A 47752-nucleotide genomic window follows, 5' to 3' on the forward strand; every position below is an offset into this window, starting at 1 on the left:
TAAGAACCTATTTCTTTATACTTCTCTGCCAGCGGATCCACCCCATACCACAGACTTGTGACAGGATTCATGTATCTTGCGCCATAGTAGTACAGTCCAGTCTCTGCATCCATCTCCTTACCATTGAACTTATATGGCAGTTCTTCACTGCTACTATGCTCGTCAACTAACAGCTCACCGTATGGAAGGTAAGCATCATACTGTGTGATATTGGCGTGTTCGTCTGTGATGTAGGACGTACTGCCGAGGTGGTCACTGTGATAGAAGAAGGTCTCTTCTTTAGTAGTGTCGTTTGGAATATATCCATAACCAGCCTGCGGGTCATCAGGGTTTATTGGGTCGTTCCAAGAGATCGGTGCGCCTGGATTACTGCCCTGCTCATCGTTGTGCTTCGGTGTCTGTATCCAGCCATCAGGCACGCTATGATCACCCAACTCCTTGATGATAGTATTATAGCCCACGCCAGTGTTCTCTGGATCACCATAAGCACCCTTCATTGTCGGTACCCCCAGAGCAACACCGAGTTGCTTATAGTAATCCTCCTTCTGCCTCTCTATCTCGTTCATGCACTCGGCATAGTCCTTTTCACCAGCTGTTACATAGCTGCCGTTTCTGCCATAGACATTGTTGAACGATCCATTACCGATACAGATATATGAGCAAAGATAGTCCTGCATATACTTATAACGTACTGTTAATGATTATATTGCACATAGCTCAAAAAATGATAGTGGAGGTAAACCGCCACTATCAAGTTCGGTTTATGATTTTAGTTCTATTTTATTTTAAAGAGTAGCATTTCCCCTTTACCATCCTTATCTTAAATTTTCCTTTACAAGATTCTATAGTAGATATTTTGTCTGATTCGATTTTTACACTAAGACTTAAAGGTTTGTATAGAGTCTTATCCAAGGATGAAATTATCTTTATTGGCTGATTATTGTAAAAGAACAAATAGTACTCTACGGAGCTATTTCTATTTGAACATAATTCCATTTCGTACACACCTTTTCTAATTTTACAACCATTCAACTCATAAACCGTTAGACGCCGATAATTAACTGATTCTCCATTAATAAATATTAAGCTCTTTTTATATCGGCCAAAGTATTTTGGTAAATACTTTGAAAATGGAACACCTTCCACAAATAAGAATGAGTCTTTATACGCATGACCGTTAATTGACACGGTCATTACTAAAGTAGAATCATTCCGCTTATTATATTTTACATTACATGTTTTATCCAATAATATATTATTGGGTATATTATCTTGTGCAAACGTTTCTGCAAAGAACAAGCTAAGAAGAAACACTATTACAAAAAACTTACTATTCATATTGATAAACTTAGTATGTATGTTTGTATGTCTCTATTTTTCCAGCGACTTTTCTTGTCGCATTTAAATTGGCCTTCCAAAACATAGTCCTACCATAAGCAGCCGAAGATGAATATAGTACATATCCTTTATTCGAACCATATGTTGCAGGATGACTTCCTGAATGGAAATTAGAAGAGAAACTCGTATACTTTCCAGCACTATAGGCCTTAATGAGCTTTGCTGGCCACGCAGCCTTAAAATGCATAAAATCTGCAGGGCTAATTTCTACGCCAGCAGTTTTAGGCTTAGGATGATTAAAACCTCTCGCAGCAAGATCAAAGCCATCCCACCTAATTGCGCCATTAGAGTAATCCTTACCATTAGTTAAGGCATTTATTACAGCCTCCATACTGTATTCGGCATTACCTTCATAATCCGTTTTGTATCCACCATCTCTAAACCCGTAAATACCTTCCGCATAAAGTATCCTTTTTGCTTGTTTCTGTTTTATTCTGAAATAGGCAAAATGCGTAATTACATAAAAAGTGGGTTATAAGACCTATTGTTATAATCCACTCTTTGTTAGATAAAGGAAAAAGGAGAAATCGTTTCCTCTTTTCTTCAGTTTATCCCAGCAGTTGGCGTACGAGGGCTGAGATGGCGCCGCCGTCGGCTTTTCCAGCAAGGCGTTTAGTGGCAGTGCCCATCACTTTACCCATTTCTTTCATGCTGGTAGCACCCACTTCGGCGATGATAGCACGCACTTCTTTTTCCAGTTCTTCGGGCGAGAGTTGCTGCGGCAGGTATTCATCGTAAATCTTAGCTTGTGCTTCTTCAGCTTCAGCCAAATCGGGGCGGTTATTATCCATGAAGAATTTGGCTTGGTCGTGACCAGATTTTGCCATTTTGGCGATAATCTTGATTGCCTGCTCATCGGTGAGTTCTCCATTGGAGCCCGGAGCCGTTTTAGCTTCGATGAAGTTCTTTTTGATCATGCGCAGCGCCTCGGTGCGTACTTTGTCGCGCGACTTCATGGCTGTCATGATGTCTTTGCTTATTTGGTCGAATAACATAATATATAAGTATTGTAGTGTTTATAGATCTGTGAAGTCAATGGTATGTTCAGGGCGGTAGGGCTCACTGAGATCGATGGTGGTGGCCGTTTCGGGGATGACATGACTCTCAATCTGCTTGAGCTGTTCGCGTGTGCGCTTATAGGCGGGTATGGCATCGAGTTCCATCACCAGGTCTTCGTTGTCGAGGTCGTCGGTTGAGAATATATAGTTGTGTGGTATGATTTGTTTCTTCTGCCCTTTGGTCGTGCCGTAGATGCGTTCACGGCGTTCCTTTTTGCGTTCATCCATTTCGGTGAGAACACCGTTTTCAATGATTTCTGGTTGGTTGTTGTCGAAGCCAAAGCCGGAAGCAACGATGGTGACTTTTACTTTGTCGTCGAGTTCGGGATTGGTTTCAAGTCCCCATTTTGTTTCCACATCCGAACGGAATTTGTTCATAAATTCCGTTACTTCGTTGAGTTCTTCCATCTGTAGCCCCTTTGTTTCGTCGGGGTTGAAGCTGATGCACATTAAGAAGCGCGTAGCTTTGAAGATGTCGTTGTTGTTGAGAAGAGGCGAATGGAGTGCTTCATCAATAGCTTTGGTTAGTCGGTTTTGGCCGCGGCCGTATCCATTAGACATGATAGCCACTCCGCCATCGCGCAGCACCATTTCGACATCTCTAAAGTCGATGTTCTCAATGCCGTGCATGGATATCATTTCAACAATGGAGCGAACGGCCGTGGAGAGAGTTTCATCGGCCTTCTTAAAACCATTGATGACAGAGAGATCGGAATAGATATCTTTGAGCCGCTCATTATTGACAACCAACAAGGCATCAACTTCATTGGCCAGTGCATCAACACCATCTAAAGCTTTGTCGATTTGGCGCTGCATCTCGAAGAGGAAAGGAATGGTGACGATGCCGACAGTGAGGATGCCGCGTGCTCGAGCCTCACGCGCAATGATGGGCGAAGCTCCTGTGCCTGTTCCTCCGCCCATGCCTGCTGTGATAAACACCATGCGTGTGTTATCATCTAAGGTTTTCTTGATGTTTTCAAGGCTTGCTTCTGCCAGTTCACGCCCTTTTTCGGGTTTTCCGCCCGCACCAAGTCCGGGACCTAATTGTAGGCGTTCGGGAACAGGTGAGGATTCCAACGCTTTGCGATCTGTGTTACAAACAAGGAAGTTGACATCATGGATTCCTTCACGGTACATATTGGCAACGGCATTGCCTCCACCTCCACCTACGCCAATGACCTTGATGATAGAAGGGTCGTTGGCGTTTTTCAGGTTTACGATAAGTCCGTCTTTCGGCTGTTCGAGCGTTAATTCGCCGAGGAAGGACTCATTGTTTTGCAATTTTTCTATGTTATTGTTTGCTGTATCAGCCATGTATCGGATATTTATGAATGAGCGGGGCCCTAGGAAAGGGCCGGGCATGAAGCCCGGCGCTAAATGTCAGATAGAGAGAAGACGAGGCTTCTCCCTATGAGGATTGTTCTTGTTTTGTCGATATGCTCTATACGAAGCTAATAGATGCGCCTGGGTCCAAATTAGCCGATTCAGGCTCAATGGCCGTCACGCCCAAAGCCTTGGTGTTGATCTCCTTGAGAGTTTCTTTGGAGCGTTTGAAAGTAGGCGTGAGTTCTACCATTGAGATGATTTCTTCGTTGTCGAGGTCTTCGAGATTGAAGAGGTAGATGCGTGGTTTGCGACGTTGCCCAGACTTCTTTTCGTCCGTACCGTAGTACTTGTTGCGACGGTCTTCATATTCCTCCGCCTTTTCAGCTTCGTTGATACGGCGTTGCTCTTCTTCGGCGTCTATCTTCTCCTGCATACCTGGAATATCGCGCATACCGAAGCCTGTGGCCAGAATGGTGATCTTGACTTGCTTGCCGAGGGTGTCGTTGGTGGAAAGTCCCCACTTCGTTTCTACATCGTCGTGGAATTTGGACATAAACTCGTGTACCTCGTTCATTTCTTCCATCATGAGCGTGTCGCCTTCCTTTTCGGCACAGAAAGAGATGGACAAGAGTACTTTCTTTGAGTGGAAAATATCGGTGTTGTTGAGCAGTGGAGAGTTAAGTGCATTCTCAATGGCTTTCGTCACGCGGTTTTCTCCTTCGCCGAACCCAGTAGACATAATGGCGACGCCCCCATCTTTGAGCACGGTACAAACATCTCTAAAGTCGAGATTGATGATGCCGTGCATGGTGATGATTTCGGCTATCGAGCGGGCTGCTACCGAGAGGGTGTTATCGGCACGCTCAAAGGCACTCAGCACGTTGAGGTCGGGATAGATTTCGCGGAGACGTTCGTTGTTGATTACGAGTAAGGCGTCTACGTGTTTACTGATCTCATCAACGCCGTCGAGGGCTTGGTCGATTTTCTTGTTACCTTCAAAGCGGAATGGAATAGTGACGATACCCACGGTGAGTATTCCCATGTCTTTCGCCTCACGAGCAATGACAGGTGCAGCACCCGTACCTGTGCCGCCCCCCATACCAGCGGTGATGAATACCATCTTGGTGCCATCGTCGAGCATGCGGCGTATGTCTTCCACGCTCTCTTCAGCAGCTGCACGAGCACGTTCTGGACGGTTGCCTGCTCCGAGTCCTTCCTTGCCCAACTGCAAGCGCATGGGGACGGGAGAGTCGCAGAGCGCCTTACTGTCAGTGTTGCAGAGCACAAAGTTGACGTCGTGAATGCCTTCACGGTACATGTGGTTCACTGCATTGCCGCCACCGCCTCCGACACCGATAACTTTTATTATCGCAGGAGAGGTGCTGGGCAGTCCCATATCAATCAGATTATTTTCCTTGTTTTGAATATCTTCAGTCATTGTAGTCTGGTTTTAGGGAGTAACATTAGTTTTCTTTATCACTAACAAGATTGTCCATCCAATGCTTGAAGCGATTGAAGATTGCTTTGCGTTTCTCACGCTTTGCAGCTCGTTCGGCTTCAGCCTGGCGTGCTGCTTCTAGGCGTGCCTCTTCCTCTTCTTTGAGTCTGATTTGTTCTTGAAGCGCTTCTTCTTCGGCTTTTTTCTTTGCCTCGTCGAGTTTGCGCGCTTCTTCCTGTGCTTTCAGACGTTCCATCTTTTCTTTGGTGGGGAAGAGTTCGTTCTGACCTTCTCCAAGTTCTCCGCCACAGCAGTTTTCATCGCCTTTCTCAATCAAAGCAATAGCACTGTTTGCTGCTCCGTCTTTGTTGAAGTTCTTTTGTGCGTCCGATAATCGGAGCGGGATGTTGATACTCTTCACAAATGTGATATTGTCGAAGCCTGTGTATTTTGCAAAAGCCTTGTCGATATTCTTCATGTTGGAAGCTCCACCAGTCACGATGATGCCACCAATGAGCTGCGTCTTATCAAGTTTAGAGAGTTTGATTTGTTCAGCTACGTTTTCTATAATTTCTTCTTGGCGCGCCTCTACCAAGCCTGCAAACTCTTCATAGCTAACGGCGTCACCGCGCTGGAGCTTGATGGGCGTGTGTGTCTCTCCATTTTCGAGCGTAAGTGCAGATCCGAAATTGAATTTCAGTTGTTCAGCCTCGGAAAGTTCGATTTGAAGAGAAGCAATATCGCGGGTGATATTTTCTCCACCCAGCGGAATGACCGCCAAATGGCGCAGAATACCGTTCTTATAAACAGCAACGGACGTGGTTTCTGAACCCATATCAACGAAGGCACATCCCGAGAGTCGTTGTTGTTCTGTCAGCATATTTTCAGCCAATGCCAAGAAAGTGATGGGGATGTCGACAACATCGAGTCCTGCTTCGTGGAAGCACGTCTTAATATTATCACACACTTCTTTCTTCGTAACAACATTGAGGAAGTGTCCTTCGATGCTTTCAGTCTGGATGCCAACAGGTTCTAGGGTTGTTTGTGCGCCCAGCTTATATTCTTGCGTAACGGCTTCCAAGATGTCGCGTTCTGATGACTGCATCTGGAGATTTTCGTCGTGGATAGAGTCGATGATATCCTCTGTGATCATCGTCTTGTCAGAGAAATTCTTTGTAATCTTGTTGGGAACGGTGTGCATACCCATACCGCCGACGCCGACATACGTCTGATTGATCGATTTCTTCAGCGTTTCTTCAAGTTTCTTTTTGATATTGGCAATGCAGGTCTTCATTTTCATGACGTTGTTGATGCGACCTTTGCGGATGAATGCTGCCGACGGTTCCTGCGTTACGGCAAGGATTTGAATACCTCCGTCGGGTTGCTTCTTGCCTGCGATACCGGTCACTTTTGAAGAACCCAGCTCTATCGCTACGATGAAGTTGTTGTCTGTTGGCATATTTTATTGTTTTATTGTTTTCTGTTGAGGCTAAAGCGGGGCGGCTTTATTTATTGTTTTCGCGCTTTGTTCCGATGACTTGATTGGTGTGTTCGAGATTTAATCGGGAGTATTTGTTCCAACCTACTTGCGGCATCACATTCTCATAGAAAGCTTTGAGGTTGCGAAATTTGACTTCCAAACTATCACAACTCCCTAAATCAATCATCTGATTGCCCACACGTGGCACCAGTTCAACGCTGTGATCTTCCATAACGTTGATTTGTTCCACTTGGTTGTTCCAAAAAATATTGTCGCGCAGAAATTTTCCCAGCTTTACGAGGTTCTTCTTTGCGAAGTTTTTGTCGATATTTCCTGTTGCTACAGCTAAATCGGCCACGTATCCCATCGGAGCCATAGAGTAGCCGTATTCATCAATATAATAGTCCTCTCCATCATCCGCCATGATGCGGAGCAACGGCAGACGCTGGTTGATAATAAGGTTCACATGGCGATCGGGAGTTTTGTAGCAGACAGCATCCTTGATAAAAGGATTCTTTTTCAGCACATCCTCAATTTTCTTAGTGCTGATTTTATCCATCTGCTCTCCAACGGGATGTATGCGCGCCTTTTGCAGTATCCCTTCTGCCTCGCTAGCTGTAATGAAACCAGCATGAGCACTGTCGGTGATTACTACAGTGATGCCCTCACACTTTGCGCGGTTTCCGCTACTGGTGAACTTGGCGAAAGCGAAGATTAGATAGGCGGCAAGTGCCAATATGAAGAGTATTTTGAATACCGTTTTCATTGTGCTTCAGAAAGGGGTTGTCTGAGTTGTTGTGGGGCGAGGTAGCCGAGCGAGTAAAGGGCGTAGTCTTGCCGCTTCTCTTATTCTGCTGAAGTTTTTAACAGTTGTATTTCTTTTTCAGAATCTCTGTGAGTTCGGGAACATAATTGTCCACATTGCCAGCACCTAACACCACGAGGACATCGAAGTCGTGTTCGCGAACATAGTTGGGCAATTCTTCTTTGCAAACCATGTGCTTCTCCATATCTGGGCGAAGATTGTCGAAGATGAGCTGGCTTGTTACGCCAGGAATAGGTTGTTCGCGAGCAGGATAAATTTCAGTGAGCACAACCTCATCGAGCAATGACAGACTTGCTGCAAAATCTTTGTAGAAGTCACGTGTGCGAGTGAACAAATGTGGTTGGAATATCGCACTCAACTTGTGTCCGCTGAATACTTCGCGCAAACTCAGTATGCTTTGTTTGATTTCTGCGGGGTGGTGTGCATAATCGCTCAAGAATACGATGCGGTCGTTCTTCAACTTGAAGTCGAAGCGGCGATCCACTCCGCTGAATGTCAGCATTCCGCGGTGTATTTCTTCCGCCGTAGCTCCTGCAATCTGTGCCAAAGCCATGGCGGCAATGCCGTTGTCAATGTTGATGCTGACGGGAACGCCCAGTTCCACATCCTTGATGTTTTCAAATGGCGATACAAAGTCGAAGATGATACGGCCGTTACCGATGCGTAAATTCTCGGCATGGAAGTCGCCCTCTGTACGGCTATAGCTGTAAACGCGCACGCCCTTTTGAGGGTTGGCTTTCATCTTTAAATCCGTGTGCACGATGAGTGCGCCTTCGGGCTGGATAAGCTCCGTGTAGTGGCGGAAGCTTTCGAGGTAGGCTTCTTCTGTACCGTAAATGTCGAGGTGGTCAGCATCTGTTGATGTGATTACACTCGCAAAGGGACGCAAATGGTGGAAAGAACGATCGAACTCATCTGCTTCGATCACCACAAAGGGACTCTTAGGGTTGATGAGGTAGTTAGTGCCGTAGTTCTTTGTGATACCACCGAGAAAAGCGTTACATCCCACATGGCTCTCATAGAGCAGGTGAGCTGTCATGGCTGTTGTGGTGGTTTTTCCATGTGTTCCAGCCACACAGAGCCCTTTCATCTGCTTCGTCAGAGTGCCGAGCACTTGGGCGCGCTTATGTATCTCAAATCCATTCTCGCGAAACCACACAAGCTCTTTGTGTTCGGCAGGAATGGCAGGTGTGTAAACCACCAGTGTTGTTTGCGGGTCGCGACATTCGGCAGGAATGAGGTCGACATTCTCCTCGTAGTGGATTTGTGCACCCTCTTCGCGGAGCCGTTCTGTAAGTTCGGCGGGCGTTTTGTCGTAACCGCCAACGAAAATTCCATTGTGAAGGAAATAGCGCTCCAAGGCGCTCATGCCGATGCCGCCTGCACCGACGAAATATACTGATTTGATTTCTTGCATGATGATATGTGATGATTCTCGAGCGGGAGTTCCGCGAGAAACTTATTGTTGTGCTAATTTCAGAACCTCGTCGGCAATGTCGGAGGCTGCATTGGGGCGCGCCAGGAGCAGAATGTTTTTACTCAGCGTTTTCAAGCGTTCATTGTCGCTCACAGTGTTAATTGCCAGTGGCAGCAAGGTGCGCTGCGCCTCATCGTCCTTGACATAGATTGCCGCATCTTTTTGCACAAGAGCGAGCGCATTTTTTGTCTGATGGTCTTCAGAAACATTGGGCGAAGGTACGAGTATCACGGGCTTACCCAAAAGGCAGAATTCTGAGATACTTCCTGCGCCGGCACGACTGATGACCAAATCGGCAGCGGCATAAGCTGATTTCATGTCGGAAATAAAGTCCATCACTTTCAAGTTGTCTGGACACCCCGCTTTCTCTAATTCTGCGTGAATACTTTCGCTGTAGTATTTTCCAGTTTGCCAAATAAACTGGATACCAGTTTGGCGGCGGATGAGGTTTAAGTTTGTCAGAATGCTCTCGTTCACGGTGCGAGCACCGAGCGAACCGCCTACGATCAGAATCGTCTTCTTCCCAGCTTCCAATCCAAACTGCTGCAATGCGTCTTCCTTAGACATGCTCTTGTCGAGCAAGTTCTGGCGCACAGGATTCCCTGTAAACATGATTTTGTCAGCAGGGAAGAATCGCTCCATACCATCGTAAGCCACACAAATCTTTTTGGCTTTTTTCGCCAAGAGCTTATTGGTCACTCCCGCATAAGAGTTTTGCTCCTGCAAGAGGGTGGGGATGCCTGCTTTTGCAGCCATGTTGAGTGTAGGACCGCTAGCATATCCGCCTACGCCTACAGCCACTTGCGGCTGAAAGTCCTTGATGATTTGCTTCGCCATGCGCTGGCTCTTCATGATTTTCAGTAGTACACTGATGTTTTTCAACAGGTGTTTGCGGTCGAAACCTGCGATGGGCAATCCTTTTATCTCGTAACCAGCAGCTGGAACACGTTGCATCTCCATTCGTCCTTCTGCACCTACAAAAAGGATTTTGGCATCGGGGCGCTTCTCTCGGATGGCGTTGGCAATAGAGACTGCGGGAAAGATGTGTCCTCCCGTGCCGCCACCGCTGATAATAACTCTTAATTCATCCATTTTAAGCATTCTATATATTATCTTGCAAATGTAACGTATGAGAGGCGAAAAACAAAACAAATGCTGCTTTTTTATTAATGTGTATGTGGCAGTTGTAAAATGGTATTTGCAAGTGGGGTAGAGACTTGTTTTTGCTGCCCAAAGACAAAAGAGGTGTTTTATTGTCTAAAAAGGAACTAAAAATGAAGCTATATATGTAAAAAAATAAGTCTGTTAGTTCTTGTGCTAAATCTGACTTTTATATACTCGAAAAGCCTTTTTCTGTTGATCGTTTTTTTAGAGGTATAGTGTGTTTTGCTTATGGAGGAAAGATGTAAGTGTGTACCTTTGACTCTTTATCTTTTAGCTGTTTTAAGGCGGAATAAAGGTGCTGGGAAATACAATAAGGCTATCGGCTGACATCCTTATTGCGTCAGTTGATAGCCTTATTGTGCCAGCTGACATCCTTATGCGAGCAACGGTGGTGCTAAGGCTGTCGGCTTATGGTTTTGGAAAGTAAATGTTTGTTTGCAGCGTATTGAAAGTTAACTCAGAGAGGTGGGTTGGAGCTGTTATATCATTCGGTGTTTCTTCAGTTCTGTGACTGTTTGGAGCAATTCTTCGTACCACTCCTTGCCGAAGCGAAGAATGAGCGGTTCTTTCAAGAATTCGTAAACACGAAGTCTTAACTCTCGCCCCTTACGGCGAGCAGGTTCGCAAACGCTCCAGCGGTGGTAGTTCAGTCCGATGGTGTTCGCGCCTAAATATTTTTCGCGAATGGGATATAGATAGCAAGAAATGGGTTTGCTCCATTGTGTGCGCCCTTGGCGGAAAGCACGATCCGTCGTGCAGAAACAACAGCCATTTTCGTGGCAGGTGAAAACACAATCCTTGCCATTGACGATGGAAGTGACCAAATCTCCATCTTGATCAACATACGCTACGCCTTGTTCGCGAATCACTTCGCGCGCCTTCTCCGTTAGTTCGTTTTCCACCTCTGGTAATACATTTTCCAGTTCGCCCACTTCCTCTTCTGTGAGTGGCGCACCAGAATCGCCCTCTACGCAGCAGATACCCTTACAAGCATCGAGATCGCAACAAAAATATTCGGTGATAATATCGGGAGAAAGAACAACGTTTCCTACTTGGATAATGTGAAGCATTTTTACCAATTTATGGGAGTTATATTGTGTTGGATGAGATAGTCGTTACAGAGCGAAAAATGGTGGTTGCCGAAGAAGCCACGATACGCCGAGAGAGGCGAAGGATGCGCACTCGTTAGAACCAGATGGCGCTGGCGATCGACAATTGCTCCTTTGTGTTGAGCGTAACTACCCCACAAGAGGAACACCAAGTTCTCGCGTTCATCGGAAAGCAGACGCACAACTGCATCTGTAAAAGTTTCCCAGCCTTGCCCAGCATGACTGGCTGCTTGGTGAGCACGCACCGTTAGCGTGGAGTTGAGGAGCAAAACGCCTTGTTCGGCCCAACGGCGCAGACTTCCCGTGGCGGGAGCTGGACGATGCAGGTCGCCTTCGATTTCTTTGAAGATATTTTGCAGCGAAGGCGGCCACTGTACGCCATCGGCCACACTGAAACACAGTCCTTCAGCCTGTCCTTCTTCATGATAGGGGTCTTGGCCGAGAATCACTACCTTCACCTTGTCGAAAGGGCAAAGGTTGAAGGCGTTGAATATCTGATTACCAGGAGGGTAGCACGGCCCTGTGGCGTACTCTTTGCGAACAAACTGGGTGAGCCGACTAAAATAGGGCGCATCAAATTCACTTTGGAGTTTTTCTCCCCAAGAGGGGGCTATCTTTACTTGCATACACTCTTTTATTGGCGAAGGTACAATTTTGTTTCTATATTTGCTGTAACAGCTGGTATGTTTTGTTTTGTTGGTTGAGAGGCCTTTTTGCTCACTTAAGGTGATAATCTATTGTCTTCTTTACGGAAAATACTACCTTTGCAGCTGTACTCTTGAAAATCAATAGAAATAAAAAATATCTATACAAAACATTTATGAAGAAGTTATTACTCTTATCGTTGGCTATGATGCTGGCGCTTTCTTCTCAAGCTATCCGCCCGCGCCACATGGCGTTTCCTTACGCGCAAAGTGATGGCACTAGCTTGATGGCTTACAAGCATGGTGATGGTTTTTATGCCTTCTCCACTTCTTTGGACGATTTGGTGCTTGTGCCCAATGCTTCTGGTGATCTCTGTTATGCTGTTCTCTTGGATGGCAAACTCGTGGCGTCTTCTATGATTGCTCACGAAGAAGGAGCTCGCACGGAAGCCGAGAAGCAGTTTATCGCTGCTCACCCTCTTACTCTGGCTGAAGCTGCTGAGGCAACAACTCCCGTGAGGCATCATGAGAATGAACCACGCAGGATAATTGGTGTTTCTACCAGTGATGGTCTGGGCAAATTTGGGCAGAGCGGCACTGGCGGTGTGAATAGTATTGGTAAATACACCATTCCTGTTATCATGGCGCAGTATCCCGACTTGAAATTCCAGCCTACAACGACCATCGAGAAGATGACTCGCTACTTCAATGAAAAGGGATATAAGGAAGAAGCACAGTGTAAGGGCTCTGCTCGTGACTACTTTCTGAGTCAGAGCAACGGTATGTTCGACCCAACATTTGAGGTTGTAGCCATTGTGACCGTTCCCCAAAGCTATAAATTCTATGGGAGCAACTCCGCACGAGGTGGCGATCAGAACGTCCCTCAGTTTGTAGCAGATGCTGTGGCAGCTGCTAAAGCAGCAGGCGTTGACTTCTCTAAATATATGGTAAATGGGTCTGTACCCCTTGTGAGCGTTCTTTATGCAGGTCCAGGTGAGGCTACAGAAGGCGGTAATGGTGCCGACTATATTTGGCCGCAAGAGTTCGATATCAATAAGAACATGAGCGGTTTCCATTTCAATTCTTATTTCGTGGGTAATGAGCTTGACCACAACCGCACCTTGATGGGTATGGGTGTGTTCTGCCACGAATTTGGTCATGCACTGGGTTTGCCCGACTTCTATGCAACCAACGGAAGCTATAGTCACGACGATGCTTTCGGTGCGTGGTCTATCATGGACGGTGGCGCTTTCGTTAATGGCGGACGTGCTCCTGAAGGCTACACGGCTTACGAACGTAGCGTTATGGGTTGGCTCAAAATCAAAGAACTGACCGATCCGCAGGATGTTACCCTTGACTCCTATGACACTGAGGACGGACAGCAGGCCGTGCTGATTCGCAATAGTAGCAAAGAATATTTCATCTTGGAGAACCGTCAGCCTGGAACGTGGTATCCTGCTAATCAGGGAAGCGGTTTGTTGCTAACGCGCATTGCTTATAATGCACAAGAGTGGAACTGGAATATTCCCAACAATGTGCAGACCAAAAAGCGCGCAATGGTGGTGACGGCTAACGGTGAGAAACTTTACTATAATGCTAATCAAGCTAACCTCTACGGAAATGGTGTGAACGAGATTAAGTCGTTCCCGCTTTTCGATGGTTCAAAACTGGGAACAAAACCTGTTACCAGTATTACGAAAGTGGGAAAACAGATCAAGTTTAGCTTTATGGCTGATTTGGATACTATCTACTCTGAACCTTTCGCTAAAGACCTGGGCAAATTCACGGTTCAAGATGTAAGTTTGTCGGAAGGTGTCACTAAGGTGTGGCGATTCCAATCCTACTATGGTGCAAAGGGTTCGGCGCATGTGGGTAGTAAGAACTATGCGGCTGAGAGCTGGCTCCTTTCTCCTGTGATCGACTTGAAGTATTGCCAGAATGCAAAACTCTTCTTCAAACACTCTACAAAGCTCTTCGGCGGAAGCAATGACCAAATCACGCTTTGGGTGCGTGAAAACGAAAGCGACACTTGGAAGCAAGTGACCGATATTACTTATCCCACCTCAGATTGGAGTTTTATCGATGCCGCTCCGCTGGGTGTTTCTCTGGCTGAGTACGACGGCAAAACCGTACAACTCGGTTTCAAATACAGCAGTACCGATCAGGCTGCTCCCACATGGAATATCAAGAACCTCTTGCTTACAGGAAAGAACACTACGCCTACAAGCGTCCAGACAGTGCCAAATATGGTTCCTTCCACGCGTGTGGTGTACGATCTCCAAGGTCGCCGCGTTGAGAATCCCACTAAGGGCCTCTATATCGTGAACGGCAAGAAAGTTCTCTTCTAAGTTTTAACGGGTTATTCCGTAACAGAACATTTGTTTATAAAGGCTGCCGCCTACTCTTCAACAGAGTGCGGTAGCCTTTTCTTTTGCTCCGGTCTTATCTGTTGTCTTAGCGCGCAACTCCTGGCAAGAGTCTTTGAAACTTTTCTCTATCGGGAAAAACGCATAAAGTGTGCTTCTTCATAAATATCCTTATTGTGTTTTCAGCTACAATAAGCCTGTCAGCTGACAGAATAAGGTTATCAGCCAGCAGCCTTATTGTAGCTGAATGCGCAATAAGAAAACTAAAATAGTGAGAGTACACTCCTTTCCCTATGTTTTGTTTTTTTGTTGTCACGTCGTAACGTTGCCACAATTGTAAGGTAACTAATTGAACGAGTATGTGTTGTGCGTGTGACGACGGTGTGATAACAAAAGATGAGACAGATTTTGTTGTTACGCCCATAAATATTTGTTTATCAATATGTTTTATATTCTGTGACAACGTGACAACAAAAAACTAAGTTTTATCAGATAGGAGAGGAGAAGAGAACTCCCTCCACGGCTTGTAGAGCAACACCGTTTTCGGCATGTTCTGTAGAGTTATTTCTCTCTCTCGTGTTCCAAAGTGGGTGGAGTTGTCGTTTTTTACTTAAAAAACTGAGCAGATAATTTTCTATTTTACTTCCTTATTTTGTAATAATTTGTTACCGAAACGTAGGTTTTTGTTCGTTCATACCTCAAGTCGCTAAACCTGTTGAGCATCGGGGTGTTCTTCTACTTTTTGCTATATTTAAGGTGTGGTTCAGAAAAATAGCACTAATTTTGCGCCCGAAAAAAATAAATAGCGCAACATGTCAGACCCCAAAAACTTAGTTATCGTTGAGTCTCCCGCAAAAGCAAAGACCATAGAACGCTTTCTCGGCAAGGACTTTAAGGTGATGTCCAGCTTTGGACACATTCGCGATTTGAAGAAGAAAAATTTCGGAGTTGACTTAAAAAGTTTCGAGCCACAATACGAAATCCCTGCTGATAAGAAAAACGTTGTTAAAGAGCTTCGCGCCCAAGCCAAAAAAGCTGAAACCATCTGGCTTGCATCCGATGAGGACCGCGAAGGAGAGGCCATCAGTTGGCACTTGGCAGAGATTCTGAAACTTGACCCTAAGAGTGCAAATCGAATTGTATTCCACGAAATCACCAAGTCTGCCATACTCAACGCTCTCGAACATCCGCGCCACGTTGATCTCAACCTTGTTGATGCTCAGCAAGCGCGCCGCGTGCTCGACCGCTTGGTAGGTTTCAAACTTTCTCCCGTCCTTTGGCGAAAAGTGCGTCCGAATCTTTCTGCAGGTCGTGTGCAGAGTGTGGCCGTTCGCCTAATTGTGGAGCGCGAGCGTGAGATACAAAATTTTGAGAGTCACGCCAGTTATGCTGTTAGTGCTTTGTTTGAGCTACCCAATGGAGCAGCACTGAAAGCAATGCTTCGCAGTCATTTCACGACGAAAGAAGAGGCGCGTGCTTTCTTGGAGAGCTGCAAAACAGCCGAATTCCATATTGACAGCGTCACCACCCGTCCCACAAAGCGCACACCGGCTCCTCCTTTCACCACTTCAACGTTGCAACAGGAGGCAGCGCGCAAACTTGGATTCCCCGTTGCGCAAACGATGCGCGTGGCACAAGGTCTCTACGAACGCGGTCTTATCACCTATATGCGTACCGACTCTATGAATCTGAGCGACTTATGTTTGAACACTTGCGGCCCAGTGATTGAGAAGATGGCGGGGAAAGAGTACCACAAACGCCGCACTTATCATACCAGTGCTAAGGGAGCGCAGGAAGCCCATGAGGCAATTCGCCCTACACACATGGACAGCGAGGAAATCACGGGTACTGCTCAAGAGAAGCGTCTCTATAGCCTTATTTGGAAACGTACTATTGCGTGCCAAATGGCCGATGCAGAGCTGGAGAAGACAACCGTCGAAATCAGTATTAGCACCAATGCTGACGAACGTTTTGTTTCGACAGGAGAGGTTGTGAAGTTTGATGGTTTCCTCCGCGTTTATCGTGAGAGCCACGACGAAGAAAATAATGAAGAAGAGGAAAAGCTGCTCCCGAAAATGAGTGAAGGCGACGTGCTGAAACGCCAAGAAATTGTTGCGCAAGAGCGTTTCACTTCTGCTCCGCTTCGCTATAATGAAGCATCCCTCGTACACAAACTCGAAGAACTTGGTATTGGGCGTCCCTCTACCTATGCTCCGACAATTTCCACCATACAGCAACGCGAATATGTTGCCAGAGGCGATAAGGCAGGCGAAAAGCGAAAAGTGAATGTGCTCAAACTGAAAGATAATCGCATCAGCGAATCGAATCCGCAAGAAACGTTCGGCTCTGAAAAGAAGAAGCTCATTCCAACAGATATGGGTCTTGTTGTGAACGATTTTCTTACAGAGTTCTTCCCTGAAATTATGGACTATAACTTTACAGCCAAAGTGGAAAAAGATTTCGACCATGTGGCTGAAGGAAAGGAGAACTGGCATGAACTGATGCGCAACTTCTACGCCAGCTTTGAACCGCAAGTGGAGAAGATTCTCAATGAGAAAACAGAGCATAAAGTGGGCGAACGAGAACTCGGCATTGATCCCACAACGGGAAAAACAATCAGCGTGAAAATTGGTCGTTTCGGCCCAATGGTTCAGTTGGGCACGGCGGACGAAAGCGAGAAACCTCTCTTTGCATCTCTCCATGCCGACCAAAGCATAGAGACAATTACGCTCGAAGAGGCATTGGACCTCTTCAAGCTTCCGCGCACTTTGGGCGAGTTTGAGGATAGTCCCGTCGTTGTGAATACGGGTCGCTTCGGACCTTATGTGCTTCATAACAAAAAATTCTCTTCCATTCCCGCGGGAGAAGATCCTCTCAATGTCACCCTGGAGCGCGCCATCGAAATCATACAAGAGAAGCGCGCAGAGGAAGCAAAACGCCACATCCTGACGTTTGAAGCAGAAGGCATCGAGGTCTTGAACGGGCGGTTCGGTCCTTTTATCAAGTATGAGGGTAAGAACTATAAAATCCCCAAGGCGCAACACGAAACAGCTGCTAAACTAACGCTGGAAGATTGTAAGAAAATCATCGAAGCCGAAAGCAGCAAGCCTGCAAAAACCACCTCTCGCCGTACGCGTCGATGAAAGCCATCATTCTCATTGGCTATATGTGTGTCGGGAAGACCACAATAGGCAAAGAATTAGCCAAACGCCGTGGGCAGATGTTCTACGACCTTGATTGGTATATCGAAGAACGCTTCCGCAAACGTGTTCCCCAGATTTTCGCTGAAGAGGGTGAGGAAGCGTTCCGCAAGAAAGAGCGCAATATGCTCCACGAAGTGGCCGAATTTGAGAACGTCGTAGTGAGTTGTGGAGGCGGAACACCTTGTTTCTTCGATAACATCGACTACATGAACCAAGCAGCAGAGGTGATCTATCTCAAAGCCTCTCCCGAAACCATCCTTTCCCATCTAAAAATCAGCAAAGGGAAGCGACCCTTACTGGAAGGAATGAGTCCCGAGGAGCTGCAAACGTTTGTGACAGATCAAATACAGGCACGTGAGGATTTCTACCTCCGTGCTCGCCACGTGGTTGATGTAGATGTGCTCGACTCGGCCGAAAAGATCAACCGCTTGGTGGAACTCATAGAAACAGAAATCAAATAAGAACAAAACATACTATACTCTACCGAAAGAATGAAGAAATGGAGAATTGAAGACTCGGAAGAGCTCTACGGCATCAAAGGCTGGGGAGTGAGTTACTTCGGAATCAACGATAAAGGTCACGCCTATGTTTCACCACGTAAGAACGATGTGAAAATCGACTTAAAGGAAGTGGTCGACGATTTGAATGAGCGCGATATTACAGCTCCTGTTCTCTTGCGTTTTCCTGACATTTTGGATAATCGTATTGAGAAAACGTCCGAATGCTTTAATATCGCTGCAAAGGAGTACAACTTCCAAGCTGAACACTTTATCATTTTCCCCATTAAGGTGAATCAGATGCGCCCTGTTGTGGAGGAGATTATCAGCCACGGCAAGAAGTACAACCTCGGATTGGAGGCAGGTTCAAAGCCGGAACTTCACGCTGTAGTAGCCACTAATATGGACTCCGATAGTCTCATTATTTGCAACGGCCATAAGGACCAAAACTACATTGAGTTGGCTCTGTTGGCTCAAAAGATGGGAAAGCGTATCTTTCTTGTTATTGAGAAATTGCCCGAATTGGAAATTATCGCTAAAACAGCCCAGAAGTTGGGCGTTCGCCCCAATATCGGTATCCGCATCAAGTTGGCTTCCAGCGGTGCGGGTAAGTGGGAAGAAAGCGGAGGCGATGCTTCTAAGTTTGGCCTCTCTTCTGCTGAATTGCTCGAAGCACTCGAATTGCTCGATAAGATGGAGATGCGCGACTGCTTGAAACTTATCCATTTCCACATCGGTAGTCAGATTACGAAGATACGCCGCATCTCTACAGCTTTGCGTGAGGCTTCTCAATTCTACGTACAGTTGCGCAATTTGGGCTTCGACATACAGTTTGTGGATTGCGGTGGCGGTCTCGGAGTAGACTATGACGGGACGCGTTCGTCCAATTCTGAGAGTTCGGTGAACTATTCTATTCAAGAATATGTTAATGACTGCGTCTACACCTTTGTGGATGCTGCCAATAAGAATAATATCCCTCATCCCAATCTTATTACAGAAGGCGGACGCAGCTTGACAGCGCATCACAGTGTGCTCATTCTCGACGTGCTTGAAAGCGTACACCCAACGATGATGTCTGATGATTTTGAAATTTCTGAATCGGATCATCAGCTCGTTAAGGACTTAAATGAGATTTGGGAAAAGCTGTCGCCTCGCTCCATGCTGGAAGATTGGCACGATGCGGAGGACATTCGCGAAGAAGCTCTTGATCTCTTCCGAATGGGTATGATAGATCTCAAGACGCGCGCGCAGATTGAGAGCATCTATTGGAGTATCACCAATGAGGTGGCCGAACTCGTTCACCATCAGAAGCATGTTCCCGATGAGCTTCGCGATATTGATAAGCGCATTGCAGACAAATATTTCTGCAACTTCTCTCTCTTCCAGTCGATGCCCGACAGTTGGGCGCTGGATCAAATCTTCCCCATTATGCCCATTGATCGCCTCGATGAGCGTCCCTCGCGCAACGCCACCCTTCAGGACATCACCTGCGACTCAGATGGAAAAGTGGGCACTTACGTTAACAACGGCCACCAAAAAACCTATCTGCCGCTCCACGCTATCCGCAATGGTGAGCACTACTATATAGGCGTGTTCCTCGTGGGAGCTTATCAGGAAATATTGGGTAATATGCACAATCTCTTCGGCGATACCAATGCCGTTCATATCAGTGTTAATGATGACAGTTATACCATTGATAAAACCATTGACGGAGAAACAGTGGCCGATGTGTTGGAGTATGTGCAATACGACCCCAAGCGCCTCGTTCGCCGCTTAGAGAGTTGGGTGAGCAAGGCTGTTGCTGAAGAAAAAATCACTACGGAAGAAGGCAAAGAGTTTATCTCCAACTATCGTGCAGGCCTCTATGGCTACACCTATTTGGAATAATTTCTTTCATCTTTATACTCATATCGGCGAACAGAGTCAGCAAAGAATTCTGTTCGCCGCTTTTGTTTATTCTAACAAAGGAATCACACTTTAATTTCATTATCTATAAATATATTATCTTTGCGCCCATTCTATTTTGCAAACATATAATAAGCAACAAATATGGAAAATAATGAAAAAACATTGTGGAAGATAGTGAAAGGATACTTCAATGCATTGCCCGATAAGGCGGAAGAAGCCAAAACGATAGAGCAAATCAGTAGTGGAGTTACCTTTCATGGCGCCAATCTTTGGGTATTGGTCTTTGCCGTCTTCATAGCTTCTTTAGGACTGAATGTGAACTCCACCGCAGTAATCATTGGTGCGATGCTTATCTCTCCCCTGATGGGTCCCATTGTTGGAATGGGATTAGGAATCGGTATTAGTGATTTGGCTCTGCTGAAGCGGTCAATCAAGAATTATCTTGTGGCGACAGGCATTAGCGTATTGACCGCCACACTCTATTTTCTTATAACACCACTCACTGAGGCGCAGTCGGAACTCTTGGCGCGCACATCGCCAACGCTCTACGACGTGCTGATAGCTCTTTGTGGTGGTGCAGCAGGTATCTTAGCGCTCTCAACGCGCGGCAGCGGGAATGTCATTCCAGGCGTGGCAATTGCAACAGCCCTTATGCCACCTCTCTGCACAGCAGGTTACGGACTTGCTATGGGCGAACCGAGTTTCTTCTTCGGGGCGTTTTATCTCTATTTTATCAACACTGTTTTCATTACCTTGACCACATTTGTTGGCGTGCGTATGTTGCGTTTCAAGCAAAAACAATTCATTGATGCAGCACGTATGGTCACTGTGAAGCGCTACATCATCGGAATCGTGGTACTCACAATGCTTCCCGCAGCTTATATGACTGTACAGATTATCCGACAAAGCGTGTTGGAAAACAATAGTAACCGTTTTGTTCGCAACGAACTCGCTTTCAAAGGTACACAGATTATCTCTCAACAGTTTGATACTAAACACAAGACGCTAAACATTGTTGCGGTAGGTAAAATTATTTCAAAAGAGGAAATAGCTAAAGCAGAAAAGATGCTGGAATCCTATAATCTCGAAGACTATAAGCTGCATATCATTCAAGGTTTGCAATCAGATAGTTTGCTTCTTGCAAATCAGCAATATAGTTATTCTTCAGGTAATACGCAAGCCAGTCAGCAAAAACTCATAGAGCAAGTTGCACAACTTGGAGAGCTAGAGCAACAACTCAACGCCTACCAACAATATGCTACACTCACCAAAGAGGTTCACACCGAACTCAAAGCTGTGTGCCCCTCAGCAAAGAGTATCAGTATCTCTCGTGTAACGGAAGCGAAGACTGATACCGCTGCCAGTCAAGAATATGTTATGGCCGTGGTGAATTGTCCGCGCGCTCTTAGCTCTCCAGATCGTCAGCGATTGCAAGAATGGCTAAAAGTACGAACTAAAGTAGATAGTTTGCGCGTCATAGTAACCTCCTTTTAGTTTTTTGCTTTGCTAAATCCTAAAAGAGCTTCCCTCTGTGAATGAACAAGGGAAGCTCTTTCTTTTGGTATGTTCGTGACTTCTGCTAAGGGGGCAAAAGAGCTTGCTTTATACTGATAATCTACTCAAAAATAATCATATTGCTCAACTGAAGGAAATAATCATTTGACCAGATATTTAGCGCGCTCGGTTGACGAACAAAAGGTAGAACATCGCTTTTGACTTGGTTTATATCGGCTGTAGATAGGCGTTCTTTTAGCTGTTCAAGAAAGGATTCTCTATTGATTGCTTTCTGATTAAACTGAAGTACACGTTCTTGCAAATGTGTGAAATTAAGAGGAACATTGTGGCGAACATACCATTCGAAGTCGTACCAGTCACGCCCTTTAACGCGGTTCTTCCAAACGCGATAAACCAAGGCGTGCATTTTCCCCGCAAACAAGTCTGGAAGAGTAAAGCAACGCGCCAAAAAAGATTCAGGCAGAAGGAGCAGTTTTTGTTCTGTGCGAAACTTCAAAGGCGGTTGAATGTCTACTTCAATTTTTATCTTGACCGACTTTTCTGTCTGAAAAGTGATGTCGTAAACGTCCGTATTATCTTTTAAGAAAGCAGACTCTACCTTTCCAAAGTGCTTTTTATCTTTCTTCTTTATTTCAACATCTCTGCCCACCATTGCAAATTCGTCAATGACAGGTTGGAAGTATTGTGAGAAATTGAAATCGGCATTTGGAGCAAGGAGGGAGAAGTCCATATCTTCCGAAAAACGCTGTAAGCCGTGGAAAATGCGGAGACAGGTGCCGCCATAGAAAGCTGCCACATCAAAGAATCCTCCGTGGTATAAACCTGCGAGAATGATTTGTTGATTCACTTCAAACACGGCATTGCGCTTTTGCTGTTCTGTCGACTGGTCGTAAGCCGTTAGCATCTGATTGTAAATATCGTTCATCGCTTCAAGTAATTTATAAGTGTTTGGACTGACTTCGCCTTTTTCCCGACTTCTACATATCTTTCAAAAATGCTTCTGTCCATATTGCGGAAATCTTCCATGTCCATTCGTATGTCTTCTTCTATGTATGTTTCAACATCCTTGAAGTATCTCAGATTTACCAGTGGCGAATGTGCGATCAGGTCGCAGAGAGCCTTTTCGGGAGTGGCCATTTTGAAAGCATAGTTTTGCTTATTGATAGAGGTTACTCCTATGTGGAAAGCGTCACGACTCATCGCGAAGTAATCAAAACGCCCAATAGGTGTGTCGAATATTCGAGAGTGCTTGATAGTCATTGACTGTGTCGTGTAAACTTCCTCTGGTATCAACCCATAATATCTTAATGCGGAAGACATCGACACATAAGATGGCGAATAGAGATGATTAGCAATCAATTCTGTTGAAAGTGCCACCCGCGATTCGGCTGGGGCAACAACATAGAGCCCTTTCTTGAGTCGGATGATTTTACCTCCTAACTCAAGATTGCGTACTTTCTGATTTCCTGCCTTCACCTCTGAAAACATTGAAGCGATCGTGGCAGTGCTTACAGGGATATTGCCAATTTGTTCTATGTTTGTAATCATAGTGCAAAAGTAGTCAAAATTTGAACAGCAAACTAATTATTTATTGTTTTTCTGTTCTGAATTTGACTGTTTTTCTTTGAAAAGCTATGCACGATGATGGATGTTTCAATCAGTGGGAGAGTATGAAAAAGTAGGGAGAAAGGAGTTTAGAAGAGCAAGATTAGTGGCAGCGTAAATACAATAAGGTTGTCAGCCAGCGTAATAAGGAAGCCAGCTGACAGCCTTATTCTGTCAGTCGACAGCCTTATTGTATTTGCGGGTAGGCGGAAGGAAGGAGGAAATGGTGTGGAGGTGTACTTCTCCTGTAGTTTGATTGTGTGTCGTCACGTCGTCACGTTGTCACGCTCGATGGTTAAAGTGTTGAAATCGTTTGTGTTATGTGTGTGACAACGTGGTGACAACAAAAATGAGAAAGAAAAGTTGTTGTCACGCATTTAAGATGTTGGTTGTCAGAAGGTTTTGTTTATCTGTGACAACGTGACAATGAAATAACGTTTTTTATAGGGAGTGAAATAGAAGTATTGGTTTCGTGTATGCAGAAGTTAGAAGAGCGTGGGTTCGTCTTCGGGTAGTAGTTTGTAGCTTCGGCGGTGGTAGGGAGAGCAGCCATGGCGGCGAATTCCTTCGCGATGTAGGGCTGTGGGGTAGCCGGCATTGTGATCCCAACCATAGAAGGGGAACTCTTCGTGGAGTTTCTGCATGTAGTCGTCGCGGTAAGTTTTGGCCAAGATAGAGGCGGCTGCTATCGACTCGTATTTCGCATCGCCTTTGACGATGGTTTGGTGTGGCGTAGTGCCGTAGGGGAAAAATTTGTTGCCGTCAACAATGATAAATTCAGGACGTACCTGTAGTTGATCCAAGGCGCGGTGCATAGCCAGAATAGAAGCCTGGAGGATGTTGATACGGTCGATTTCCTGCGGTGTGACAATGCCAATGGCCCAAGCTATTGCGTCGCGCTCTATTTCTTCACGCAATCGGTAGCGCTTGTGGGCGGAGAGCTGCTTAGAATCGTTGAGTCCTTCATAGTGATAGTCCTCGGGGAGAATCACTGCCGCGGCATAAACGCTACCCGCCAGACACCCGCGACCAGCTTCGTCGCAACCGGCCTCGAGAGGATATGTGCTGAAATGAGAAGCAAGCATGGATTTTGTTTTTCAAAAGAAACCGCGAACCAAGAGGGTACGAAAGAATTGTACCTATTGGTCGCGGAAGATCTGTGGATAAGAAATGGAAATTATTCTACGCGTACGGCAGTGCCAGAACATACCACCATCAGCATAGAACCCTTAGCACCTACGGTTTCGTAGTCGAGGTCGATGCCTACAACAGCGTTAGCTCCCATGGCGGCAGCGCGTTCGCGGATTTCTTGTAGGGCTGTTTCCTTGCCTTCTTTGAGCACCTCTTCGTAAGAACCTGCGCGGCCACCGAAGAAATCGCGTAAGCCGGCGAAGAAATCGCGCACGACATTTGCGCCGATAATGGTTTCAGAGGTTACGATACCTAAATACTGCTGGATAGTGTGTCCTTCAATTGTTGGAGTTGTAGTGAGTAACATGATTGTATGAGGTATTGTGCAGCAGTGCTGCGGTTAAAACATTTTTCTTACTCTTTCGATGCCCGCTATGAGTGTATCTACTTCGGCCTGTGTGCTATAGAGGGCGAAACTGGCACGGCACATTCCTTCCACGCCATAATGCTCCATGACGGGTTGTGCGCAGTGGTGCCCTGTGCGGATAGCGATGCCGAGGCGGTCGAGTAGGGTACCGATGTCGAGCGGGTGAATATCGCCCACGTTGAATGCCACAACGGCATCTTTCTCCTCGCTGGTGCCGTAGAGGCGAATACCTTCAATCTGGCTCATTTGCTGCATAGCATAGCGCGTGAGAGCTTGTTCGTGAGCATGAATCTTGTCCATGCCGATAGAGTCGACATAGTCGAGCGCAACGGCCAAGGCGTGTGAGCCGACATAGTCGGGCGTGCCTGCTTCAAATTTGTAGGGGAGTTTCTCGTAAGTGGTGTGTTCGAACGTTACGCGGCTAATCATTTCTCCACCGCCTTGATAGGGCGGCATCTGCTCCAATAGCGATTCGCGACCGTAGAGAACACCAATGCCGGTAGGGCCGTAAACTTTGTGACCACTGAAGGCGAGGAAATCGCAATCGAGATCTTGAACATCTACATTGAAATGGGGAACACTCTGTGCGCCGTCTACGAGGATATGTGCCCCGTGTGCATGAGCGATGCGCCCCATCTCTTTAACAGGATTGACCGTTCCGAGCGTGTTGCTAACATGAGCCACGCAAACGAGGCGCGTGTGTTCGGTGAAGAGTTTTTCATACTTCTCCATCTCAATCTCTCCTTTCTTGTTGAAAGGGATCACTTTGATTCGACAGTCTTTGCGTTCACACAGCATTTGCCACGGCACAATATTGGAATGGTGTTCCATTTCGCTGATGAGGATTTCATCGCCTTCTTTCAAAAATGCCTCGCCATAGGAACTGGCCATGAGGTTGAGGCTTTCAGTTGTGCCGCGCGTGAAGAGGATTTCTGATGTGGAGTGGGCGTTGATGAACTGACGAACGCGCTCACGAGCGTTTTCGTGAAGTTCGGTTGCTTTCTGGGAAAGGTAGTGTACGCCGCGGTGAACATTGGCGTTCACGCTCTGATATTCCTCTGAAATAGCATCAATGACACACTGCGGTTTTTGCGTAGTGGCCGCATTGTCTAAATAAATCAACGGACGATTATAGACCATTCGGGAGAGAATTGGAAAGTCGGCCCGAACTTTCGAATCAATATATGTATTCATTTCTTTAATGTGCTAATGTGGGGAATGTGGAAATGTGCTAATGTGCTAATGTGGGGAATGTGCTAATGTGAGAAAAGTGGGAATGTGTTAATGCGAGGAATGTGCTAATATGGGAATGTGCTAATGTGCTAATGCTGTAGCCCGTAGGTTCATTAGCACATTTTCTCATTAGCACATTAGCACATTATATTAGCATTAAAACAAAAAAGTTTAATTACAGATGTCTTGCATCTTGCAGCCGTCGCAATGACGCAATTCTCCGCGAAAACGGAGTTCAACCAAATGGGAGAGGCGTTCCCGCAAAGGTTCGAGCGTGACGTGTTGAAGAACATCGTTAATGAAAGCGTGCTGGAGCAATAGGCGGGCTTCCTGTTCGGGAATACCCCGCTGACGCATATAGAAAAGTGCATTTTCATCGAGCTTTCCAACCGTAGATCCGTGATTACACTTCACATCATCTGCGTAGATTTCGAGCATGGGTTGAGCATAAGCACGGGCGTCCGGACTGACACAAAGGTTGGAGTTTGTTTCCTGAGAGGCCGTTTTTTGTGCGCCTGCTTGAACGAGAACTTTTCCTGCAAAAGCGCCTACGCTTTTGTCATCGAGTACGTATTTGTAGAGTAAGTCGCTGGTGCACTCTTCGGCGTTGTGGTCAATGAGGATATTATTGTCCACGTGTTCTTGTGCATTTGCAATCACTGCGCCATAAGCATTGATGGCGGCGTGGCGCCCAACGAGGTGAACGTCCATCAAGTTGCGCGTTGTGCCGTTATGGAGAGTCATGCCGTTGAAAGTTACTTCGCTCCGCTCCTGCTGCTCTATGTACATATTGCTGAGGTGCGTATGTGTGTCAGCCGTTTCTTCTAACGAATAGAGATGCAGTTTTGAATTTTTCCCTGCAAAGATTTCAACGACTTGCGTTGTGAGGCTGCGTTGCTCTGTGGGGCTTTCATCGCAAAAGAGAATTGTACCTTCTGCTCCCTCTTCTGCCACGATGAGAACGCGGCGGTTCGACATAAAATCAATAGTGGCCGCACTGACATTGACTATTTGCAGCGGGCGTTCCAGTTTCTTACCAGCAGGGATATGAATCAAAATCCCATCTTGTGCCAGCATCGTGTTTAGCTCCGATACAGCGTCGCGTTGCTGGGTGGCCAAGCGATTGTAGTAGGGTTTGATGAATTCTGCATTTTCTCTGAAAGAAAGTTTTGCAGGAACCACAGTGTCGTTGACCACGTAAGCCACATCGGCACTCATCTTAGGAATGCTGCAACGATAAACTTCGTAGGGATCAACACTTAGCGGAATCCGTTTGAGATTCAAACCATAGTCGGGTGCTAAAACCTTTTCTAAGTCGGTGTATTTATAACGCTCCACTTTCTGTGTAGGAAGTCCGTGCTGCTGCAAGTTGTCGAAAGCAGTTTGTCGTTCTGCATTCATTACCGGGCAGGAACCTTCCTCAATCACAGTACGCTGCGAAGCGAACAAGTCCAGATATTGTTGGATGGCACTCATTGTTTTTCTGCTTCTTCAATAATCCATTCGAAACCTTTCTCCTCGATGTCGTAACCCAGTTGGGCACTGCCGCTACGCACAACTCGTCCGTTGACAAGAACGTGAACGAAATCGGGCTTGAGATAGTCGAGCATACGCTGGTAGTGGGTGATGACCATGGCGCTCGTCTTCTCCGTGCGGAGTTGATTAAAGCCCTCTGCCACAATGCGCAATGCATCCACATCGAGTCCAGAGTCAGTCTCGTCGAGAATACTGAAAGTGGGTTCGAGTACTGCCATTTGGAATATCTCGTTGCGCTTGCGCTCACCGCCACTGAAGCCCTCGTTCACACCACGTCCCATGAAATGAGCATCGAGTCCAACGAGTTTGCGTTTCTCACGCAAGAGTTTAAGAAAATCGCTCGCGCTCATAGGCTCTTGACCGAAATAGGTGCGTTTTGCATTGACGGCGGCACGCATGAAGTTGGTCATAGAAACTCCCGGAATCTCTGTAGGAGCTTGAAAAGACATGAAAATGCCCTCATGGGCGCGGTCTTCAGGCTTCATAGCTAAAAGATCCTTACCATTGAAACTGATGCTGCCTTCTGTGACTTCGTATTTAGGGTTGCCCACCAGTACGTTCGACAAGGTAGACTTGCCAGAACCATTTGGGCCCATAAGGACGTGTACTTCACCATCATTGATGGTTAAGTTAACTCCTTTAAGAATAGCTTTTCCCTCCACTTCTGCATGGAGATTTTTTATTTCGAGCATGACTTATTTTATATAGATGTATATTATATGCAAAAATAGAGATAAAAAACTGTACGACAAAATACGCACCAAAAGGCTCTGCTGTAATTAGAAGGTAATATGGCAAAGAAAACAAATAAAAAAATGCGAAGAATGTGAAGAATAGTTGCATAATGAAAAAACTATCTTTATATTTGCCACGGGACTATTTTAAGAATAGAGAGTCTCTAACAAAACACTACTAACAATATCTAACACTTATCCCTATGAAACATTTCTATTCGAGGACTGCAATGCTGCTGGCAATGTTTTTTGCCTGCATTGTAGCTAGTGCTCAGACCGTTTATTCGGCTGTAGGGTTTGGCGAGGGTAATTATCTCAAGACGATAACCCCTGGTCAGAAGGTCTGCTTGCAGGCGGCCCGTGCTTCATCTACTTGCGTGCTGGATACAGCCCTTACGGAGAATTTGAAGACTGCAATTACCGATAATGGTGTGTGGGAATTTCAAGTTGCCAATGAGGCTACAAACCAGTACTATCTCTTCAATCCTGCCAGTGGCAAGTATTTAGGTCTCGGCACGAATGAAGATGGTTACGCATTCTTCACTATGAAAGCTTCACAGCGTAATGCGGAAGCCTTCTATGTGAGAACTTCTGAAAACTATGCTAATGCTGCCGCAGTTCCTGCCGATGCAGATTGGGGAGCAGTTACTTTTGATTCTTATCCAGGTGCTCTTATTTTTACGTTCTCTGATTGGGGCGCTCCAACGAAATCTGTCCACTATCAGATGTTTGCCGCTCCTGGGAAAGCTACTGGCTTCACCAATCAGAGTCAATCCAATTGCTGGTATGCCTATGCTGTTGAAGAGGTGAAGGGACTTGATAAACTTTCAGCTGTCTTTAACCAATACTTTCCTGCTGGTACTAACGATGAGTTTGTGGCAGGTTCTGAACCTGGTAATATCCCGCAAGATAAGTTTGACGCTTTGCAGGAAGTTTTCGAACGTGCACAACAACTCATCAACGAGTCAAGCACCAACGTGGAAGCTTGTAACAAAGCTTGTGTTGACATAGAAAAAGCTTACAAGGCAGCCCGCGCAAGCATTATCCCATTTACTGAAGGCTACTATTTCATTGTGAACAATAGCGGAGATGCTGCTGGTATGTTTGAAACTAATAATGAGATGCACTTTAATAAGGCATCTTGGACACGTCCCGAGCATCCTACAGCAAATGATATGGCCTATATATGGAAGCTTGTTCCAGCTAATAGTACTCCCAATAATTTCTATCTCCAGAATTACCTGACAGGTAATTATACAGGTTTTATCAATGCTTTTTCAACCGTTATTCCGACGGTCACTGAGAAAAACCAAATCTATGAGATCTTTAATTTCCCAGGTCAAAAGGGTTACTTCGCACTTCAGGCACAAGGCTCTGAAATGCTGATTCATGCAAATACGAGCGGTGCTAATACTGTTGTGTTCTGGGATTCTTCTCATAAGAATTCAGCTTGGCAGCTTTTCCGTATCTCTCAAGAAGACGTTGATGCCCTTCAGGCTGCTCTCGAACAAGAACAGGCTAAGAAGCATCTGACAGAACTCTACGAACAAGCTTCTGGATACTATCAGAAAGGTTTGGCCTATAGCTCCGCCGCCACTGTTGGTGATTATCCTGCCACGGTTGATGGTTTAGTGACAAAGGCTGCTCAACTATCTACTAATGCGCAAGAACCGAGCGAAGGTCCTATTGCTGGTCTCGTTGATGGCGACTTAAAGACATTCTTCCATACGGCTTGGAGCGTTGCCCTACCCGATGTTAAATACGCCTGTCTGACAGCTGATCTCGAAAAAGCTGTTGGTGCAATCACACTGAAGTATGCTAAGCGTTACAATGCCAATCCAGGCGGTTTGCCCTTAAAGGTTCGTGTTTTCGCTTCTAACGATTCGATCAATTGGGTAGAACAATCTTTGGTTTCTTTCTCCTTTACAGATTCTGCCACTATTGATAATACAAAAATTGCCAACTATATTGGCCGTACATCTGTAGCCTTTAAAGATGGAGAGAAGTATCGCTATGTTCGTTTGCAGGTGGAGAGTAATCTCGGTAGTGCTCGTGCAAAAGGTAATCTCTATTTCTATCTCGGTGAACTTCGTATCTATGAAGCTGCGTATGATAAAGACCACTCATTGGCTGAAAATGTAGATCAAACCGTTCGTAAGAACTTTGTAGATCAGCTCACAGCTGCTGCCACAGCTATAGCTTCTGGCACTGCAACACAGGCAGGTGTCGATGCTCTCAAGGCTGCTTTTGAAGCCTATAAGGCCGTTTATCCAGATCCCGCAGCATTGAAGGCAGAGATTGCTAAGTTGAAGACTCTTGCTAATGCAGCTGTAGAAGGCGACAACTTTGGTGAATACACTGCTGGAGCTAAGGATACTTTCCAAGCTGCTTTAGATGCTGTTGCAAACCACGTTGACGACTATAAAACAATGGCACTCCTCGAGAATGCTAAGTCTCAACTTGCTGAGGCCGCTAAGGCTTTTGATGCAGCGCTCCACAAACCAGCAACGGGCGACATCGTATTCTTCCGCGCCAACTCTACTACGGCTTCTGTCAACAAGCAGTTTGTTTATGCAGGAAGCAACAGTACGCAGTCGACATTGCGTTGGGGTGGCTACTCTGCCGAAGATGGCGAAGATGCCAACTTGAACAATCGTCTCAACTATATGTGGCTGGTAACGGCTAACGCTGATGGCTCTTATTCTTTCAAGAATATCGGTACAGGTCTCTATATGGCAGGTCGCACCACCAAGGCTTCTTCTAAAGAAAACGACCTTCGTTTGGCTGCCCCTGGTTCAGAAACTCCTATCAACCTCTTGTTGGAAGGTGCGCCAAAGGCTTCCAGTTTCCAGATGAACTTAGGTGTTGGAACATATCTCCGCTTCTACACTCGTGGCGATATAGTTTTCTCAGACAACGGTTCAAGTGCTGACTCTTATTTCACTATCGAAAAAGCCACTGCATGGGGTGAAAGTTCTTTCTTAGGCTTTACGGCACAACGCCCAACGCCTTGCACATTGCCTTATGAGGTTGAAGCTTCTATCGGCGATGAAGGTACGCTCTACAAGGTGGCAGGTCTCTTCAAAGAAGGTGAGACAACAACGCTCGAGCTTACGGCGTATGCTGCTACGGATAGAATCCCAGCGGGCACTCCGTTTATCGTAGTGATCAACGAAAACTTGTATGGTGCCAACTTCTTCCCAACGGCTACTTCTCTCAAGGACTTCAACTATAGCTATGAAGGTCATTCCGTGAATGGTCTTTGTGGTACGCTCGACAGAACGCCGATGAAGGCTGGATATGGTTTGTTTAGCAAAGGCAAGATTATTGTTGCAACGAGCGAAGACGTTCTGGGTGCTAACTCTGCTTATCTTGACTTCACAGTTCCTATGCTGACTGCCAAGGCTGAGTATTCTGTTCCGGTTGAGGGCTTCACCGTTACAGGCATTACGCAGACTGTTGTTCCTCAGCAGAATGCTGTCATCTATGATCTCCAAGGCCGCCGCGTGCTGAAGGCACAGAAGGGCCTCTACATCATCAATGGCAAGAAAGTTGTGGTGAAGTAGTTTAAGATAGAATCATCCTACTTATAAATATATCCCCGAAAGTTGGCAACTGCTCAACTTTCGGGGATATTTCTATACTCGCCCGTGTGTTTATTCCTTCACGAGGCATTTATCCAATAGGCGGTCAATTTCCTCGCGGTCGAGGTGCTGACCGATAAAGACAATTTTTTGCATACGGTCGCCATACTTCTCGTCCCAGTCGCGGCGCAGACCTGGCTCGCGATCCATCATGTCGCGCAATTCGTCCTCGGGCATCGTGGCATACCATTGTCCGATGCTGCTCAACCCTACTTGCTTGCCCGCTTGTTCAAACACATAGCAAATATTGCGTTCGTCGCGGAACCAGCAAATACCCTTGGCGCGGATGATACCCTTGGGCCAATGGCGCGCCACAAAGTCGTCGAAGAGCGACAACTCGAACGGCTGACGACGATAGTAGACGTATGTGCCAATGCCGTATTCTTCCGTTTCACCACCTTCGTGGTCGTGGTGGTGATGATGGTGATGGCAATGGTCATGATGATGCTCGTGCTCCTCATGATGGTGCTCCTCTTCGTGGTGATGGTGTTCGTGCTCCTCTTCTCCCTCGTGGTGCTCCTCTTGTGGTTTCTCCAGTTCGGCCAACCAAGTGGCAGATGAAGCCACTGTTTTGAAGTTGAAGAGCTGAGTATTGAGCAGTTTGTTGAGGTCAACATTGCCGTAGTCGCACTCAATGATTTCTGCTTTCGGTTGTAATGCACGCAGAATCTCCTTGATTTTTGCCAATTCCTCCGGCGTCACTTCCGAGGCTTTGTTGAGAAGAATTATATTGCAGAATTCCACTTGCTGAATCACGAGATTGGTGATATCTTCCTCATCGATGTTTTTGCGCTGCAAGTCCTCTCCGCTGTTGAACTCATCGCGTAGGCGAAGCGCATCCACAACGGTAGCAATGCAATCCAGACGAGCAATACCGTCTTTGACCATGGCTGGATACATGGTGGGAATACTGCAAAGTGTTTGTGCGATAGGAGCCGGCTCACAAACACCGCTGGCCTCAATCACTATGTAGTCGAATTTCTTCAGGCTCGTAATGTCGTGAACTTGTTCCATCAGGTCCGTCTTCAGCGTGCAGCAGATGCAACCATTCTGAAGAGCCACAAGGCTGTCGTCCTTCTTGCCCACGATACCGCCTTTCTCAATGAGGCTGGCATCGATGTTTACTTCGCCGATATCGTTTACTATTACGGCAAATTTGATGCCGTTGCTGTTCGTCAGAATGCGGTTGACGAGTGTGGTTTTTCCGCTGCCCAGGTAGCCTGTCAGCAGCAGAACGGGAGTTTGTTCTATCATGTTTTTAGTCTTATTTGTTCTTTCTGCAAAGTTATGCAGAAAACGGCTAAAAGCATAAAGTGTGCCTAAAATCAATGCAAACTTTATGAATGAAGAGGTGTGGAAACGTAAGCGAAAAAGTGTCCTTTTGTTGACAACACTCTTTGAGCGGAAAAATGGTCGATACAGTCGAAAATTCTCGGAAATCCATAGTTGCCGAAAAATGGGAGGGAAAAACCTGACGATTTTTCAGAAAAAATAGAGTGAAAATGCTTTTTTGGGGAAGAAAACCACTGTTTTTTGCTCCACAAGTTGGGATTTGCCCGTAGGTTTCCTTATTGTGCTGGAGAATATCCTTATTGTGTCAGCTGACAGGATAAGGATGTCAGCCGATAGCCTTATTCTATCCACGAACAGCCTTATAAAAACCATGTTTTCTAAAAGTCTTTGCGGCAATCGTACGTGTTCTTTCTCGATTTCGCGCGATTCTCACTGTCGAAAAATAAGACTTTTGTTGACAAATCTTTTCTTGTGAATAAACCAGTGTTTGGAGAAGTATTCGTGCGAACCAAATGAGTGGGGGGAGTGCTTTTTCTATCTGTCGTAGTTCTAATTCTCTGATTTTACACTATTTTTGCACCATAAAACAACTTAGATTTATGGCAAAACCAAGCATTCCTAAAGGTACGCGCGACTTCTCTCCCATTGAGATGGCCAAGCGCAACTATATCTTTAATACGATTCGCGATGTGTATGCGCTGTATGGCTTCCGTCAGATTGAGACGCCAGCTATGGAGAACCTTTCCACGCTGATGGGCAAATATGGCGAAGAGGGCGACAAACTTCTCTTCAAAATCCTCAATTCGGGCGATTTCATGAGCAAAACGACTCCGGCTGAATTAGAGGAACACAACATTGGACACCTGGCTGCTAAGTTCTGTGAGAAAGGACTTCGCTACGATTTGACAGTACCTTTTGCTCGCTTCGTGGTGCAGCACCGCGAGGAATTGCAGATGCCTTTTAAGCGCTATCAGATTCAACCCGTGTGGCGTGCCGACCGTCCGCAGAAAGGTAGATACAGAGAGTTCTATCAGTGTGATGCCGACGTGGTTGGCTCCGACAGCCTGCTCAACGAAGTGGAGCTGATGCAGATCATAGACGAGGTGTTCCACCGCTTTGGCATACGTGTGGCTATCAAAATCAATAACCGCAAGATTCTTTCCGGTATTGCCGAAGTGATTGGCGAAGCCGAGAAAATTGTGGATATCACCGTGGCCATCGACAAACTCGATAAGATTGGTCTCGACAATGTGAATGCCGAATTGCTCGCCAATGGTCTGACACAAGAGGCCGTTGAGAAACTGCAGCCCATCATCAGTCTCAGCGGAACAAATGCAGAGAAAATAGCAACGATGCGTGAGGTGTTGGCCAATTCCGAGGTCGGACTCAAAGGCGTTGCAGAAGTGGAGTTTGTGCTCAATAATCTGGGCGAACTGGTCAATCAGATTGACCTCGACCTCACTTTGGCGCGCGGTTTGAACTACTACACCGGCTGCATCTTCGAAGTGAAGGCGCTCGATGTGGAAATAGGTTCAATCACAGGCGGAGGCCGCTACGACAACCTTACGGGTATCTTCGGTATGCCTGGCCTTAGTGGCGTGGGCATCAGCTTTGGTGCTGATCGCATCTATGACGTACTCAATCAGCTCGAACTCTATCCCGAGGATACGGCACAAGGAGCGCAACTTTTGTTTATCAATTTTGGCGAAAAGGAAGCGGCATATTGCATGAGTCTTGCCCGTCAAACGCGCGCTGCCGGTATTTCTACGGAAGTTTACCCCGACAGTGTGAAGATGAAGAAGCAGATGAGCTACGCCAACGCCCAGCAAATACCGTTTGTGGCCCTTTGTGGAGAAACGGAAATGCAGGAGAAGAAAGTGGCGCTGAAGAATATGCTCACGGGCGAACAGACTTCGCTCACCGTTGAAGAACTCATCGAGAAAATCCGATAAGTTCCACTCGATGGCGCAAGGCTCTGCTGAGTCCGCCGTCTCATACACATATTTCATTCCCCATACGTTGTGTCACCGCACTCGCGTATGGGGAATGTTTTTTGTGAGGACACATCCGAGAGCAGAATAGAGCTTCTCGAGGATTTCTTCCTGTTTCCTATCAACAGCCCCTATAGCTATTCCTTTATATATAATGAAGTAGTTGTATATCCTACACCTCTGTTTGTCTAAAATATTGAAAGGCATACCCACTTCAAAGTGATTGATTTCTGAAAAGCGCAGAAAATAAGGTCAGTAAGGCTCTGGTGGAGCGCCGTTGTGCGAGAATCTATGGTTTTGAGCCACATTTCTATTTCAATAATTGTTAAACGTAAGTCAAACATTGTTGTGTCGACTTTGCAAATAATAAAGGAAAAGTTTGTTTTTACTAATCTTATTATTTACTTTTGTCGCGAAAAGTGTAAAGCATGACAACTAAAAAGGACATTATTTACTATTCATATCTAATCTAACTTTAATTACAAACTTATGAGAAAAGTCTATACTTTTCTGGCATCTGCAGTGCTGTTTGCTGTTGGTGCCGTGAGTGCACAGGCGCAGAAGTATTACGACGTCCCAGGTTTTGAGAACCGCGAGTTCGTGACCGAAATCACTCCGGGACAGCAAGTAGTGCTTCATACTGCTAGTGCGGGTACACCTAACTACCTCAGTGGTTCGGTGAAGTCTGCAACTGCTGGCGAGAATGCTGTTTACGCATTCGAAGAGGCAGGTGCTGACTCTAAAGGCGTGATGACTTACTACTTGAAGCAGGTTAACACGGGCAAGTATCTGGAAGATCCTCAGTACGCTAGTGGCGTTGAGTATGTTTCTTCTACTGCCAAAGCTTTCCGCTTCTATGCTAAGCATCCCGAGAACTTCTATTACAAAGGCGAGACAGTTCCTTCTGACGCTGATGTAACAACTACAGCTGTTTATGACTCAGCTCACTACAACAAAGTAAAGCCTGAAGGTGCTTACATCTTCACCAACGTTGACTACGCTAACAAGCCTATCAATGCTGATAATAAGGTTTACTTCTCTCCTTGGTGGTCAGATGCTAAGACTGCTGCATTCTGGGGTTACCAGGACACTAATACTTGGTACGTTTACACTGTAACGGCTAAGGCTGGTAGTGCTCTCCTCGAGGCTGTAATCACTGACCTCTTCCCAAGTGGTACTAGCGAGCTCTATCCTACGGGTGAAAATGTAGGTTGTGTTTCTGAAGCACAGCAGAATGCGATGAAGGCTGCTTACGATGCTGCTGTTAACCAGCTCAACAACGGTGCAACCGATGCTACTGCTTGCGAGCAGAAAGCTGCTGAACTCAAGACCGCTTACGAAGCTTATATCGCTGCTCGTATTCCGATGAAGGCTGGTTACTACGTATTCACTAGCACAGGCCGTGGTGCTTCTGCTGGTATCTACGAAAAGGACAAGGCTCTCTATTGGATGAACTGGGAAGTTCCTACAACGTATACCATTGCTGATGCTGCTTACATCTGGAAGGTTTCTGCTGCTGAAGACAAAGACACTTATCGTGTTCAGAACTTCTTGTCAAAGAACTATGCTTCTAATGTACAAACTTCTACATTGGTTCAAACTGTTGCTGAAAACGCACCTGCTTACAAGTTCGTTTCTAGCACGCTCGACGCTTCTAAGTTTGCTATCGGTCCCGTTAAGACTGGTACTTATGGTTTCCTCCACGAAGAGGGCGGTTCTGGTAAGGGTCGTATCGTAGGTTGGGAAGCTGCTTCCGAACCTTCTGCTTGGACAATCATCCCCGTTGCTGATGCTGTCATCACAGCTCTCGAATCTCAAGTTAAGGCTTATAACGATAGCGTTGCTCAGGCTCAGCTGAACGTTAACTTCAAGAAGCTTTACAACAATGCAGCTGCTGCTTACACTGACAACAACTTCTATAAGCTCTCTTCTGGTCAGAACCTCTCTGCTGATGGTTCTACTATTATGTTCGACGACCCAGGTAGTGCAACAGATGCTTCTCAGTTCTCTTCTAATGCTAAGGAAGCAAGCGAAGGTACTTTTGAAGGTCTCATCGACGGTATTGCTACTGCTGCTTCTAGCCAGGGTAATAACAACTGGTACTTCCACACAGCTTGGAAGGGTACGATTGCTGAACCTCACTACTTGCAGGTTGAGTTGCCTTCTGCAATCCAGAATCCGCTCTTCCAGTTCGCTAAGCGTACCAATGCTAGCTACAACCACTTGAGAAGCTTCCGTCTCGAAGTTTCTAACGATACTACTGCTGGTTGGACTGATGCTGGCGTATTCGGTGTTAACTACAACCGTACAGGTGTAGTAGGTAACGATACTGTAAAGAACGCTGTAGCACTCGTAGGTGCAAACCTCTCTGCTGCTTACAAGTTCTTCCGCATCGTTTGTCTTGAGTCCACTGGTTCTCAGTCTTTGAATGGTTATGACTTCTTCCATATCGGTGAGCTCCGTATCTATGACGGCGCAACTGTTGATGCTGCTAAGTCAATCAATAGTGTTCTCGACGCTACTGCTAAGAACAATCTGAACAATCAGATGACTGCTGCTTTGGCTCTCATCAATGCAGGCACTGCTGTTACTCAGGCTCAGTATGATGCCCTCAAGGCTGCTTACGATGCTTATGTTGCTGCTGTTCCTAACAAGTCTAAGTTGACCAGCGCTATTGCTGAAGCAAAGGCTCAGGCTGCTGCTGCTGCTGAAGGCGAAGGTCTCGGTTTCTTCGAAGTAGGTGCTGGTGCACAACTCACTGCTGCTGCAGAAGCTGTTGCTAACCAGGTATCTGACGATGTGATGACTGCTGCTCAGATTCAGTCTCTCACTGAACAACTCAACACTGCTGTTGCTGCTTTCAACGCTAAGTTGCACATGCCTGAAAATGGTAAGTACTACTACATCAAGTGTGCTACTACAGGTGAAGCTGCTAACAACTACGTTTACACTACTGATAATAGCAAGGCTCAGATCCGCTGGGGTGGTTTCGATGCTTCTAAGGGTAAGGATGCTCACCTCTCTGATGGTGCTCGTCTGAACTTCATCTGGAAGGCTGTTAAGAATGGTCCTAGCTCATATAGCTTCATGAATGCTGCAACAGGTACTTATATGGCAACTCAGCCAACTAATAACATGGGTATGTTCATGCGCCTCGATGCAGATTCATCTGCTATGAACCTGCGTTCTGCTAAGGTTGGTGGTTTGTTCAACTTCGTTCAGGCTGACAATGTATTTGCTAATGCTAAACCAGGTACTAAGACTGTTGTTACTTGGAACTCTGCTTCTGGTACAGACAACTCTGCTTTCTTCTTCGAAGAGGCTACTGACTGGAATCGCGCATACTACCTAGATATGACCTCACCTGCTATCGTTACTCTTCCGTTCGACGTTCTCGACGCTCCTGAAGGTGGTAAGATCTACTTGCCTCTCGGTCTGAACAAGACAAAGGGTACAATGGAATTTGCTGAAGTTTCTGCTTCTGTTCCTGCTGGCACTCCGCTCTTAGTTGTTCCTAACGCAGGTGAAGAAGGCGTTGAGATTTCTCTCTCTGCTGCTTCTCTCGAGGCTATCAACTACACGCTGACTCCGGTTACTTATACGAATGCTACGACTGGTGCTGCATTCGCTGGTACTTTGGCTCCTGTTGCTCTTCCTGCAACGGCTGTTGTTCTCAACGCACAGGGTACTACCTTCCTCAAGGCTGAGAAGGACGCAACTAGCCGCGCTAACGATGGTTACTTCACTAACCTCGGTGAGTTCACTGGAAACGGTGACTACTCTGTAAACATTGACCCAGATCTCGTAACTGGTATCAATAGCGCAGTGCTCAACGTTGTGAAGTCTGGTAAGATCTATGATCTCCAGGGTCGTGAAGTTCAGAAGGCTCAGAAGGGTCTCTACATCATCAACGGCAAGAAGGTTCTCGTTAAGTAATTCGAGACATCTCTATAACTTTTCAGAAGGTCGCCCCAATGTGGGCGGCCTTTTTTGTTTCCTTTCTGTGAAGCCTCCTCTCTCGGAAAATGTTTAGCACATTTTCTCCCACTCGAGCGTTTGTTAATGCTCGAGCACAGTCGTCTGTTAAAATCAAAGAATAACCTTACAAAGAATCTTTCCTTGGAGTTTCTGAAAAAAAAGATCTAACAGAGGCGCAGTACTACAATATGCACCATCGTAAATATCCTTATTGCGTTTGAGAATACAATAAGGGCGTCGGCTGACAGAATAAGGCTGTCAGCTGATATCCTTATTGTATTTTTAGTTTGCTTCTACATAACTATAATTATGGCTTGCAGCCGCTTGGGAAGCCGTTGCGAAGCCCTCACTGCTTTTATGAACATTTTTATTTTGTTAAAAGTTAAAGGTAACTCTTTGTATATATTCGAAAAAGCTTATTATTGCTTGTTTTTTCTGCCTATAATCTGTATTTTAGCACCCCGAGAAAGCAATACTACACAAATAATTACCTATGAAACAAATCTCCAAGCACTTATTAGTGCTGGCAGGAGTAAGTCTTTCACTTTCGGCAGTTGCACAAGATGTGGACTATACGAAGTATCCAGACTACACTGCCGTAACGAAAGCTGACCCTACTTTGCGCGCGCGTAGAGGACCTACTCAGCGACCCGATCATGTGAATAACGGGGAATCTCGTTGTTTCCCTCCCGTTGTCAATCAGGACGGCGGTTCATGTGGTTCGGCCTCTCGTATTTATTACATGTTCACCTATGAGATTAACGCTTATAGGAATGCAGACGGCAAAAAGCCCGAGAACCAGTATCCCACCCACTTCACTTGGCTGCTTACCAATTCCAATTCCGGTAAGGAAGGAATGGCACGCGCCAATGGTATCCCCAATTCTGTGACTTATGGTGGTAATACCTATTCTCGCCTTTTTGGTAATCAAGTTTGCGAAAGCAATGATTTCGGTTGGATGCAAGGCTACGACAAATGGTTTGAAGCCATGCACAACCGCATTAGCCGCTCAGCCAATTTCCCTCTCTCTGTTGAGACTGAAGAAGGTCGTGAGGCTGTGAAAAACTGGCTCTGGAACCACAATGGCGACCCCGACTTTGAGGGACGTGGTGGTATCTGCGGTATCGGTGTGGCCAGCGGTGGCGACTGGAAACCTATTCCGTACACAGAAAAAAACAGAAGTATCGGTGTTGCTGGTAAGCAGTTTGTCAAGAGTTGGGGTAAGCAAGTGGACCACGCTCTTACCATTGTGGGCTACGACGATCGCATCGAGTTCGACCTCGACGGCAACGGTATAGCGGGCGAAAAGGACAAGGACGAAGTTGGCGCATGGATTATCGTCAACAGTTGGAGTCCTTGGTGGGCTAACAACGGTTTCATCTACTGCCCTTATAAGCACGCGGTTCCTGTTGGGACAAGCGGAGGCTACTATAAGCCCGAGATTTATTACGTTCGTAAGAACTATCGTCCGCTCAAGACTCTCAAAATCCGTATGGCTTATTCCAAGCGTAGTGAGTTGAGCTTGAAAGCCGGTATCGCAGCCGACACCTCAGCCACTGTGCCTGAACAAGAAATCCAGATGGAGCATTTCAACTATGCTGGTGATGGCGATGGCGATGGAGTAGATGCAGAAACTCCGATGTTGGGCCGTTGGGCAGATGGTGTCCACAAAGAAGCAATGGAGTTTGGCTATGATATAACAGACCTCTCTGCAGTGCTCGACCCCTCTAAACCCGCTAAATACTTCTTTGTTATCGATTCCAAGAGCACAGCTAATGGTGTGGGTAAGGTAGAAGCCGTTTCACTGATGGATTATACCCATGGCGAACCCGGTATCGAAATCCCATTCCCCCTCGGCAACGGCGTGGATATCAAAACACAGGGCGAACGCACTATCATCTCTTTCTCTGTGCCTGGCGAGTTTATAGCTAAACCGCGCAATGTGGTTTACGCTAACAACCAACTCACTTGGGACGATCCCGAAACATGTACTTATGCGCTCACAGGCTATAAGATTTACAAAGATGGCGTGCTGATGTCAACAGTGGGCAAGGATGTTCACACAGCTTCAGCAGCAGCAAGTGGCAACTATGCTGTAGAAGCTATCTATGACAACGAAGGTGTGGCAATGGCTTCCGCTCGCGTGGATGCTACGCCTACTGACTTCCACGGCACTACGGCTACTGCCGACTTCACGCGTAAGTTCTTCGGAGGTGGTATCCGCATCAAGGATCTCTTCAAGAAGACATACAAACAAGCAACTATTGAATACTGGCTCAGACCTATCGATTGTGTAGAAAATGGTCAGCAAGTGGGTCCAGGATGGGGCGACTTCCTCATCTGTGGCAATGCTCAGGGTCAAGTAGTCTTTGGTTGGGACAATAACAACAAGGCAACAACGCGTCGTAGCACGCTTCTGCCCAATGGTTGGAAGCACATCGCCATTGTTATCGACGGCAAGAAGGCTACAGCTTATATCAATGGCGTTAAGCAAGGCGAGGTGGCAGGACCTAAAGAAGGTCTTGGAGGCTTCGGCGACTTTGTTGTAGGTCGTGATGGTAATGAAGGTATCCGCGGTGAGCTCAATGAAGTTCGCATTTGGAGCACCGCTCGTTCACAAACACAGATTCAGCAATATATGTACACGCAGATTGCGAACCCCGCAACCGAACCTGGACTCTTGGCTGAAGTAACAATGGACGAACCAGCTGATCAAGCGCTCACGGATAAGGCGAACAACCACGTGATTGAGCTGATTGGCAAGACACCATTACGTTTGCTTAATACCAATTGCAAAGATAAGCGTACACTCAAAGCCGATTTCTCCTTCCCTCAAGGCACTGTATATAGCAATGCTGCTGTACAGCTCGTCAATGAATCAGCAGGTAACGCTGTGAAATTCAACTGGACAGTGAAAGACGGTAGTAAGACCACTAACTACAATACTCCCGAGCCTTCGGTAATCTTCCAAACTGCTGGTGAGAAGACGGTTTCTCTCCGCGTTGAGGACGCTACAGGTAAAGCCGACTCTCTCACTAAGAACGTAACCGTTGTTTCTCAGGATCTTCCGAAAGCTAACTTCTTCGGTCCTGAGGAGGTTTACATCAATACGCCTGTGACTTTTGTCAACCAGTCTTCTCCTCTCGAAGGCGTTAAGTATGCGTGGACAACAGAGGGATCTGACAAGAATGCGTCAACCTCTCAGCACTTCTCCACTACTTATAAGACTCCTGGCGTTTATGACGTGAAACTGACCGTTACAAATGGTGCAGGTTCTACGGAATGTGTTCATAGAATCAATGTTCTGAACCTCCACCCGATTGTAAACTTTGAAGTAGAGAAGGGTGCTGTTCGTCGTAACACTTATGTGCGTCTGACCGACCGTTCACAGCACGATCCAACGCAATGGCACTGGGAAATCTCTTCTGCCGATACAGTGATCGTTCATGAAGGAACGCTCCGCGGCTATCGCTTCACCGAGCCTGGTCGCTACGACATCCGTCTCGACGCTGGTAACGACTGCGGTTGGGGTACTTACACGCTCCGCAATGCAGTGGAAGTGAGCAACGAAGATCCTAAGACGGGTCTCAACTTCAAGGGGGCTGCTTCTGAATATGTTAGCTTCGATAATCCGCTGCCAACGACTGGCAATAACGACATCACTATCGACTACTGGTTTAATGCACAACCTGTTTCAACTTACAACAACCAGGTGGGCGACCAGAATTTCTACACGCGCACACTCTATAATGGTAGTGTGCTCCTCACCATCGGTGACAAGCACTACACCTCTTGCGCTAACTTCTATCGCGTAGGCGAATGGCACCACTATGCCTTTGTTTTCAGCGGAGAATACTGCAACCTCTATCGCGACTGTCAGCTCATCGAGCAGATCAAGATTGGCAACGTCAATCTCCGTCAGAATCTCCCCGCTAAGTTCCGCCTTGGTAGCGCAGAAGCTCCTATGAAGGGTATTCTCGATGAATTCCGTATTTGGAACTCCGCTCTCACGAAGGAACAGTTGCACGCACTCTCTAATCAGAGTATTAAGAAGGTGGCTGATGCAGAGCGCGACCACAACTTGGTGCTCTACTATCAGTTCAACCAGAGTGGTGGCGATGTGGAAGATGCCGCTAGCGGCGCTCACACAGGTAAGCGCGTAGGCTTCGGTCCTGATGGCGATGCTTGGAGCAACTCTATCGGTGCTTTCTGCCTCTCTAAGAACGGCGTTCAAGAAATCACTGAAAAGTATCTCACTAACTACAAGCGTCCGTTCTTCTATACGAGCGAAACAATCAATAAGGCTTACGGCTCACGCTTTGCAGGTCTTGAAATCGGTACGCAACGTTCTGGCTGGCAACAAGAAAATGTTGCCACTGTGGGCGATGTTAAGATGAGCTTCTTTGTTGACCGTGAGCAGAATGATCTCCTCTCTCTCATGACAGGTGCACTTGCTTTCGCCGATTCAGCAAAGAATCTGAAGCTCTATCAAACCATCACGCTGCCGGCTGGCTACTACACGTTCGGTATGATTCCTCACGACTTCACTGGCGTTAATGGTTCTTACCTCGTTGTTAACAAGGGCGCAAGTCTGCCCGATGCTAAGCAGTTGCAGAAGGCTATCGCTTCAACAGGTTTGCACAATATGGAAGTCAACTTCCGTTTGCCAGAAGAAACAGAAGTTTCTCTCGGTTTGCTCTGCAACACGAGTGGTTACACAATGTTCAACGTGAATCGCTTCTATCTGAATCGTAAGGGTTCTAACGATAACTGGACTTACACGAGCATTGATACTCCGGAAATCACTCCTGCTGAAACTGAAGCTCCCGTTGTTTACGACCTCCAAGGTCGCCGCGTGGAGAAAGTACAGCAAGGTTTGTATATCGTGAACGGTAAGAAAGTCTTTGTAAAGTAAAGACTCAATAACCCTTTAAGGCTATTTGTAGCCACAAACATTACACCTGAGAAAGTGTAGCGTTTGTGGCTACTTTTTTATACCTGCTTTTAGTACAAAAGAAGGCGTGTGTAGTGAGCGGAAAATATCAAAATGTTCTCCTAAAGCTATGAAAGTAAGGACATAAACTGTAAACTCTTAAAAAATGTTGTGCTTGTCTGAAATAATTGCTTACTTTTGCATTCAGATAATGCTATAATATTTTCAGATAACTCGTTTAGTTGGAATAAAAGGAAACTATTCAAACCTAATAAATAAAACCAATTATGAAGAAGTTTTACAACTTGAAGATGATGCTCCTCGTAGCTCTTTTGAGCCTCGTTGGAGTGAGTGTTAATGCGCAGGAGGTAGCGTACAAAACGCTTGATTTTGCGCAGGCAGAGATGGAATCTTGTGATCAGTACGATCAAAAGTGGACGGCTACATTTAGTGATGATACTTGGGTAATGAATGCTTTCAGTAATTATAGTAATGTATGGAAGTATGTTAAATGTGGTTCACACAAGGAAGAAAGTACAGCAACCATTACTACTGGTACTGCCTATGAAAAAGCATTAACTAAAGTTGTTGTAACTATTGATAAGATCACTACGAATTTAGTTAAAAATATTCAGTTGCAGATTTCTAATGATACCGCATTTAGTAGTCCAACTACCATTACTGCTCCTATTTCAGATCTGAAGGCAGGAGATTTGGTATTCGCTATTTCCGCGCCCCGAGCTAATGCTTACTATCGACTTGTTTTTAATTGCAAGAAACCTTCTAATAAGAAGAATAAGAAAAATGGCTATGTTCAAATCTCAAAGATTGTTTACTATGCACCTGCTTCAGCAGAGATTAAGGTAAATATCGGCGCAACAGGTTATGCAACTCTCTATTATAGCGATCGTGCACTCGTTGTTCCTGAAAATGTATATGCATACACTTATAAAGTTACAAACGGCAAGTTGGACGAAAGCTATCTTTACAATGCTGGTGAAACAATTCCTGCTGCTACAGGCGTAGTGCTCAAGGCTGCTCCTGGCGAATATACTTTTGCCGCTTCTCAGGAAGCTGGTGAAGTAGATACAGACAACCTTCTCAAGGGTTCTGACGAAGCTACACTGACAACTGGTGGTGCTGTTTACTATAAGCTCTCTTTGAACAAGGCTGGTGATGCTAATTCTGTAGGTTTCTATTATGGTGCTGCTGATGGTGCTGCTTTCACCAATGGTGCTCATAAGGCTTATCTCGCCCTCCCCGCAGCAAGTGGCGTGCGCGCTTTCCTCTTCAATGGAAATACTACTACAGGCATCCAGAACGTAACATCTAACAATGCTGCTACACAGGTTTACGACCTCCAGGGTCGCTGCGTTCAGAGCGCACAAAAAGGCCTCTATATCATCAATGGCAAGAAAGTACTCGTTAAGTAAGAACTATAAATAGCTAAATCTTATAAAGAATATGAAAGTATATATCAAACCAGCATCTGTTGAATACAGTATTTTCGTAGAAACAAGTCTGATGCTCTCTGCGAATAATGAAGTAGGTGGTCCCCAACTCACTCGTCAGCATGGTTCATGGAATAGTGAAGACTGGAACGAAGAAGACTAAAAATACCTATCTCCCTCTACAGCTTTAGCTTGTAGAGATGGTATTTACAAATACATTCTAAGAAAGGAGGCGCATCAATGATGCGCCTCCTTTTTGCATGATAGTAGCCCCCTGAACGAGCAATCAAGTGGGATGAGCAATACTAGCGAGGAGCGTATCTTCTTATAGTTTTCCTTATAGCGTTTGAATATACAATAAGGATGTCAGCTCACGCCCTTATTGTGCTCTCAAAAGCAATAAGGGTATTTACCGCTTTCTGTATTCTCTCTGTTTTCCTCCAGCGTATGTTTCACCACTGCTCCATTTGGTGAAGTGTTTTATAAAAAATGTCCGCAAAGCCTATATTCAGACTTTGCGGACAGATAAGTTTATGCTTCCGTGCGATTCATGACAGAAGCACGACGGAAAGAGATGCTGCTTTGTGGGCAGCATTCTCTAATAGATTCATTAAGCCGTCATTTTGTTGAGTTTCTTCAAGAGTGCGAACATCACGAGGGCACTGACAAGGCAGAGAGCAATCAGAATGCCCCAGTTGTACATTAGTGGGATGCGGTTCCAAAGCATTGAGGGGATAGAGCTTAGGTAGTTACCAATGGCTGTTGCCACAAACCAGCCGCCCATCATCAACCCCTTGTATTTGGGAGGAGCCACCTTGCTCACAAAGGAGATACCCATGGGCGAAAGTAGCAACTCAGCTAACGTGAGGGTGAAATAGGTGGAGATCAGCCAGCTCGGTGAAAGGATGCTTTGTGTCTTGTCGCCCAAGTCCATCGGAGAAATCAAGTTGGTAGACGCCAATGTGATGACAGCGAAGCCCACTGCTGCCACGAACATACCCAAAGCAATACGTGCGGGAGCGCTCACCTCATGTCCCTTCTTTGCCAAGTAGCCGAAGAAGAGCATGCTAAACGGTGTCAGTGCAACGACGAAGAAGGGGTTGAACTGTTGGAAGTCGGACGGCTGCGACATGGTGGGATCTTCCATGTTCATGAAGAGAGCGATAGCTCCAGCCCATGCCAGAAGTGTGACAACGCCGCATAGCACCTTGTTCTTTCCCGTCTTGGATTGGAAAACACCGATACCAGTGTACACAGAAAGAGCAATCAAGGCCAAGCTGAAGATGTTGAACCAGATACGCATCGAACCAGATACGGAGAGGTTGGTGTATTTCTTAGCAAAGAAAGTCAGTGCAGAACCGTTCTGGTGGAATGCCATCCAGAAGAAGATAACCACACCGAAGACAAGCAGGAGGGCAACAATGCGATCTCTGGTTTGTTTCGGAGTGAGTTCTTCCACTTCCTGCTTAGATTCCTTAGCTTGTTTAGCAGTGATGTCAGCATGTTTGAACCAGCCGCGGAAGGCAAAGTACACAACGGCGGAGAAAATCAGCGAAATACAAGCCACACCGAAGCAAAGACCGTAGGCACCATATAACGCCTTGAGATAAGCCGGATCTTGGTTCGCTGCATCATAAACGAAGCCATACTGACCTAAATAGAGATTCGTAATCCATTTGGCCATTGAGGGGGCAAACATAGAGCCGAGATTGATAGCCATATAGAAGAGGCTAAAAGCTGAATCGCGGCTGGATGCGTACTGCGGGCTATCGTAAAGATTACCTACCAGTACTTGCAGATTGCCTTTGAAAAGACCCGTACCCAGCGATACGCAAGCGAGACCTGCAAACATGGCAATTTTGCCCATTTCATCGGCGCCTGTCGGGATAGCCAGTCCGAGATAACCAAGGAACATAGTGGCGAAACCGAGGGTGACACACTTGCCGTAACCAATCTTGTCGGCCAGCATACCTCCGAGGAGTGGAGCAAAATACACTACAGCGAGGAAGATGGCGTAGACTTGTCCTGCTTCTGACTCTGTCCATCCAAACTTGGCCTGCATGAAAAGCGCGAAGATGGCAAGCATCGTGTAATAGCCGAAGCGCTCGCCTGTGTTGGCCAAAGCCAACGCATACAATCCTTTTGGTTGATTTTCAAACATACTTTGTTTTGTTGTGGTTAGAAATTATTTTGAATTGATTTTAATTGCTGAAATGGTAAGGGAACACGAATTTTACGAATTAGGCGAATGGAGCGAATTTATTTTATTATAAATATTTTCATTCTTTCTAAAGTTGTAAAAAGTGACGTATTTATTTTGAATTGATTTTAGTTGCTGAAATGGTAAGGGAACACGAATTTTACGAATTAGGCGAATGGAGCGAATT

The 47752-nt window shown here is 46.1% G+C and carries 31 protein-coding genes and 1 pseudogene; 11 read left to right on the forward strand and 21 right to left on the reverse strand.

All coding sequences use genetic code 11. From position 1 onward, the window contains the following. The 12 genes and pseudogenes from ABLA33_RS04570 to ung all read right to left on the reverse strand — a co-directional run. A pseudogene (locus tag ABLA33_RS04570) lies at positions 1-647 on the reverse strand (RHS repeat-associated core domain-containing protein); the annotation flags it as partial. A 133-nt stretch (positions 648-780) separates the two neighbouring features. Beyond that, positions 781-1338 (reverse strand): hypothetical protein, encoded by a 558-nt coding sequence (locus tag ABLA33_RS04575; protein WP_347719418.1) that lies wholly within the window; start codon positions 1336-1338, stop codon positions 781-783. Between the two features lie 10 nt (positions 1339-1348). Further along, the gene (locus tag ABLA33_RS04580; RefSeq protein WP_347719419.1) at positions 1349-1729 is read right to left on the reverse strand and encodes a hypothetical protein; all 381 of its coding nucleotides are present in this window, start codon (positions 1727-1729) and stop codon (positions 1349-1351) included. A gap of 217 nt (positions 1730-1946) precedes the next feature. Next, positions 1947-2396, reverse strand: a complete 450-nt coding sequence (locus ABLA33_RS04585; RefSeq protein ID WP_040597791.1) for a GatB/YqeY domain-containing protein — start codon at positions 2394-2396, stop codon at positions 1947-1949. An 18-nt stretch (positions 2397-2414) separates the two neighbouring features. After that, the gene (ftsZ, locus tag ABLA33_RS04590; protein WP_347719420.1) at positions 2415-3770 is read right to left on the reverse strand and encodes a cell division protein FtsZ; all 1356 of its coding nucleotides are present in this window, start codon (positions 3768-3770) and stop codon (positions 2415-2417) included. 127 nt (positions 3771-3897) lie between these two features. Continuing rightward, complete coding sequence (ftsZ, locus tag ABLA33_RS04595) at positions 3898-5220, reverse strand: cell division protein FtsZ (protein ID WP_311490773.1); 1323 nt, start codon at positions 5218-5220, stop codon at positions 3898-3900. A 25-nt stretch (positions 5221-5245) separates the two neighbouring features. Next, a complete protein-coding gene (ftsA, locus tag ABLA33_RS04600) occupies positions 5246-6679 on the reverse strand; it encodes a cell division protein FtsA (RefSeq protein WP_347719421.1) in 1434 nt (477 codons plus the stop codon). Positions 6680-6725: 46 nt separating this feature from the next. After that, positions 6726-7466, reverse strand: coding sequence for a cell division protein (locus tag ABLA33_RS04605; RefSeq protein WP_347719422.1), 741 nt, complete (start codon positions 7464-7466; stop codon positions 6726-6728). 97 nt (positions 7467-7563) lie between these two features. After that, positions 7564-8949 carry a Mur ligase family protein gene (locus tag ABLA33_RS04610; protein ID WP_347719442.1) on the reverse strand — a complete coding sequence of 462 codons (1386 nt, stop codon included), beginning with the start codon at positions 8947-8949 and terminating at the stop codon, positions 7564-7566. A gap of 36 nt (positions 8950-8985) precedes the next feature. Then, positions 8986-10095, reverse strand: a complete 1110-nt coding sequence (murG, locus tag ABLA33_RS04615) for an undecaprenyldiphospho-muramoylpentapeptide beta-N-acetylglucosaminyltransferase (protein WP_311490770.1) — start codon at positions 10093-10095, stop codon at positions 8986-8988. Between the two features lie 551 nt (positions 10096-10646). After that, on the reverse strand, positions 10647-11237 hold the full coding sequence (locus ABLA33_RS04620; protein ID WP_347719423.1) for a DUF3109 family protein: 591 nt from the start codon (positions 11235-11237) through the stop codon (positions 10647-10649). A 2-nt stretch (positions 11238-11239) separates the two neighbouring features. Then, positions 11240-11902 (reverse strand): uracil-DNA glycosylase, encoded by a 663-nt coding sequence (gene ung / locus ABLA33_RS04625; protein WP_347719424.1) that lies wholly within the window; start codon positions 11900-11902, stop codon positions 11240-11242. Positions 11903-12096: 194 nt separating this feature from the next. Here ung and ABLA33_RS04630 point away from each other — a divergent pair, with 194 nt between their 5' ends. The 5 genes from ABLA33_RS04630 to ABLA33_RS04650 all read left to right on the forward strand — a co-directional run bounded on the left by ABLA33_RS04630 (position 12097) and on the right by ABLA33_RS04650 (position 21388). After that, positions 12097-14268: a M6 family metalloprotease domain-containing protein gene (locus tag ABLA33_RS04630; RefSeq protein ID WP_347719425.1), complete on the forward strand. Its 2172-nt coding sequence runs from the start codon at positions 12097-12099 to the stop codon at positions 14266-14268. 830 nt (positions 14269-15098) lie between these two features. Next, positions 15099-17429, forward strand: coding sequence for a type I DNA topoisomerase (gene topA / locus ABLA33_RS04635; protein WP_347719426.1), 2331 nt, complete (start codon positions 15099-15101; stop codon positions 17427-17429). Continuing rightward, positions 17426-17950, forward strand: coding sequence for a shikimate kinase (locus tag ABLA33_RS04640; protein ID WP_347719427.1), 525 nt, complete (start codon positions 17426-17428; stop codon positions 17948-17950). Before topA ends, ABLA33_RS04640 begins: the two co-directional genes overlap by 4 nt. 30 nt (positions 17951-17980) lie before the next feature. After that, a complete protein-coding gene (gene speA, locus ABLA33_RS04645) occupies positions 17981-19873 on the forward strand; it encodes a biosynthetic arginine decarboxylase (RefSeq protein ID WP_311490764.1) in 1893 nt (630 codons plus the stop codon). A 162-nt stretch (positions 19874-20035) separates the two neighbouring features. Next, positions 20036-21388: a TIGR00341 family protein gene (locus ABLA33_RS04650; RefSeq protein ID WP_347719428.1), complete on the forward strand. Its 1353-nt coding sequence runs from the start codon at positions 20036-20038 to the stop codon at positions 21386-21388. Positions 21389-21509: 121 nt separating this feature from the next. Here ABLA33_RS04650 and ABLA33_RS04655 read toward each other — a convergent pair whose 3' ends face one another. The 7 genes from ABLA33_RS04655 to sufC all read right to left on the reverse strand — a co-directional run bounded on the left by ABLA33_RS04655 (position 21510) and on the right by sufC (position 28033). Then, positions 21510-22334, reverse strand: a complete 825-nt coding sequence (locus tag ABLA33_RS04655; RefSeq protein WP_347719429.1) for a nucleotidyl transferase AbiEii/AbiGii toxin family protein — start codon at positions 22332-22334, stop codon at positions 21510-21512. Next, the gene (locus ABLA33_RS04660) at positions 22331-22957 is read right to left on the reverse strand and encodes a hypothetical protein (protein WP_347719430.1); all 627 of its coding nucleotides are present in this window, start codon (positions 22955-22957) and stop codon (positions 22331-22333) included. Before ABLA33_RS04660 ends, ABLA33_RS04655 begins: the two co-directional genes overlap by 4 nt. A gap of 542 nt (positions 22958-23499) precedes the next feature. Further along, positions 23500-24099 (reverse strand): ribonuclease HII, encoded by a 600-nt coding sequence (locus ABLA33_RS04665; protein ID WP_347719431.1) that lies wholly within the window; start codon positions 24097-24099, stop codon positions 23500-23502. Positions 24100-24191: 92 nt separating this feature from the next. Continuing rightward, positions 24192-24512 (reverse strand): YbjQ family protein, encoded by a 321-nt coding sequence (locus ABLA33_RS04670; protein WP_311490760.1) that lies wholly within the window; start codon positions 24510-24512, stop codon positions 24192-24194. A gap of 33 nt (positions 24513-24545) precedes the next feature. Further along, a complete protein-coding gene (locus ABLA33_RS04675) occupies positions 24546-25766 on the reverse strand; it encodes a cysteine desulfurase (protein WP_347719432.1) in 1221 nt (406 codons plus the stop codon). 210 nt (positions 25767-25976) lie between these two features. Further along, positions 25977-27281 (reverse strand): Fe-S cluster assembly protein SufD, encoded by a 1305-nt coding sequence (sufD, locus tag ABLA33_RS04680; RefSeq protein WP_347719433.1) that lies wholly within the window; start codon positions 27279-27281, stop codon positions 25977-25979. Then, on the reverse strand, positions 27278-28033 hold the full coding sequence (sufC, locus tag ABLA33_RS04685; protein WP_311490757.1) for a Fe-S cluster assembly ATPase SufC: 756 nt from the start codon (positions 28031-28033) through the stop codon (positions 27278-27280). The genes sufD and sufC overlap by 4 nt, the downstream gene beginning before the upstream one ends. A 245-nt stretch (positions 28034-28278) precedes the next feature. On the opposite strand from sufC, the gene ABLA33_RS04690 reads away from it, so the two are divergent. After that, positions 28279-31641, forward strand: coding sequence for a discoidin domain-containing protein (locus ABLA33_RS04690; protein ID WP_347719434.1), 3363 nt, complete (start codon positions 28279-28281; stop codon positions 31639-31641). 90 nt (positions 31642-31731) lie between these two features. Here the strand turns inward: ABLA33_RS04690 and ABLA33_RS04695 are convergent, their stop codons facing one another. After that, positions 31732-32973, reverse strand: coding sequence for a GTP-binding protein (locus tag ABLA33_RS04695; RefSeq protein WP_347719435.1), 1242 nt, complete (start codon positions 32971-32973; stop codon positions 31732-31734). A 638-nt stretch (positions 32974-33611) separates the two neighbouring features. Here ABLA33_RS04695 and hisS point away from each other — a divergent pair. The 5 genes from hisS to ABLA33_RS04720 all read left to right on the forward strand — a co-directional run bounded on the left by hisS (position 33612) and on the right by ABLA33_RS04720 (position 45528). Beyond that, positions 33612-34964, forward strand: coding sequence for a histidine--tRNA ligase (hisS, locus tag ABLA33_RS04700; RefSeq protein ID WP_347719436.1), 1353 nt, complete (start codon positions 33612-33614; stop codon positions 34962-34964). A 528-nt stretch (positions 34965-35492) separates the two neighbouring features. Further along, positions 35493-38939: a hypothetical protein gene (locus tag ABLA33_RS04705; protein ID WP_347719437.1), complete on the forward strand. Its 3447-nt coding sequence runs from the start codon at positions 35493-35495 to the stop codon at positions 38937-38939. Positions 38940-39474: 535 nt separating this feature from the next. Then, positions 39475-43896, forward strand: a complete 4422-nt coding sequence (locus tag ABLA33_RS04710) for a LamG-like jellyroll fold domain-containing protein (protein ID WP_347719438.1) — start codon at positions 39475-39477, stop codon at positions 43894-43896. 305 nt (positions 43897-44201) lie between these two features. Next, entirely contained in the window at positions 44202-45347 is a 1146-nt protein-coding gene (locus ABLA33_RS04715; RefSeq protein ID WP_347719439.1) for a hypothetical protein, read from the forward strand. A gap of 31 nt (positions 45348-45378) precedes the next feature. Beyond that, the gene (locus ABLA33_RS04720; protein WP_347719440.1) at positions 45379-45528 is read left to right on the forward strand and encodes a hypothetical protein; all 150 of its coding nucleotides are present in this window, start codon (positions 45379-45381) and stop codon (positions 45526-45528) included. Positions 45529-45975: 447 nt separating this feature from the next. Here ABLA33_RS04720 and ABLA33_RS04725 read toward each other — a convergent pair whose 3' ends face one another. Further along, on the reverse strand, positions 45976-47526 hold the full coding sequence (locus ABLA33_RS04725) for a peptide MFS transporter (RefSeq protein WP_347719441.1): 1551 nt from the start codon (positions 47524-47526) through the stop codon (positions 45976-45978). Positions 47527-47752 lie beyond the last annotated feature (226 nt).

Source organism: uncultured Alloprevotella sp. (genome assembly GCF_963536905.1).
GTDB lineage: Bacteria > Bacteroidota > Bacteroidia > Bacteroidales > Bacteroidaceae > Alloprevotella.

What these genes read in the sequence shown, in the direction of transcription:
- ABLA33_RS04575 (WP_347719418.1), bottom strand. Translation starts at nt 1,338, where the DNA reads ATGAATAGTAAGTTTTTTGTAATAGTGTTTCTTCTTAGCTTGTTCTTT.
- ABLA33_RS04580 (WP_347719419.1), bottom strand. Translation starts at nt 1,729, where the DNA reads ATGGAGGCTGTAATAAATGCCTTAACTAATGGTAAGGATTACTCTAAT.
- ftsZ (WP_347719420.1), bottom strand. Translation starts at nt 3,770, where the DNA reads ATGGCTGATACAGCAAACAATAACATAGAAAAATTGCAAAACAATGAG.
- ftsZ (WP_311490773.1), bottom strand. Translation starts at nt 5,220, where the DNA reads ATGACTGAAGATATTCAAAACAAGGAAAATAATCTGATTGATATGGGA.
- ftsA (WP_347719421.1), bottom strand. Translation starts at nt 6,679, where the DNA reads ATGCCAACAGACAACAACTTCATCGTAGCGATAGAGCTGGGTTCTTCA.
- ABLA33_RS04605 (WP_347719422.1), bottom strand. Translation starts at nt 7,466, where the DNA reads ATGAAAACGGTATTCAAAATACTCTTCATATTGGCACTTGCCGCCTAT.
- murG (WP_311490770.1), bottom strand. Translation starts at nt 10,095, where the DNA reads ATGGATGAATTAAGAGTTATTATCAGCGGTGGCGGCACGGGAGGACAC.
- ABLA33_RS04620 (WP_347719423.1), bottom strand. Translation starts at nt 11,237, where the DNA reads ATGCTTCACATTATCCAAGTAGGAAACGTTGTTCTTTCTCCCGATATT.
- ung (WP_347719424.1), bottom strand. Translation starts at nt 11,902, where the DNA reads ATGCAAGTAAAGATAGCCCCCTCTTGGGGAGAAAAACTCCAAAGTGAA.
- ABLA33_RS04630 (WP_347719425.1), top strand. Translation starts at nt 12,097, where the DNA reads ATGAAGAAGTTATTACTCTTATCGTTGGCTATGATGCTGGCGCTTTCT.
- topA (WP_347719426.1), top strand. Translation starts at nt 15,099, where the DNA reads ATGTCAGACCCCAAAAACTTAGTTATCGTTGAGTCTCCCGCAAAAGCA.
- ABLA33_RS04640 (WP_347719427.1), top strand. Translation starts at nt 17,426, where the DNA reads ATGAAAGCCATCATTCTCATTGGCTATATGTGTGTCGGGAAGACCACA.
- speA (WP_311490764.1), top strand. Translation starts at nt 17,981, where the DNA reads ATGAAGAAATGGAGAATTGAAGACTCGGAAGAGCTCTACGGCATCAAA.
- ABLA33_RS04650 (WP_347719428.1), top strand. Translation starts at nt 20,036, where the DNA reads ATGGAAAATAATGAAAAAACATTGTGGAAGATAGTGAAAGGATACTTC.
- ABLA33_RS04655 (WP_347719429.1), bottom strand. Translation starts at nt 22,334, where the DNA reads ATGAACGATATTTACAATCAGATGCTAACGGCTTACGACCAGTCGACA.
- ABLA33_RS04660 (WP_347719430.1), bottom strand. Translation starts at nt 22,957, where the DNA reads ATGATTACAAACATAGAACAAATTGGCAATATCCCTGTAAGCACTGCC.
- ABLA33_RS04665 (WP_347719431.1), bottom strand. Translation starts at nt 24,099, where the DNA reads ATGCTTGCTTCTCATTTCAGCACATATCCTCTCGAGGCCGGTTGCGAC.
- ABLA33_RS04670 (WP_311490760.1), bottom strand. Translation starts at nt 24,512, where the DNA reads ATGTTACTCACTACAACTCCAACAATTGAAGGACACACTATCCAGCAG.
- ABLA33_RS04675 (WP_347719432.1), bottom strand. Translation starts at nt 25,766, where the DNA reads ATGAATACATATATTGATTCGAAAGTTCGGGCCGACTTTCCAATTCTC.
- sufD (WP_347719433.1), bottom strand. Translation starts at nt 27,281, where the DNA reads ATGAGTGCCATCCAACAATATCTGGACTTGTTCGCTTCGCAGCGTACT.
- sufC (WP_311490757.1), bottom strand. Translation starts at nt 28,033, where the DNA reads ATGCTCGAAATAAAAAATCTCCATGCAGAAGTGGAGGGAAAAGCTATT.
- ABLA33_RS04690 (WP_347719434.1), top strand. Translation starts at nt 28,279, where the DNA reads ATGAAACATTTCTATTCGAGGACTGCAATGCTGCTGGCAATGTTTTTT.
- ABLA33_RS04695 (WP_347719435.1), bottom strand. Translation starts at nt 32,973, where the DNA reads ATGATAGAACAAACTCCCGTTCTGCTGCTGACAGGCTACCTGGGCAGC.
- hisS (WP_347719436.1), top strand. Translation starts at nt 33,612, where the DNA reads ATGGCAAAACCAAGCATTCCTAAAGGTACGCGCGACTTCTCTCCCATT.
- ABLA33_RS04705 (WP_347719437.1), top strand. Translation starts at nt 35,493, where the DNA reads ATGAGAAAAGTCTATACTTTTCTGGCATCTGCAGTGCTGTTTGCTGTT.
- ABLA33_RS04710 (WP_347719438.1), top strand. Translation starts at nt 39,475, where the DNA reads ATGAAACAAATCTCCAAGCACTTATTAGTGCTGGCAGGAGTAAGTCTT.
- ABLA33_RS04715 (WP_347719439.1), top strand. Translation starts at nt 44,202, where the DNA reads ATGAAGAAGTTTTACAACTTGAAGATGATGCTCCTCGTAGCTCTTTTG.
- ABLA33_RS04720 (WP_347719440.1), top strand. Translation starts at nt 45,379, where the DNA reads ATGAAAGTATATATCAAACCAGCATCTGTTGAATACAGTATTTTCGTA.
- ABLA33_RS04725 (WP_347719441.1), bottom strand. Translation starts at nt 47,526, where the DNA reads ATGTTTGAAAATCAACCAAAAGGATTGTATGCGTTGGCTTTGGCCAAC.